Source organism: Mesorhizobium sp. ES1-1 (assembly GCF_020164785.1).
Lineage (GTDB): Bacteria > Pseudomonadota > Alphaproteobacteria > Rhizobiales > Rhizobiaceae > Mesorhizobium.
Genome location: NZ_JAIUGX010000017.1, coordinates 1 through 57,279 on the forward strand (window position 1 = coordinate 1; position 57,279 = coordinate 57,279).

Here is a 57,279-nt window from a genome sequence, read left to right on the forward strand (position 1 = left end):
ATCCAGCCAGCATCTTGAATCACAAACAAGCCTCGATGGGAATCCTACGATTCTCCCAAAACAGGAAACGCTCTAGGATGTCGAAGCGGCAACCGTGCCGTAAATCGTCTGTGCCTAGTCTCCAAACCACAATCAAGGTGCGCAGGCCGATTGCGGCATTGGCTGCAGCCGGTAGACCTTGTCGTCCGATGCTGTCTTGCCTTCGGCAGATTTCGAGCACAGATCCACGACTGCCAGGCTGCTGTTCGGATTGGCCAGCATCATCGTGCCGTTGACGCCGCGCTTGAGGAAGATCTCCTTCTGCGAGATATCGCAGGAGAAGCTGCTCGTCTTCGAACTCGCCGCGCAACGCCACTGGTCCGCTTCGCCCTGGCACGAATAGGTCTGCGTGACCTTTCCGGATTTCAGCCGCGTCGTGATCGACACGGCAATATCGACGCCGTAGGGCCAGTTGGCGGCATCGCCACCCGAAGCAAAAGACGCCAGTTCCACCGGCCCCCGGAAGACGCGGATTGATTGCGTCAGCTGGTTGGGATGCGACGCGAGGTGCGAACCGTCATAGTCGCGGCCGTAGCAAAAAGCCTGGTCGGGCTTCAGCCGTTCGCGCAGCGGTGGCCCGAGCGCCGGATCGACGGGATCGATGCGCGCGAACTCTGCCTTGCATGTAGCCGCCGGCATCGGATCCAAGCGAAAATTGTCGTCCTCCAGACCGAGCGCTTGCCTGTGGTATTCGGCGGCTCCGAGTTCCTCTTCCGAGCCGGCATCGAGATAGACATCGGGCTGCAGGTTCGACAGCATCAGCCTGCCCTTGTCGTCGAGCTTGAGCGATGCAAGCGTGCGGTCGCAGTCCATGCCGCAATGGATCGAACCCGGAGTGCCGTCCTCGGACTCGCGATTGCACCAGCCCCCGGCCCATTCCGGCGCCTTGGCGCCGCGCACGGTGGTGGTGAGGAAGCCGTTGTAGGACGTGTCGGAGGGGGCCGGTTCCTCATTCGGATGGCTGACAGGATCACGGCCGTAGTAGAAGAAGATTCGCGCCACCTTCTGCTTCGGATGGGCCTTGAGATGCGCGGCGTCGTAGACGCGGCCGAAACAGGCATCCGCCCCGTTCGGGCTGAGTTCGGTGAGCTTCGGTGCCTCATCGGCCCGGACCACGCCAATTGGCAAACCCAGCAGCACCAAGCCGAACCCGATCCGGGCGGTGCTCTTCCATGCTCCAACCCCGAACGCCAATTGACCCCCCCTCGCATGACAGGACGCAGCGTCATTTTATGCTAGTATCGAGCCCGGAGCCACGCATTTTGCAGGCGAACCTGGCGGAGGAGGACATTATGCGCCGACGCGATTTGTTCAGCGCGGTTCTGACTGGTGCCGGCACACTTTCTGGCCTGCGGGTGGCGCGGGCCGCGGCACCACAGGCATCGAGGCAGAAGGTCGCCTATCACCTGAGCGATCTCGACAAGGTCAATTTCGTTCTCGGCAACATCAAGAACCATTTCGAAGGCACGGGCGGTAATGTTGAGATCACCCTGGTTGTGCACGGTCCCGCACTCGCCGCGTTCAGATCCAAGGGCATGTCAGCTGCCATTTCGGGACGTTTCGCCGGCTTGGTGCGACAGGGTCTGCAGGCTCATGCCTGTGCCAACACCATGCAGGGCATGGACATTTCTCTCGCCGACCTGCTCGACGGTTTCCACGCCGCCGACAAGGGTGGCGTCGTCAAGCTCGCGGAGCTGCAAAGCCAGGGTTATGCCTATCTGCGTCCCTGAGGCTTGAACACCCGGGCCGCAACGGCCTACGAAGAATGAGCGGACTTCAGGAGGAACGAAAATGCCAGCCACCACGCCCCTCAACATCCCCGATCTCGCCGGCAAGGCGGTGTTGATCACCGGAGCATCCACCGGCATCGGCGCCGCCCTTGCCCGCGCCTATGCGGCGCAGGGCTGCAAGGTGGCGCTCCACTACAACTCCAGCCGCGACGCCGCCGAAACGCTCGCCAAGACAATTGGCGACGAAGGCGGCGAAGTCTTCCTCGTCCAGGGCGATTTCTCGGTTAGCGCCGATGTCGAGCGCGTTGTCGAGGAAAGTGCCGCGCATTTCGGCCGCCTCGACGGCTTGGTCAACAATGCCGGCGGCATGCTTGGCCGCGTGCCCTACGGCGAACAGACCGAGGCACATTATGACGCCGTCATGGACCTCAACGCGCGTTCGGTGCTGACCGCGTCACGCAAGGCGATACCGTGGCTGAAGAAACAGGGTGGCTTCATCGTCAACACGTCGTCCATTGCGGCCCGCAACGGCGCCGCTGGCGGCGCGGGGCTCTATGGTTCGGCCAAGGCGTTCGTCTCCAACGTGACCCGCGGCATGGCCAAGGAACTGATCGGCTTCGGCATCCGCGTCAACGCGGTGGCGCCGGGCGTCATCCTGACACCGTTCCATGAACGCTACTCCACAGAGGAGCAGATCAAGGGCATGGTCGGTACTATCCCGCAGGGCCGCGCAGGCACCGCACAGGACTGCGTCGGAGCCTATCTCTTTCTGTCGTCCGATCTTTTGAGCGGCTACATCATCGGCCAGGTGATCGAGGTCAATGGCGGCCAGTTGATGCCCTGAGCGGCCCATATCATACTGGCCCCGCACATTCTGTTGGGGCCTTCCGGGGAGGACGCCAATGTACGGACTGATCGGCAAGATGCGGGCGGCGGGCGGCCAGCGCGATGCGATCTTGGAGCTCTTGCGCGACAGCACCCGCGCCCTGCCCGGCTGTCTCAGCTACATTGTCGCCACAGACCCGGCCGATGCCGATGCGATCTGGGTCACCGAAGTTTGGATTGATGCCGAAAGCCACAAGAACTCGCTGCAGCTTCCGGACGTCCAGGCGGCGATCGCCAAGGCGCGACCCTTCATCGCCGGCTTCGAATTCCAGGTCGAGACGAACCCGGTAGGCGGCTTCGGGCTGCCGTAGAACCGGACTGATTGATCCGAGCCAACATCTCGCAAAAGCCGGAATCGACAGTTCGCGAACAATCCTTGCAATGTTCAGAGAACGAACTAAGTTCTGTGGACTAAGTTCACCGGGAGCAGCGGCGATGCGGACCGTCAACATTCACAATGCGAAGACCAACCTTTCCCGTCTCGTTGATCTAGCCGCCAAAGGTGAGCCGTTCGTTATTGCCAAGGCAGGCAAGCCGCTGGTCAAAGTCGTTCCTCTTGATTCGCCCGCCTTGCAGGTGCGGAGGATCGGTTTCATGGCCGGCCAGCTTTCCGTCCCTGACGACTTCGACCGTATGGGCAGCGACGACATCGAGCAGTTGTTCGGTTCCAAGACGTGAAACTGTTGCTCGACACCCATCTGCTGCTGTGGGCGGCGGGCGACCCGCGACGGCTACCACTCGCGGCTCTGGGCGAGATTGAGAACCCAGAGAACGAATTGCTGTTTAGTGCTGCTAGTCTCTGGGAGATCGCAATCAAGCGAGGGCTTGGGCGCGATGATTTCCAGGTCGACCCGCATCTGCTCCGGCGAGGTCTCTTCGACAACGGCTACCATGAGTTACCGATCACCAGCCAGCACGCCATCACCGTTGACGGACTTCCGGCGATACATAAGGATCCTTTCGATAGGATCCTAATAGCGCAGGCAATTGCGGAGGGAATTCTCCTGCTGACCATGGACAAATTTGTCGCCCGTTACCCCGGTCCTATTCGGATAGTCTGATAAGATTCGTACCGCCAGATTTGGGGAGAACCACGCGTTTTTGACCCGGCAGGGGTTCGCACGAGCTGGCTTGGCGTCTAAGACCGGACAATGGAGACCCCGGCTAACCAGCCACCCCCGGATCCGCCAGCGCTTGAGGTTATGGCGCGGATGCGCAGACATCGGCAATGGCTGGCGATCCTTATCGTCTCCATCCTGTTTGCCGGTGCCCTGGAGTTGGCAAGCCTTCCGGCCGCACTCTTGATCGGACCGATGCTGGCGGCCATTGCCGCCGGCACCAATGGCGCCACCGTCCGTGTGCCGCGCCTCTTGTTCGGCGCCGCCCAGTCGGTGGTCGGCTGCCTCGTCGCCGGTTCGATCTCGGCCGACATCTTTCCTGTTCTTTATGCCGAATGGCCGCTGTTCCTGGGCGCCGTGCTGGCAACCGTCGCCGCGTCCAGCCTGCTCGGCTGGCTGATCAGCCGCTGGCGCATCCTGCCCGGCACCACCGCGGTATGGGGCTCGTCGCCCGGCGCAGCCACCGCGATGGTGCTGATGGCTGGAGCCTTCGGCGCCGATCAGCGCCTCGTCGCCTTCATGCAATATCTGCGCGTCATCTTCGTGTCCATGACGGCGGCCCTTGTCGCAAGGATGTGGGTGGACACGTCGGGCGTCGAAGTTCCCGCCATTATCTGGTTTCCCCCGATCGAGCCGACAGCCTTCGCCGCCAGCATCGCCAGCGTGGTTGCCGGCGGCCTTCTGGGGAAGCTGCTCAGGCTGCCCTCGCCTTCCTTCCTTGGCACCTTCATCCTTGGCATGGTTCTTCACCTCGGCTTCGGCGTGGAGATGCAATTGCCGCAATGGTTGCTCGCCATAAGCTATGCGATGGTCGGCTGGTCCATCGGCCTCAATTTCACCCGCCGGATCCTGCATCACGCGACACGCGCGCTGCCGCAGATTATCGCCTCGATCGTGATGCTGATCGCCTTCTGCGGCGGTCTCGCCTTCATGATCAGCCATTTTCTCGGCATCGATCCGCTGACCGCCTATCTGGCGACCAGCCCGGGTGGCATGGACAGCATCGCCATCATCGCCGCCGCCGCTCACAATGTCGACATATCCTTCGTCATGGCGCTGCAATCCGCGCGCTTCCTGGTCGTGCTCTTGGCCGGCCCAAGCATTGCGCGGCTTGTGGCGAGAAATCTGAGGGAGTGAGCCGGCGTGGCTTGCGTCGTAATCCGCAATGCGGCGGAAGCATCCTTCGCAGAAGTGGGCACAGCAGCAACCGCGCTTGTGACGCCGCCCACTTGCCTCCCGCAAGCCGCTCCTGTATGAGACCGCCATGTACACGCGCGACGCCAACGCTTCCCGTCCGACCGGTTTTGCCGGCGAGACCGTGCGCGCGCTTGCTTCGACCCTGCTTCTCCTCGGCCTTATCGGCGATCGCCGGGTTCGCTGAAGGAGCGCCCGGCGGTCGAACCGCCGCGCAAGCGCAAGCTCCTTGGCCAGTCTCGAAATTGGCATTCACATCAAGCGAACGAAATCTGGTAAAGGCGCCGCTCGCCAACAATCCGCCTAAGTGCGGATCCGAGGGCCGCCCGGAGAAACGAAGATGAACGCACGAGAAGAAATCCGTTCCGAAGCAGCGGTAGGCGGCAGGGATGGAATATCCGCCCGCGACATAACAGGGTCAGCCCGGGGCATGACAGGGTCAGCCCGGGGCATGCCCGACGCGGCCAGCAAGTATCAACCCTATCCGACCGTCGGCCTCACCGACCGCACCTGGCCGTCGAAAGTGATCGACAAGGCGCCGATCTGGTGCTCGGTCGACCTGCGCGACGGCAACCAGGCGCTGATAGATCCGATGGGCCACGATCGCAAGGCGCGCATGTTCGCGCTGCTGCTCGACATGGGGTTCAAGGAGATCGAGATCGGCTTCCCGTCGGCATCGCAGACCGATTTCGACTTCGCCCGCTGGTGCATCGAGGAAGGCAACGTACCGGCCGACGTTTCGCTGCAGGTGCTGGTGCAGTGCCGGCCTGAACTGATTACGCGTACCTTCGAGGCACTCAAGGGTGCCACTAATCCGATCGTACACTTCTACAATTCGACCAGCGAATTGCAGCGCCGCGTCGTTTTCGAGAAGGACGTCGCGGGCATCAAGCGCATCGCCACGGACGCGGCCAAGATGATCACCGACATGGCGGCCAAGGCCGGCGGCGGCTTTCGTTTCGAATATTCGCCCGAGAGCTTTACCGGCACCGAACTCGAGGTCGCGCTGGAAATCTGCAACGCCGTCACCGAGATCGTCAGGCCGACTGCGGACAACAAGCTGATCGTCAACCTGCCGTCGACGGTCGAGATGTCGACCCCCAACATCTATGCCGACCGCATCGAATGGATGTGCCGCAATCTCGACAATCGCGAAAACCTGCTCATCTCGCTGCATCCGCACAATGACCGCGGCACCGGTATCGCGACCACGGAACTCGGCCTGATGGCCGGCGCCGACCGGGTCGAAGGCACGCTGTTCGGCAATGGCGAGCGCACGGGCAATGTCGATATCGTGACGCTGGCGCTCAACATGTACACGCAAGGCGTCGATCCGGGCATCGATTGCTCCGACATCAACCGGATGAAGGACGTCTATGAATATTCCAACCAGCTGAAGATTCCCGAGCGCCATCCCTATGTCGGCGAGCTCGTCTACACCGCGTTTTCCGGATCGCACCAGGACGCCATCAACAAGGGCATGAAGGCGCTGAAGAAGGCGAATACAAGCCTGTGGGAAGTGCCCTATTTGCCGATCGACCCGGCCGATGTCGGCCGCAGCTACGAAGCCATCATTCGCATCAATTCCCAGTCGGGCAAGGGCGGCATCGCCTATGTGCTGCAGGCTGATTACGGCCTCAACCTGCCGCGCAACCTGCAGATCGAGTTCAGCCAGGAGATCCAGGCGATCACCGATGCGGAAGGCAAGGAAGTGCCGGCCAGGCGCATCTACGAGCGCTTCCTCGAAACCTATGTCGACCAGCCTGGCGCGCGCCTGAAATTCCTCGATCACCAAACCTATCCCGACACGCAGGTGAAGGGCCGGCGCGTGGTCGAGGCGGTCATCCTCGACAATGGCAGGGAGGTTACGATCTCCGGCACGGGAACCGGTCCGATCGACGGTTTCGTCGATGCGCTTTCGCGCCATCTTGGTGTCGCCATGTCGGTGCTCGACTATTCCGAGCATTCCATGCAGCGCGGCTCGAACGCCTCGGCCATTTCCTACGTGGAGATGGAATATCCCGGCGGCAAACTGTTCGGCGCCGGCATAAACACCAACATCGTCGCGGCCTCGCTGGAAGCTGTGATGTCAGCCGCCAACCGGATCGTCGCCAAAAAGGCGGTTTGAGCACGGTTGGAGCGAAGGTCGGGGCCGCCAGGATCTGGCGATCGGTCCCGATCTTTGCGCCATTAACCACCGTGGGATTATCCGGTAAGGTACGTGATCGCATAAGAGGCGTATACTTGTACGGACGTGCTGGGCCTATATGATCGCGCCTTACCCTGTGCCGACTTCGAAAGGATCGACACTTGCAGCATGCCACGCCTGCCGCCCCCGCAGTGCGCGAAACACTGGAGCGACTTCTAGCCAGCCAAACGTTCGGCCGTTCCGAACGTGCGCGCAAGCTGCTGCGGTACCTTGTCGAACGTGAACAAGCCGGCGAGGCCGACAGGCTGAAGGGCTTCTCCATCGCCATGGACGTCTTCGGCAAGGACGGCGATTTCGATCCGTCCACCGACGCCGTGGTCCGGGTTCAGGCCGGCAGGCTGCGCGAACTTCTCCAGCACTATTTCGCCAATGAGGGCAAAGGCGAACCCGTGCGCATAGCCATTCCGCGCGGCGGCTATGTTCCGTCCTATGAACTCAATGCGATCAAATTGCCGGATGCCCCCGACCCCGTCGGCGATCTCAAGTCTGCCGAGGCTTCGTCGGCTGATCCGTCAGACGGGCTCCGCGAGCGCGCGCCTGTCTCGGTATTGCCCCCCGCCGCATCGCCCTCGGTGGTGCTTCATCTTCGCTTTTTCTGGATGGCGATGGCGCTGGTGATCGCCATGCTGGGCGTTCTTATCCTTCGTCAGGGCGGCAGTGCTTTGCTGGCGGGCAATGACCTCCCGTCGACATTCGAGATCACCGGCATCACCGGGAGCATCGTGAAGCCCGCGGCAGTCGATGCGCTGCCGCGCGTCTTCATCGACGTGAAGGTCGACAGCGCCGATGCCGGCCGTGTTGCCGCGACGTTGCGTGCCGGCCTGAGCGGCTTCGACACGATCGACTTCATCGGTCGCGACCCCGCTTCCGGGCATGACCAAGCCAATGATCCCACCAGCTTCGTATTCGATATCCTGCCTGGTCCGAATGCCGGCGACATCACCATGGAACTTCAAAGCCTGGCATCGGGCCGGGTCCTCCTCTCGCGCAATCTCACGCCTGCAGACAGCGCGCCCCCTGCCGTCGAGGACCGTGTCGCCGACATGCTCAGCTCGGCTCTTCCCGCATCTGGCACGATCTACAATTACATCGAGCAGACCGGCGAGCCGAACGGTCTTACCGAATGCCTGCTGCTCAACGACAAATATTATCTCGACCAGAACGCCGGCAACCACGAGGCGGCCTATCGCTGCCTCGAGACGCTGGCCGACACCGGAGCGAAGTCGTCACTTGTCTACTCGGAACTGGCCTCCCTGCATCTCGAGGCAGTCTCCGACCACTATTCCTATCCGCCCGGCGCGACGATCGAAAAGGCAGTGGAGCTTGCCCATCGCGCCATCCAGATGGGCCCCACCAGCCCCTACGCGCATCGCGCCTACGGCTATGTCAACTCGAGTCTTGGCAACACGGATGAAGCCATCCGCTGGATGCGCAAGGCTTACGAGCTCAATCGCTATGACCTCGGCATGGCTGCCGCTTACGGCAACGGGCTGATCTTCGCCGGCCGGTATGCGGAGGGAACGCCGATCCTTGCCCATGCAGCAGACACCTTCAGCGGACATTCGACCTGGTGGGACTACGGATTGTTTGTTGGACAGTTCATGTTAGGCGACATGAACAAGGCGGTCGCAGCCAGCAACGCGCTCAGAACGACGGAAATGAAGTCGCATTATCTGGCGGCGCGGCTGATCGGCGCCAAGGCTTCGGGCCAGGAGCAATTGGCGAGCAGGCTGTTGGCAGAATTGAACAACAAGTTTCCGAAATTCGCCGCGGACCCGCGCGCGACTTTCCTGGAGCGCGGCTATCCGCAGGACCTCACGAACCGCCTGGTCCAGGCGCTTCACGCCGCCGGACTGGGCAACGCCAGCTGAGATCTTTGAAGGACTGGCGGATCGCGAAGAGTTTACTGGTCATCACGTCGGCCCTGGAGCAATCCAGCAAGTATTGCCGTCGCAATCCCTCTCCGCAATCCTGCAACAGCCATCCGCTTCATGACCGCATCGCTTTTTGCCGCCGACCAGGGCGCTGGCTCCAGGGCCATCGTCCTGCTGCACGGCTTCGGCGGCTGCCATGAAACCTGGCGTGACGTGATCTCGGCCCTTTCCCCTTCGCGCCGCGTTTTGGCCTATGACCTGCCGGGGCATGGACTGTCCCTCGATTTCCCGGGGGCCGGACCCGCCAGGGTCGCGGCAGACGCGCTTCTCGCCGATCTTTCCCTGCGCCGGCTCGCACGCGTTCATCTCGTCGGCCACTCGATGGGCGGGGCTGTCGCGACGCTGATGGCACTGGCACAGCCGGACAGGGTTGCATCGTTGACCCTGCTGGCTCCTGGCGGCTTTGGCCCTGAAATCAACGGACCCCTCTTACGCCGTTACGCCAGGGCAACGCGCAGGTCCGGTATCCGCAAATGCCTTGCCGCCATGTCAGGCCCAAAATGTGTGGCGGCGGAAGGCATCGTGGATGCGCTGTATCGCATGCGTTCGCGTCCCGGCCAGATAGCGAAGCTGACCGAGATCGCGGCCGCGATGACCAGGCAGGACCGGCAAGGCGTCATTCCGCGCGGTCGCCTCGATGGGCTCGACATGCCGATCATGGTGGTGTGGGGAACTGATGACGCCATCCTGCCCTTTGCCCACGCGGACGGACTGCCCGCGCATTTCCATGTCCACCATGTGCTGGAAGCCGGCCATATGCTGGTGGAAGAAGCCCCTGGCCTGGTCGCCGAGATCATTCGCCGCAACACCAACCGTCGCGCGACGCGGCGCCGCCAGGGACTGGCCGCAGCCGTCTGAAGTCTTGCGCGCCGCATGTGACGTGATCGCAGTGACCTCGCCAGTGCATCCTTTCGGCTGCTATGCTAACCCCGTGTTAACCAAAGCGTGAGGCGAAAGCCGATGAAGGATGCAGGCGAACAGATCGGACAGTCGAACAAATTGTCCGATGCCATCCGGGATGTGAAGAACGCTCTCGCTGACCGCGACGACGTGGTCATCGACATGCGCGAGGCCCATCGCATGCGTCTGGACCTGCTTGCGGCCGACCTCGCACCGATTTTCGCCGAAGTTCCCGACGACATGGACAATTTCGACTTCGCCGTTTCGTCCGGCCTGCAGCCGCGCCTGTGGATCGACGCCGTCAGTCATGTCGCCATGGGCCGAGACCGCCGGACCTATCGTTTCGTCAAGGACACGCGCACCGGCCGCGTGGTGCTTGCCGAATCGACCGACAGGAAACCGGTCGCCGAATCCGTGACGCGCTATGTTGCCGAGCGCATAGTCGAGCGTCAGAAGATGATGGAAGGCGGTGCGGAGCCGGCTGTTTCAGGCGTGAACGGCGCCGGCGTGCTCGGGGCCGAGCCGCCCTCGCGCGCGACCGGCTGGCGCAGGAGCTTGTCGGCTATTATCTACGGCCTTGGCCTGGTCGCCGCAGGCGCATTGGTCGGGCTGGCGGTTTCTCTCGTCCTGTTCTGGGACCGTATCGTCGCCATGATCGTTAGCTTGAGGCCGTAACCGCGCCGTTCCCGGAGCCGAGCTCGAGCACCTGCAGGTCCGAGGGCGGGATTGACGGCCCAGTCAGGCCGCGCCGTGTGAGCCGGATTTGCCAGCCCCCCTTTTCGCCATCGATTTCCAACAGATTATACTGTGCCGCCGGATGATGGCCGCCGGGCGCCTGGCCGGCGGCGGCCACGCCGACGACCGGGATTCTGGCGCCTCGACCGCCGATGAAGGACAGTGTCGGCAGGTGCGAATGGCCATGCAGAACGAGTTCCGCGCCGTGACTGCGGGTGATCTTATGGAAGCGCGCAATGCCGTACAGCCGCTTGTGCTGCGAGACGGCACCGCGTACCGGCGGGTGGTGAATCATGATGGCTCGAAAAAGCCCCTGCCTGCCCGTGTCGTCGAGGAGTTTGCCGAGCCTTTCGGCCTGGCCTTCCAGGAAGAAGCCATTGGCCATGAACGGAGCGGTGGCACGCGCCGTCGTGACGCCAATCAAAGCGACATTGCCGCGAACCCGCAGATAGGGGAAGGCATTGCGGTCCACCGGCGTGTTGACGCCGTCCCCGGTCATCCAAGCCGCCCAAGACCGGCAGACCTTGTCGAACGCACCGGGCACATAGGCGTCGTGGTTTCCAGGCACCACCGAAACATCCTGTGGCGAGCCTAGCGTTTCCAGCCACAGCTTGGCCATCTCGATCTCGCCGTCGAGTGCCAGATTGACAAGATCGCCGGTGACGGCGAGATGATCCGGCTTGCCCGCCTTGAGGTCTGCGACGATCGTATCGATCACCGCGTCATGCATGAAGCGACGGCGGTTGCGCTGCCAGTTGACATAGCCGACCACACGCTTGGACGCGAGATCGCGATAGGATACATCCGGAAGCGGCCCCAGATGGACATCGGAAATATGCGCGAGCCTGAACATCATTCCTTCATAGGCGACCGCCGCGCCGCTTTCCACCCAAGCTTTCCGTTCCTACGGACGTTTTGCTGCTGATGGCGGATCCGGACGACGCCTTCCGCCAGCATGGCTGGCCCGGGCTCAGGGCAAGGCTGTTCCACCTCTACTTCGCGCTGACCCGGCCGATGACATTGGGCACGCGTGGCCTGATCCACGACACCGCTTCCAATTCCGTCTTCCTCATCCGCCACACCTATGTTCCAGGCTGGCAGCTTCCGGGCGGCGGCGTCGAGGCCGGCGAAACGATGGCCGAGGCATTGACCCGGGAGCTCGCCGAGGAAGGCAATATAGCCTTGACCGCGCCGCCGGTGCTGAAGTCGATGCATTTCAACCGCCGCGCCAGCCGTCGCGACCATGTCGGCTTCTACCTCATCGAGCAGTTCAGCCAGACCGCGCCGAAACTGCCCGACCATGAGATCGCCGAAGCCGGCTTCTTCCCGCTCGATCGCCTGCCGCAGGGCACGACGCCGGCGACACTGCGGCGGATCGGAGAGGTTTTTCGAGACGAACCCGCCTCGCCTTATTGGTAGGTCAATTGCTCGCTTTTTTGAACCGTCGCCGGTCATGCGGTGCGCCATAGTTCAGCTCCGGCCCCACCGGCACGATTCGCGTCGGGTTGATCGTGTCGTGGCTGCCGTAATAATGCGCCTTGATGTGATGCAGGTTCACGGTCTCGGCAACACCAGGCACCTGGTAGAGGTCGCGTAGATAGTTCGACAGGTTGGGATAATCGGCAATACGGCGCAGATTGCACTTGAAATGGCCGACATAGACCGGATCGAAGCGCACCAGCGTGGTGAACAGCCGCCAATCCGCTTCGGTGATGCGGTCGCCGACGAGATAGCGCTGGCTCGATAGCCGGTCCTCCAGCGTGTCGAGCGCGGAGAATAATTCGGCGAAGGCTTCCTCATAGGCCGCCTGGGTGGTGGCGAAACCGGCGCGATAGACGCCGTTATTGACCGAGGGATAGACCAAGTCGTTGATCGCATCGATCTCGCCGCGCAAGGCTTGCGGATAAAAATCCAGTCCGGCATCGCTCCATTCGTCGAAGGCCGAATTCAGCATGCGGATGATTTCGGAGGATTCGTTGGAGACGATGGTCTGCTCCCGCTTATCCCACAGAACCGGCACGGTGACCCGGCCCGAATAGGCCGGGTCGGCCCGGATATAGATCTGGTGCAGGAAGTCGAGGCCGTAGAGCGTGTCGCCTGTTGCCCCGTCCTGCGCCAGGAACGTCCAGCCGTCGGGGCCCATGAAATGATGCACCACCGAAACCGATATGATGTCTTCCAGCCTCTTCAGCGCGCGAAAGATCAGCGTCCGGTGCGCCCATGGACAAGCGAGCGAGACATAGAGGTGATAGCGGCCAGGTTCGGCCCTGAAGCCGCGTTTGCGGCCTTCGGTGGGCTTGCCGTCGGCGGTGACCCAGTCGCGCCACTGTGATTGCGACCGTACGAATTTCCCGCCGCTTTCCTTGGTGTCGTACCAGCGGTCCTGCCATCTGCCTTCGACCAGCAATCCCATCGCCTGTCCTTTCCTGCTGTGCTGCATCTAGGGCGCGGGGCGGGAAAATGGAAACCGCATGGCGCTGAACAGATTGTCAAACAGCCGTGCGGGCCACGCACATGGCCATGAAGGCGAAGATTGCAGCGGCGGGAAATTGATGCTAGCGGACAATCCGCATGTTTGACTTTGCCTGGATCCGGTTCGACCGACGACGAAAGGGCGCCCGCGCTTGATGAAGCGCTGACTGGCGAATGCTGCCGTTTGCAGCAAACCTTTCCTCCCTACCGGAACGCAAAGACCATGAGCCTTGCCGACGTGACATACCTGCCGGAAACCCCGGCGCACGACCTTCAGATCAACGCCATCAACGAAGAGGCCTTCGGCCCCGGCCGTTTCGTGCTGGCCGCCTACAAGATCCGCGAATCCGGAGGGCATGACCGGTCGCTGTCCTTCGTCGCCGTCGACGGGGACACCGTCGTCGCGTCGGTGCGTATGACCCGTGTCGCCGCCGGCGCCGGCCGCGCGCTGATGCTCGGGCCGCTCGCGGTGCGGCCGGCGTTCAAGAATCTCGGCATCGGCCGCCGGCTGGTGGCGATCGCTCTTGAAGCTGCCGCCAAGGCCGGCGCGCCAGCCGTCATGCTGGTCGGTGACGAACCCTATTACGGGCCGCTCGGTTTCAAGCGGATCCCGCGCGGCCAGATTTCGATGCCGCGGCCGGTCGATCCGGACCGCCTGCTGGCGCATGAGATCATGCCGGGCGCGGTCGCCAGGCTTTCGGGCGAGGTATGCCACGCCAATCAGGCCAGGATTGCGGACACCCTCTCGGCGATGACGTGACCTTCGGGATCGACAATAGGTATGCGACGCATCCAATCTCGGAAACGCAGCGGGAGACCAGCTTGAACGAGAAAAAGCAGGATGTGATCCGAGAGACCGACGCCGAGGCGATCCGGCTAGCCAAGACCTTGCTGCGCTCTGCCCGCTTTGGGTCGCTGGCGGTCCTCGAGCCGCAAACCGGCGCGCCGCTGGTCAGCCGGGTCGGCGTTGCCACCGACATCGACGGCACGCCGCTCATCCTGGTGTCGATGCTTTCGGCGCATACCGGCGCACTCCTTGCCGATCCGCGCTGTTCCCTGTTGCTTGGCGAGCCCGCAAAAGGCGACCCGCTGGCGCATCCGCGCGTGACCCTCGTCTGCCAGGCGACCAGGCTGGAGCGCGGATCGAACGAACACGCCCGTGCCGAGCGACGCTACCTCAACAGGAATCCGAAGGCCAAGCTCTATGCCGGCCTTGGCGATTTCTCGATCTTTCGCCTTGAGTTGCAGCGCGCCAGCCTGAACGGAGGCTTCGGCAAAGCCTATCTGCTCGACCGGTCCAACCTGCTTGCAGGCGGGCCTGTGGCCGAGGAACTGGCGACGAGCGAGCAGCCTGCCATCGACCATATGAACACCGATCACCTGGATGCTATCGCGCTTTATGCTCGGCATTTCGCACGGGCCGCCGGCGATGGCTGGACCGTTTCGGGATTCGATATCGATGGCATGGACCTGGTATCGGGTGACAATGTTTGTCGGGTCTTCTTCCCGCGGCCCTTGACCGCCGCTCGGGAACTGCGGCCCTTCCTCGTGGAGATGGCGAATGCCGGCCGCGCGGCAGCAATTGCGCCGCGACCTAATCGCACCGGCTCGGAAAGCAATGCTTGAGATTTGAACGAAATGTTCTACCCTTCGCTGGTGACGCTGAATCGCCGGCGTCCGTCATAAGTGAACTTTGGAATCGGACACCATTGCCCCCATGGTGTCCGGATCAACAAAAAGCATGGGGCATCAATGGTCTCGACGAAGCTAATTGCAAACGCCGAATCGGCTGCCGAATTTTTGATGCTGATGGGCAACGAAAAACGGCTGCTGATCATGAGTTATCTGACCGAAGGTGAAATGTCGGTCGGCGCGATCGCCGAAAAGGTAATGCTCAGCCAATCCGCCCTGTCGCAGCATCTGGCCAAACTGCGCGCGCTCGACCTGGTCGAAACGCGTCGCGACAGGCAGATGATCTATTATTCCTGCAAATCCGACGCCGTGCGCGAACTGCTCGGCACGCTGGAAGGCATATTCGGCAACGGCAAGAATGATCTTTCGCAGATGGCCCACCGCCTGCGCCGCGCCGCGACCTGACCGGCAGGCTCGCACCGTCGGCTCTCGGCTGATCCAGTCATGCGCGCCCGTCAAGATGCGCGAAGCTGGCCGACGCTCCCGAACTGCCGCATCCTGTCCTTCGAACGCAGTTTAGGAGCCGCTGAGGCCTTTTGCCGATGCGCAACCGATATGGAGGCATATGGATCCCCTTCGCATAGACGACCCGCGGGATCCGCGCGTCGCTGCCTATCTCGACATCCGCGAACGTGATCTCGCCGGCCGGCAGGGCCGCTTCGTCGCCGAGGGCAAGGTGGTGCTCGACTTGCTGCTTACTGCCGGGCGCTTCACCGCCGAATCCGTTCTGGTCCTGGAAAACCGGCTCGACGGTCTCGAAGACGTCCTTCGCAACGCGCCGGACGACTTGCCCGTCTATGTCGCGACGGGAGATGTCATGGATGCCATTGCCGGATTTCATATGCATCGCGGCATCCTGGCCATCGGCTTGAAGGGCGCGCCGCTTCTGGCCGAATCCTTGCTGAACGCCCTGCCCGACCGCGGCCTGGTCGTGGTACTCGTCGGCATCGCCAACCATGACAATATGGGCTCGATCTTCCGCAACGCCGCCGCCTTCGGCGCCGATGCCGTATTGATGGACGCGACATGCTGCGATCCGCTATACCGCAAGGCGATCCGTGTTTCTGTCGGTGCCGCGCTCAAGGTGCCTTTCGCGTCCTTCGCCGACACGCCCCGCTTTAAGGCGTTGCTCGATCAGCAAGGCTTTGACCAGGTCGCGCTGTCGCCGCGCGGGCTTACCGACATACGAGACGCGCGGCGGACGGGGCGCCTGGCGCTCTATCTTGGAACGGAAGGCGAAGGTCTGCCGGACAGCCTGCTTGCCCGAATGCGCACGGTGCGGATCACCATGTCGGAAGGCTTCGACAGTCTGAACGTCGCGGCGGCGTCAGCCATCGCCCTGCATCATTTTTCAACAAGCAGGGCCTGACCTCACCCTGCGGCGTCGGCCTTTTGCAGAGCTCGCACGCGGTCGGCAAGGCTGCGCTTCCCAGGATTTACATCGGACGGCACCGCCAGTGCCTTAGCGATCGGAGAAGCCGGGCCCTCCAGCTTGGCGGTCAGGTGGACGACTTCCGCCGCCAGTTCGTTCATCTGCTCGCGCAAGGCGGAGGCCCCATCCACGGGGCTGGATGCGGTCTGCACCCCGAGACCCGCTTTCAGCCGCTTGTTTTCGCGCGCCAATGCGGTCAACCTTGCCTCGAGGCGCTCGCGGTCGCTGTCGAGCTTCGCGATCGCCTTGTCGAGATCGTTCTTACCGGTTTCGCCGGTCTTGCCGCCCAGCCGCGGGGCAGCCGCAACGTCCTCGGGCTTGAGCTTTTCGCGTAGCCGCGCCAAGTCCTTTTCGCGGCGGTCCAGCCTGTCTTCCCGATCGGCAAGTGTGGCGAGCAGGCGCTCGACCTTCTTGTCGAGGTCAGCGGTTCTCTTCTTTTCGGCTTTCAGGGCGTCCCGCGCGGCTTTGCTTTCTGCCGCCAGCTCCTGGCTGCGCTTGTCCGCCTCCTTGCGCTGGACGCGCAGTTGAGAAACATCGGCGGCGAGTTTCTGCAATTCAGCTTCGCGCGCCACCAGTTCGATCTGCCGGCTGGAGGAGGAGAAGCTGGCATCGTCATACATGTGCTCCAGCTTTTCGACCTCGAGCGCGCGCTTTTCCAGCTTGCGCTCGGTTTCCTTGAGGCGCTCCGAAAGCTGGTGCAGCTCGCCCTCGCGCTTGCGTAGGGCTTCGTTCTTGGCCTCAACTTCTCTGAGCGCCTGATCCTTGCTTATGCGCTCGACCGCCAGCCCCTTCAGGGCCTCGCGGCCGCGATTGATTTCGACAAGCTGTTCCGCCGCCTTCTCCCGCAGCGCCTTGACGCTGATTTCAAGGCGCCGCGTCGTCATGGCGTATTCGGCCCGGATGCGGTCCTTGTCCGCCTGAATTTCGGCCAATGTCAGAGGCAACGAGCCCTCGACGCGCCTGCGTGTCAACGCAACGGCCCTTCGCCATATGGCTGGGGTGACCATAACAGCGAGAAAGCCGGCACACAGAAACCCGAGAACGAAGAACAGGACCGACTGAACCAAGGGACTACCCGTTGTGGACGTAAACCGCCAAACCCATGCACGTCGCCAGACAGAAAGCAGGTTCTGGCACCATGCCGTGCAACAGCGACAATCAAAAGCGCATTGAGCGTTGCTGCTCAGGCGCTCCTGATTTCGCCATCCTGACATGGCTGAATTCCAGCCTTGCGGCAAGAGTTCGCCGCGCCCAGGGCTCGGGTCAGAACGGATTCCACGTCGCGCGATCTGTCAGCTTCAAATAGCCGAGATTGACGCCAAGCCTGGCACCGACCCCCGTGCGTATCGGAACCAGCAGCACATTGTTGTTCTTCAAAACGTTGAAGCCAACGCCCGCAATCACATAGGCGGAGCCGGCAACGCCGCCATAGCGGTTGTAGAGGCTGCCCACATCGTCGAGATTGTAGACCAGCATCATCACGCGCGACCCCTCGCCGCCGAAGTCCCAGCCGAGCGACGGACCCTGCCAGAAGACTTTGTGATCGCCGGCATTCTTGGTGTAGAGCGTGCCCTCGCCATAGGTCAGGCCGCCTATCAGTGCGCCCGAGCCTTCTTCGCCCAACAGATAACCATTGGGCAGCCCGTAAGAAGCAAAGATCTTCTCCACGACCGTGGCGAGGCCGCCCGATGTCGCGCCGAAGAACTTGTGGCCGGAATCGACAATTTCCTGGGCCGTATATTCCTGAGCCCGAAGGGCCGAAGTCGAGAAGACGAGAACGCCCATGAGCGCGATCGTCATTGATAGGACCCGCAACAGGGCCCGGTCGGGGATGACACGGAACAGGCTCCGGTCGCAAAATCGGGAAAACATGCTTCCAATCTCCGTCAGGGAGCACCTTCGCCGACGCCTCTCACCCCTTCCGGCTCTTTAGGCGGCCGTTAAGGGTAACTGTTACGGGCAAACTATGCCGTAATTCTTTTTCACCTATTAAATTCGCACACGAACGTGGCGGTTCAAAGGCTGGTGGAGATTCCGACGGGACGCGCAGCCTGCGTGAACACGCCATTTGCCACGGCCACAATTCTGGATTTGTTGCCGCACACGCGGGCGCTGTGTAATCAGGATGCCTGGGGAGAGAGCGTGATTCGGGCGGATAGGCGACAATCGATCGCTCGGCCGTAAGATTGTGAATTTTGCAGGGATTTTCGCCGATGGCCGAACTGTTCACCCTTTCCGCACCCGACCTGGCGGCGCTTTTGTGCAGCCGCGTGTGTCACGATATCATCTCGCCCGTCGGCGCGATCAACAATGGCCTCGAACTGCTTGATGAAGGCGGCGCCGACGAAGATGCCATGAAGTTGATCCGGCAGAGCGCCCGCAATGCTTCTGCTCGCCTGCAATTCGCCCGCATTGCGTTCGGGGCGGCCGGTTCGGCCGGCATGCTGATCGATACCGGCGACGCCGAAGCGGTCGCCATCGCCTTCCTCAAGAACGAAAAGCCGGAGCTGACCTGGAACGGTTCCCGCGCGCTGCTTCCCAAGAACAAGGTCAAGCTGCTGCTCAACCTGCTTCTCGTCGCCAACGCCGCCATCCCGCGCGGCGGCAAGCTTTCGGTGACGCTGGAGAACCTTGAGACCGAGCCGCGTTTCGCGCTTGCCTCGAGCGGCCCGATGCTGCGCGTGCCGCCGAAATTCCTGGAACTGCATTCCGGCCACAAGCCGGAGGAGCCGATCGACGCACATTCCGTGCAGCCCTACTATACGCTGCTCCTTGCGCGCGAAGCCAACATGACGATTTCAATTCACGCCACGCCAGAAGAAATCGTCCTCTCGGCCGCCTGACCTGTGCTTGAACTCCCAGAAGACAGCCAACTATTCTGCAGATCGACGTCTGCAGATTAGATAAATTGGACGCGATGAGCTTGTGCGGGCCAGACGAACCAAGACTTGCGAAGAACAGTCTACAAAACGCATCTTCCTAAGAATTTTATGTAACGGCTTTTCAGCTTCTTTACCAGATCGTCCTATGGTGCGTTTCGGGACACCCCGACACTGGCCGGCTTGCCAATAGGCATAGAGGAACCGGAATGAAGCGCTGCATGTTCGTCGACGATTCAAGCGTGATCAGACAGGTTGCGAAACGCATCCTGGGTGGCTCCGATCTGTTGGTCATCGAAGCGCCGAGCGGACGGGACGCTCTTGAGATGTGCAGCGCCGAGATGCCCGAGATCATCATCGTCGACGGTGCCTTGCCGGATCTCCCCGCAGTTGATCTCATCCTGCGCATTCGGGCCATGGAGAGCCCGGTCAGGCCGCAGATCCTGATTTCACTTGTCGAGCTTGATGTCGCCTCGATCATGCGCGCCAAGCGCGCCGGTGCCCAGGGCTACCTCCTGAAGCCGTTCAACCGGCCACAATTGCTCGAGTGCTTTCGCAGCCTGAAGATCGCTGCCTGATCAGGTGGCTGTCACTGGCTGAAGCGGGCCTGGAAACAGATCGGCGATACTCGGAACCTTGTCCCGGCAGACTGTTATTGGCCCATCAAGCAAAAACCCGGCCGGAGCCGGGTTGTTGTCTGGGCGGAAAGCTCGCTGACGTGCGCCGGTCAGGCGCTGACGCGGATATCTTCCGGTTCACGCAGCACATAGCCACGGCCCCACACCGTCTCGATGTAGTTCTGTCCGCCCGACGCCGCGTCCAGCTTCTTGCGCAGCTTGCAGATGAACACGTCGATGATCTTCAACTCGGGCTCGTCCATGCCGCCATAAAGGTGGTTCAAGAACATTTCCTTGGTGAGCGTGGTTCCTTTGCGCAGCGATAGCAGTTCCAGCATCTGGTATTCCTTGCCGGTCAGATGCACGCGCTGGCCGCCGACTTCGACGGTCTTGGCATCGAGGTTGACCACGAGGTCCCCCGTGGTGATGACCGACTGGGCGTGGCCCTTGGAGCGCCTCACGATGGCGTGGATGCGGGCAACCAGCTCATCCTTGTGGAACGGCTTGGTCATGTAGTCGTCGGCGCCGAAGCCGAGGCCGCGAACCTTGTCTTCGATGCCAGCCATGCCGGAGAGGATGAGGATCGGGGTCTTCACCTTGGACAGGCGCAGCGTCCGCAAGACTTCGTAGCCGGACATGTCAGGCAGATTAAGGTCAAGAAGGATTATATCATAGTCATAGAGCTTGCCTAGATCGACGCCCTCTTCGCCGAGATCCGTCGTATAGACATTGAAACTTTCCGATTTGAGCATCAGTTCGATGCTCTGTGCGGTTGCACTGTCATCTTCTATCAGCAGAACACGCATTTCATTCCCCTTTTCTGCTGCCGGACCATTTCACGGCCCGTCCGGACCCGGAGCAGTGGTTGCCTTGTGCAGAGGCTGCCATTGAATGGTTAACAAAACCTAATTTCCCGTCAATTGGGGTACCAGATTTTTTAACCTCTTTCTACACCCTCTTGAATCCAATAATGAATCACAGACGCAATTCCCTAATGCGACACATTAGGAAGCTCACCTAAGTGACTCCAGGGACTCATCGACCCGCTTCCGCATCGACAGCCGGAATTTTTACCCGGCCTTAAGTCCTGAGCCGTATGATTAACAATGCGCGTAAACGAATGGTTACCAGCGGCCAGAAACTTTAGGGTTTTGTTTCCCATAGTCTCGGGAAAGCCGGTGGAAACGGGCGCCGCTTGGACGTTTGCCGGGTGAATGGACGATATGTGCAGGTGTGCGTTGCCAGGAGTACCGAATCATGAAGTCACGTGAAAACCTCGTTCGGCTGAAGCAGTTTCAGGTGAGCGAGAAGCGGCGGCAGCTGATGCAGCTCGACACGATGATCGCCGAGTTCGAACGCATGGCCGTGGAACTGGAGCTTCAGATCACCGCGGAGGAAAAGAAGGCAGGCATCACCGACATCAATCATTTCGCCTACCCGACCTTCGCCAAGGCGGCGCGCCTGCGTCGCGACAATCTCAGAAACTCGCAAAGCGACCTCGCTCAGCAGCGAAGCGCCGCCGAATCATCACTCACCGAAGCCGAAGCGGAACTTTCCAAAGCGGAGATGCTGGAATCGCGCGACACCAAGATGCGCGACGCCGAATTGGGCGGCCGTAGCGCCATGATCGGTTGAAAACAGGCCTCGGACCGTTGAACATACGCAATCGAAGCGTGGTGCCGCCGCTCAAACTACCTAGCCCGCAAAGCCAGATGGCATAAATCCCGCACTTTGACCGCCACCCAATAGGCCGCCGGCCTTATGCTCGGGCCGACAGATCCTCTTCAGCACTTAAAGCCGCCCGTGCACGGGCCTGCTTGATGTCCGGCACATGCTGCTCCGACCAGGATCTTATCTGACTGAGCAGCCCCGCCAGGTTCTCGCCAAGTTCGGTCAACTCATATTCAACCCGAGGCGGGATGACCGGAAAGATCTCACGCCGCACCAAACCGTCGCGCTCAAGGATACGCAGTGTTTGCGTCAACATTTTCGGTGTGATCCCTTCGAGCCTGCGCGCCAGTTCGCCATTGCGCATCCGGCCGCGACGCAGCGCGCAGACCGTCAGATAGACCCATTTGCTGGCCAGCATCTCGAGCACGGCGTGCGAGGGGCACGTCCGCCGGAAGGCATCATAGCTGAAGCCGCAATCATCACTATCCATAGGGTGCATATATATAGAAAAGGTATATACTCTACAAGAGAATATTACTATCTGAATGATAGTGGCTCAACAGAGCAGGAGACTCCGATGCGTGCCATCATCCAGAATTCCTTCGGCGGGCCCGACGTCCTCGTCATCGCCGACCGCCCCGAACCAAAGCCAAAGCAGGGCGAAGTGCTTGTCCGCGTCCGAGGCGCCGGTATCAACCCGGTCGATGGCGCGGTACGCGGCGGCCACTACCCGTTGCTTGGCGAGCCGCCCTTCATTCTCGGCTGGGATGTTTCGGGGACCGTCGAGGCGCTCGGCGCCGGCGTGACCGGCCTGAAGGTCGGCGACGCAGTGTTCGGCATGCCGCTTTTTCCCAGGCAGGCAGCCGCCTATGCGGAGCTGGCGGTGGCGCCCGCCGATGAAATCGCGATGAAGCCCGCCGGCATCGATCACATCCACGCCGCCGCATTGCCGCTGGCCGGGCTGACAGCTTGGCAAGGCCTTGTCCGCCATGGTGGATTGGAGCAGGGCCAGCGCGTGCTGATCCATGCCGCCGCCGGCGGTGTGGGCCATTTGGCGGTCCAGATTGCCAAGGCGCGCGGCGCCTACGTCATCGCCACCACCAGTCCGCAAAAGCTCGATTTCGTCCGCACGCTCGGAGCCGACGAGGTGATCGACTACACCAAGGGCGATTTCGCCGACGCTGTCGGTGACCTTGATCTGGTGCTGGAGCCAATCGGTGGCGAGCATGCTGAGCGCTCGCTAAGAGTGCTCAAGCCCGGCGGTATTCTGGTCTCGCTACTGGATGTGAGCGACAACACCCGGACGCAGGCAAGGACGCGCGGCATCCGGGTCGAGCGGATGTCCGTCACTCCCGACCGTGACGGCCTCGTGGAACTTGGCAAACTGGTCGACGCGAAAAAGCTTGCCATTCATGTGGCCAGGAGCTTTCCGCTTGAAGAGGCTGGCGACGCTCATGCCTTTCTGGCGACCAAGCCGATCGGCAAGGTGGTGCTGGCCGTCTAGGGCAGAATATGTGGCAAAACAAAAAGGGCGCGGATTGCGCCCTTTTTTTATCTTCAACCCGGCCTCAGTGCCGGTATTGCTGGATCCGCGTCGTGCGAAGCCCGGCAAGTCCATATTCATCGATCGATGCCTGCCAAGACAGGAATTCCTCGGTGGTGAGCTTGTAGCGCTGGCATGCCTCTTCCAGGCTCAAAAGCCCGCCGCGTACCGCCGCAACCACTTCCGCCTTGCGCCGGATAACCCAGCGACGTGTATTCGTCGGCGGCAGATCGGCAATCGTAAGAGGGCTGCCGTCGGGCCCAATAACATATTTGACTCTCGGTCTAACAAGATCGGTCATCGTACTCTCTACAAAAAACTCAAAGACCCAATCCTCGCCACCTTACCGCCACAGCTTTAAAAATTGCCTAAGCAGTCCCTAATGACTAGGTAATGATCATGAACGCCGCGTTAGTCTTTTCATCAGCATTTTAAACACTCGTTGACGTTTTCGATTCGGACATGAAAATCGGCCTGCCCACCAAAGCTGGCGTGGCCGGAACGCTTGACCTATATTCCGGCCACTGGCATTCAGCGCCAGGCGGAATGAAAGAACCATGAACAGTCTCGATCTTCCCGGACGTCCAGAAGACACTCGCATCGTCGTCGCCATGTCTGGCGGCGTGGATTCGTCCGTTGTTGCCGGCCTCTTGAAACGCGAGGGCTATGATGTCGTCGGCGTCACCTTGCAGCTCTATGATCACGGCGCGGCCGTTCATCGCGCTGGTTCCTGCTGCGCCGGTCAGGACATAGACGATGCGCGCCGCGTCTCCGAGACGCTTGGCATCCCGCACTATGTGCTCGACTACGAGGAGCGTTTCCGCAAGGCGGTGATCGACCCCTTCGCCGCGAGCTATGTCGCCGGCGAAACGCCGATCCCCTGTGTTTCCTGCAATCAGACGGTGAAATTCGCCGATCTTCTGGCGACAGCCAAGGAACTCGGCGCCGACGCGCTGGCCACCGGACACTATATCCGTTCCGGCGCCAACGGCGCCCACCGCGCGCTGTTCCGGCCGGTCGACGCCGACCGCGACCAGAGTTATTTCCTGTTCGCCACCACACAGGCGCAGATCGACTATCTGCGCTTCCCGCTTGGCGGCCTGTCCAAGCCGCAGGTACGGGCCATGGCGGAAGAGATGGGACTTACGGTTGCCGCCAAACAGGACAGCCAGGATATCTGCTTCGTCCCGCACGGCAAATACTCAGACATCATCGCCAAGCTGACGCCGAGTGCCGCTAATCCAGGCGACATCGTTCATATCGACGGCCGTGTGCTCGGCCGCCATGAGGGCATCCTGCGCTACACGATTGGCCAGCGTCGCGGCATCGGCGTCGCTTCGGGCGAGCCGCTGTATGTCGTCCATCTCGATGCCGCCCGCGCCCGCGTCGTCGTGGGCCCGCGCGAGGCGCTGGAGACGCACAAGATCTATCTGCGCGACATGAACTGGCTGGGGGACGGCCCGCTGACGGACGTGCCGGCCGGCGGTCTTGAACTGTTCGCCAAGGTGCGCTCGACGCGGCCGCCGCGCCCTGCCGTGCTGCATCATCGAGCTGGCGCGACCTGGGTGGAACTAGCCGATGGCGAGTCCGGGATCGCGCCAGGACAGGCTTGCGTGCTCTATTCCGGCGACGGCAACGAGGCGCGCGTGTTCGGAGGCGGCTTTATCGAGCGCTCGGAACGTGGCGCCGAGGCCGAGGCCATGCTGACGCGGCTCTCCGCCGTGCCGGTCCAGGTTCCCGCCGAGTAGCCGATACGGCCTCAGGATTTGGTGTGGGTAACCGTGCCGGCCGTCAGGATGCGCAGCACCCTGATGGCCTCCTCGCCGCTGGTACGCGGCGCGGCGCGCGTTTCGATGCACCGGATGAAATGTTCCAGCTCGCGCGTCAGCGGCATTCCCTGCGCCACCGCCACATAGGACGGCTCGTTGGTGGTGAAGGCCCATTGGCCGCTGTCCTGCCAGACCGCATGGCGGTAGACGGCAAGCTTTCTCTCCCATGGCTCGACGTCGTCGAACACAGCCATGGCCCTGGTGCCGACCACGGTCAGCCGCCTTTCGCGGTAGGGATTGAGCCGCGAGGCGAAGAGATGGCTGCGCAGCCCATTGGGAAAGCGCATGTGCAGATGGGCGAAATCGCTGAGATTGTCGAGCAGCGCAGCGCCCTCCCCGCGCACCTCGACCGGTTCCGTGCCGGTGATCGCCAGGATCATCGACAGATCGTGCGGTGCCAGGTCCCACAGAGCGTCGTTTTCGGTGTGAAACTTGCCCAGCCCGAGCCGATGCGAATGGATGTAACGGACTTCGCCGAGCTCGCCCTTGTCGATCAGCTCCTTCAACGTCTCGAAGGCGGGATGGAAACGCAGGACATGGCCGACCATGAAGACGCGGTCATTGTCCTTGGCAGCGCGCACGGCCCGCTCCGCGTCTGGCACCGTCAGCGCGATCGGCTTTTCCACCAGCACGTCCTTGCCGGCCTCGACGGCGCGCACGGCCAAGTCGGCATGGAATTGCGGCGGCAGCGCCATGACGATGGCATCGATGTCGTCGCGGCCGAACAGGTGTTCTGGCTCGATCGCCAGGCAATCCTGTTCGCTGGCAAAGCCTTCGGCACGGGCACGATTGGTATCGGAGACCGCGTGCAGCGCGCCGAGCGCCTTGAGGGTGCGGATGTGGTTGCTGCCCCAGTATCCGCACCCAAGGACTGCAATGCGCGGCTTCATGTGTTTTTCAAACTCTAAAAACTCGTGGCCGAGACATAGCGACGTACCCCTTCGAACTCAACCCCGCTGCCCGCGCTCAAATGTCGGCAAGGCAAGGCTTTTCGGCGAACGACAATAAGCCGGCGCTCCCGCTGCCTCTAAGCTTGACAGGCTTGCCCTGCCAACCTTATATCCGCGCGACCTTGGCGAACGCCTCGATATGCCTTTCGACATAAGGCGGATTTCGAGCCTTTCGCCGCCCTGGCGGGGTAGCTCAGTTGGTTAGAGCACGGGAATCATAATCCTGGGGTCGGGGGTTCAAGTCCCTCTCCCGCTACCACTTCAACCCACTATCGTATCCAACGGCCGCACTTTAGCGGCCGCCAGAGTACTCAGGCAATTTCCTGGAGGTTTTGCGCTGAGGCCGCTGCGAATATTGGTGTCGACCAGCGAAGCAAGAACGGGACAGGTAGCCGTCTCCGCCAAGCGGCTTCGCGCTTGGACCGATCAACCCTGTCCACTTCCAGATCGACGGCACCAGCGATAAGCCCGCTAGGCGGAAAGTCGCCCTGGAAGGTCTATTGAGATGCTGATTCCTTCGTGCCGGCAGAGCGCCGGCAAATATCCTCCCGATCAAGAGACACCCCGCAAATCGGCGCTATCTATACAGGCCCGGATGCCTAGCCTTCTCGGCCTTGCAATCTCCCGCTCTCTGGACTGCGATTGCGAAGGCTCTTTCGTAGACATGAGCGGCCCTCTTGAACTTACGCATGTCGGGCGTCAGGTGTTTGCTGATGCCATCGTAGAGCAGGACCGGAACCGCAATCATCGCTTTTCCATCCTCAGTCGGCTTCAACCGGCATCTATCTAGGACGGCGATGATATCGCCCGATATGGTTGCGGCTCGCTTCAAAAAGGCGTCGTCCTTGCTTGCCAACCAATCGATGTTACTCAACTGTTTCGCTGAGGCAGCCGATATTGCGAAGCAAATTGCCGCGGTCAATGCCGCGCACGCAACGCCTGGTTTCATTTTTCCTCTCCCAGCTTCAACAAAGAAAGCACATTTGTGCATAGCGCACTAGCTTGGAACTCGATCGAATTCAGAGCGGCTGCGCTTAAAGCTGCAGCGGTACCTGCCAGAGCTCGCGTCCGCTGGAATCTCGAACTTCTGGCGTTTTCGATAGGGACCGTTGGCACTGATGTCGCCCGCTAAGCCCATCAGGCAAGCGCAGCCTCACGATTAATGATCTAGAAAATCAGCAAGTCTCATTTTAGTTTGAGCCATGACGCTCGCGCTAGATTCCGAGTTTCCGCCAATCGACCTGACCGCACCCGCAATCGATAAGCTACCGTTTCGGGCGACGGCTAATGTTCATGCGGCTCTGGCCGAGCTTGGGCGGACCGAAGATGTAAGGTTTTCTCCCAGCAATCGCCTGCTTGCAATCGCCGGATTTGCTCGCGGCAGGGTGCTTCTGCTGTCGATGAAGATTGTACACGGTCGACAAGGACTATCGATCACAGCGGCCGATCACATGGTCCTTCGGTCGCCGGACATCTCGCAAGTGCACGGCTTGGACTTCATCGACGATACCACGCTTGTTGTTGCCAACCGCGACGCTGGCCTTGCTTTGTTCAAGCTCCCGATCGGAAACCTCGCCGGACGCGAAGTGACGCTGCCAGCGCTGCGGCGTGTAAAACGTACGCCGCTGTGCCGGATGAAAGCCCCAGGCTCCGTCGTCGTGCGGCGTGAGACGAGTGGCCGGATAAGCCTGCTCGTCTGCAATAACTCCGTCCATCACATAACCCGTCATGTGCTTATGCCGCGCTTTCGCTATCTCATTTTGCGAAACCATGTCGTCCTCAGGCACGGTCTCAACATCCCCGACGGCATCGCGTTTAGTCCGGATAACAGGTGGCTCGCTGTCAGCAGTCATGTCGACAATGATGTGAAGATTTACGAGGCCAGCCGCCAGCTCCATCCCAATCTGCAGCCGATAGGGATACTGGAGGGGATCCGTTATCCGCACGGCCTGCGCTTTACTCCCCAAGGAACGCAAATCCTAGTTGCCGACGCTGGCAGTCGCTTCGTGAATGTGTATGAAAGCAGCGGTGATTGGAGCGGCTCGCGAAAAGCAAGGCGCCAGCTGAATGTGCTCGATGCAGCAACGTTCCAGCGCGGGAGGCACAATCCCCAGGAGGGCGGCCCGAAGGGCTTGGACATTGACCGAACAGGGCGGGTCGTTGCCATCACTTGCGAGGAGCAGACACTAGGCTTTCACGCCCTGTCAATGATGATCGATTGAGATCATCTCGCGTCCCCCTCATAGCGGAGATCTCCCGATTGTTTTCGGTGAGTTGCAACCGACCCTGAAACTAGAGAACCGAAACGCCGATCGCAACGAAGCTGCAGCGCTGGATGAGCTTGGTGCGTCAAGCGGATCACTGGATGGGGCTGGCTCAACGGATCGGTTGTGGTGGTTCGACGGATCACGGGGCGGCCCATTGAAACCTGCTCTCCGAGCACCACATGGAGATTGCGTCGAGCCCTCCTCCCATTGTGTTCGGCGCGTTCCCCTCTGAGGGTTTCTCAACCTTCACATCTGGCCGGACCCTTGGGTCCGGCCTTTTTCTCAAAAAGGTCGTTCAGGGTAAACCAGCCGCGTCACCGCGCGAACACCTGCGGCCGGTGCCAACGGCGCTCGTGACGACCACTGCACTTAAGCGTCGTGTCTTAGGACCAGACGGCGGACCAGACGGCCGACGAGATGCTACCTCTCCCGGCCGGACAATCGCGCAGGATTGTCGATTGCACAGATCAGGGTCGAAGCGACCATAAGTGCGATGTAGGAGAGTAGCAGCTTCCAGAACGTATCCCACGTCACCACTTGCCAGCCCCAAAAGCATAGGATCAAGGTGACGGCGATTGCGATTGTCGCAACCACGCATACAGGACGGAGTATGGTAACGATCTGCGAGATCATGGTGGTTCTGCTTGCACAGCGATACTAGCCCGCAGGTCCAACCTGTCCAGTTCGTGTTGTCTCAAGAGTTAACCGAGCAGTGCGTCCAGATACGGGCCTATGCCAGACGTGCCTCGGGCGATGGCACGTGTCTTGGTCGGCCCCGAAGTCAGCCAGTAAGCCTTAACCGGAGCCTACTGTCTCGTCTTGCCCGCGGGACCAGATGACGCTTTTTCACGCCCCCTGGTTGTGAAAACAAGCCTGAACCAGCCCGCTCTATGCCACAAGGCCAGCCATCGGCATCGGTGCGGCCCGCCAAGCCGCACTCAGTAATTTCCCGTAGGGACATAACCGAATTTCGCTGACCGCGGATTGGCGCGATTGCTGTGTCAAGGTTCACCGGGACAACAGCCATGCACGCCTACACCGCCTCCAGGATTTCGCTGCCGTCGCATTCTGCTCAGCCAGGTTTGCCGGAGGCATTCGACCCGGCACCGGCGCAGCCGGTCAGCTTTTTCCCCGCCGGTGCGGAGATCTATGCACAGGGCGAGAAGGCCGGGGCCTTCTATCAGGTCGAATTCGGCGCCGTGCGCATCTACCGCCTGCTCGCCGACGGCCGCCGCCAGATCAGCGCCTTCCACCTTGCCGGCGAGACCTTCGGCTTCGAAGCCGACTCGACGCATCATTTCTTCGCCGAAGCCATCAACGCGACCGGGGTCCGCGTCCTTCGCCTGGCAACTGGAGCCGAGATGGCCCGTCAGCTGCTGCCCTTGGCGCTCAAGGGCCTGACCCGCGCGCAGGAACACCTCCTGGTCCTCGGGCGCCAGAACGCCATCGAACGTGTCGCCGCCTTCCTGGTCGACATGGCAGAGCGCCAAGGCGGCTTGCGGCAGGTGGAGCTACCGATGTCGCGCATGGATATCGGCGACTATCTCGGCCTCACCATCGAGACCGTGTCACGGGTCTTCACCCGGCTGAAGGACAAGGGCGTCATCCGCCTGCTCAACCTGCGCAGCATCGAAATCCTCAAGCAGGACGCGCTCCACTGCATGAGCGAATGACCGAAATGTCGTGGGTGCATCGCTCGGCTGAACCATTGACCAGCGAGGCTCACCTCAGGAACGGCCCGTTCAGCCCCCGAGGCACTTGTCGGCAATGATTGCGCCGATCGGCATTGCCGATGTCGCGGCCGGCGACGGCGCGTTGCAGACGTGGACCATGCGATCTGTCTGCATGAAATGAAAATCATGCATCAGGGCCCCCGATCTGGTCACGGCCTGGGCCCTGATCCCGGCCTCCATGGGCATCAGATCACTCAAGGTCAGACTGGGGCAGTACTTCTGGCAGAGCTCGAGATATCTGCGTTTTGACAATGACGACCGCATTTCCTGAATTCCCGTTCGCCATTGCTTGGCAATCAAGCGCCAGAAGCCCGGGAATGCGAAGAGCCGACCGACGTCACCGCTGTCGAATGAGAGCTTGGGATACCCCTCGCGCGCGAACCCCAGAACAGCGTTCGGTCCTACCGTCACGCTGCCATCGATCATGCGCGTCAAATGAACTCCCAGGAAGGGAAGAGCCGGATCAGGGATCGGGTATATCAAGCTCTTGACGATGTCGTTGCGGGCCGCAGGCAACCTGAAATACTCGCCACGGAAGGGCACGATCTGGAAGTCCGCTGCCAGACCGGCCATGCGAGCCAAACGATCCGACTGAAGCCCGCCGCAGACGACCAGCCGAGATCCATCCCAACTGCGGTCGCCGGCGCCGACCGTGACGAAATTTCCATGCTCGACGATTCGGTCGACCGTGGTCCCAAGCAGGATTTCTCCGCCGGCGGCGCGGATTTTGTCCGCCATGACCGCGCATACAGCCTTGTAGTCGACAATCCCAGTGGACGGCACATGGATCGCGGCCAGACCGGCGACATTGGGCTCGCGCCGGCGCAACTCGGCGGCGTCGAGCAGTTCCACCTCGACGCCATTTTCCCGGGACCGATCGTAAAGCGCATTCATCCGCTCGACTTCCGGCCCGCTCGTTGCCACCAGGAGCTTTCCGCAGGTCAGATAGGGAATGCCGTTCTCATCGCAGAATGCCTTCGTTGCGACGGCGCCGCGCCTGCACAATTGCGCCTTGAAGCTCCCGGGCGGATAGTAGATCCCGGCGTGGATGACCCCGCTATTGTGGCCCGTCTGGTGCCTTGCCAACCTGGCTTCTTTTTCGATGAGAACAAGGCTTGCGCCGGGGCGACGCTTCAACAACTCCAATGCCGTGGCGAGGCCAACTATACCGCCACCCACCACGCAGAAATCGTAAATCACCTTGGTTCGATCCTCACCTTTTCAAAGGTATTATGACATCGAATGCGGGGTTTGAATAATTCATTGAGCAAGGTTCTACGACTTGCCGATCGAACGCTTGACAGGTGCCGACGAATTGCCGGCGCCATGAAAGGTATGAACAACGCGCTTCCGCCTTCACATGCCTCGAAGATCGGACTTCAGTTCGGCGGTGCTCGAAGCGCTATGCGCCCTGATTTGGGAAACAGGCGCCGGCGTTGAGATGGGGGCCGTCCGCCAGTGATGAGAGGAAACCCGGCAGGACGGTGACGAAAGTGTAGGACACCTGAACGCTTGAAAAGCCTGTCAGCCCGGAACAAGTCGTGTTGTTGTTCACGGTGATGTTGGCGGCGGTAAGAGGGATGCCGCCGACCGCCGCCCTGCCGCTGATGTAACTGATCGTACTTGCGGAGTCATAGACGCCATTTTTCGTGCATCCGCTCTGCAGCACACCGATGCAGCGCGCGCCAGCGCTGGCTATCTCCTCCAGGACATGCTGCGTCCAGTACATCCGTCCGAACTCGAAGACGCCCATGAGCATCAACAGCAACGGTATCGAAAGCAGCGCGAACTCGACTGCGTTCGCGCCTGATGTATCCCTTATGAAAGAACGGCGATGCCTCATTTTGGCTGCACGACGGACCGGACGGTGATGTTGCCGTCGCTGACGATGCCGAAACCCCCAAAGAGCGGTGTGTAGGGTTTGCTTGCCGAAACGGTAACGAATTTTCCAGCCATTCCTCCACCTGCGCAGGCGGAGCCGCATGTTTTGGCCGCTCCCCAGGTCAGGGTGGTTCCGGACTTGGTTGGGCAGTAGCATAGATCGGCATTGGAGGCGGTTCCGCTCTGGGTCGCCTGGGATGTGCTGGCGTCGAATGAGATCGTGGTGCCGTTGTTAATGACGATCTGCACGTTGCCGCCATTGCCGCCGACCCCGCTCGCCGCCACCGCCATGATGTTTCGTGCCAAGGCATCTCCACCGGCCGAGCTGACCTTGTCGCCGTTGAGCAAGGCATAGTTCGAGCCGGCCGACACGGCCGAACTGAGTTCGAACTTGGCCTTGAGCAATCCGCCGATGTCCACAGTGCCCGCAAGGATCAACAGGAAGATTGGCGTGACAAGCGCGAACTCAACCGCCGATATGCCGGTGGTCTCACGAAGCAGGAAGCGTGCGAACAAGGAGCGGCCGAAACGTCCGGCCGGACCGCGTTCGAAGCGGGACATCATTGCACAAGGCTCACTTTGCTGGTGGCGGTGGCCCCCGACGCCGCGATGCATTCGGATGTCGCGGCGGTGCCGCCGGAAAGTGTGATGCGCGACCCGATCAGTTGCAGGCATCTGCTTGCGTCAGCCGAGCCCATTACGCTCGAGCCACCGTTCATGATGATCGGGCCATAGGGAAAATAGAACGCACCCGAGATCTTTGCGTTGGATCCGCCCTCGGCGAACGTGGCGCCGCCGGTATTGCTGCTGGAGGTCGGGCCGATGACCGCCAGCTTTGCGGTTGCGCCGGTCTGCGGCGCCGTCAGCGAGATGTTGCTATAGCCTGCCGCGACACAAAACACGTAACCGGTGCAGCTTCCCGAACTGGATTTTGTCTTGCCTGACAGGACCAGGGTCACATTGTTGGCGCTGACGCTGACCGTGCTGCCGTTGCAGGTAGCGCTGCCGCCGCCGCTCGAACCGAGGGTGAAGAAGCCATCGACCGTATAGACGCCGGCGCCCAAAACCACCGCCCCGGAAGCCATGAAATTCCCTTCAATGTCGTGTTGCGCCGCAGCGGGGACGACAAAGCAGCTGCCGCCGCCACCGGCATTCACATTTCCTACGACCTGGAACACGCTGCCGACAGCAGTGGCATCGGCCATGATCATCGTGGCGCCGCCGGCGAGCGTGATGGCGTCGCCATTGCTGCCGGGACCGATCTTGTAGCTGTTGGATGTGCCGGACCCGAAGGTAAGCGTGGCGCCGCCCGTATTGTTCAATCCACCGGCCAGTTCGAAGACACTTGGTCCTCTGAAGGTCAAGGCACTGGTGTTGCAGACGCTTACCCGAGCCGCGCCGTAATTGCAGACGCTGTCGCTCATTCCGATCTTGAACGTTCCCGCGCCAAAGACGGTCGTGGCCCCCCCGCCCGTGGCCAGCCCCTTGCTGAAGTTGAAGGTGCCGGCACCGAAAGTGGTGGTGCCACCAGCGGTGACGAGCTTGCCCACATTATAGGTGCCGGCGCCGAATGTCGTGGTGCCGGCGGTGGTGAGGGTCTTGGCGAAATTGTAGATGCCCGGGCCAAAAGTCGTCGTGGCAGCGGAAGTGAAGTCGCCGGCGAAATTGTAGGTGGTCGTTGCCGCGCCGTTCACCGCGAAGTTCAGATTGATGCCGCCGCCGATGGTGACATTTCCCAGGTTGACCACTGTTTTGGTGCCGCAGCTGAACGTCCAGGTCGGCTGAGACCACGACGCCGTGCAGCCGGCGGCGACGGCCGCGTTCTTGGTCGCCGTCTGGTCCCATGCGAAATCGATGTTTGTCCCGGTGGTGTTTGTCGGCGCGGCTGGCGCCGTGGTTGCCGTCAACGCGGCCACGCTGGTGAAACGGGCCACGGCGCTGGTCACCGCGGCATTCCCCGCCAGCGGATCGGCAGTGGACTTCTTGGCGATGACGGCGGCCGTGCCGTTAGGGCCGGTAATACCGCTGCAAGGCTGGGTCGGCGCCGCCGCCGAATTATAATTCACGCCAATCGCCGAGATGCTGGTGCCGCAGGGCACGGTGACGGTGTTGTTCGACGATACAGTGCAGCTCGGGGCCATGATGGCCGTGCCGCCAGACAGGGTGATGCCGGTTTGGGCCCCGTCCAGGGCAAGTACGCAGCCCGGCGTCTGTGCCTGGGCGCCAACCTCGGCGACGGAACCTGCGTAGATCAGCAGCTCCTCGCGACGGTCCAGCACGCGTGCGAGAAGCAGGTTCTTATGGGTGCGGATCGACACCGAGACGGCGCTTATTCCAGCGGTCCTCGGTGAAGCCACGAGCGCCGCCTGGACGTCGGCCGACCGTACGCCATTGAGAGCAGCGACGTTGACCGCGGCCGCTGTCATCTGGTCGGTGGACTTTGTGGCGTTGTAGGCCAGCGCGCCGGCATAAGCGGAAAGGTCGGCAACCCGCTGGTTTTCTGCCTGTTCGACCAAGGCGCCGCCATATTCGGTTACGAGAGCTGCCATGCCGATGAACGCCGGCATGACAAGCGCCGAGATGATGAGCACGTTGCCGCGCCTGTCACGGGCAAGACATCCCAGGATCCGGATCATGTCTGTCTTGAAGGACAAAGCTCTACCCCTTTGTGTTCCGACTGGCGCTCCATTGTTAGAAGCCGAATGTATAAAGAAATGTTGCTCCACGGATCGCCCGAGCAACCCTGGCATCTGGTCGATGGCGTTGATTTGATTGGAAAGTTGCCTCAAAAGGCATCGGTCTGGCCGGCTTTGGCCGCAGCCCTGTGGGGCTAGTTACCAAAGCGGAGGGCAAGACACACAGCCATTTCGGCTTGTATGCTTAATGGCGGCTTAAGGCGATGCGGGAATGTGGTGAGAGCGCGGCCGGCCGCATTGCGTTCCGCGAGCGCTCGCCGGATAGTCCCGTCCATGTTCGGAACCCTGGCGACTCACTGGCCTCATATCCTGGCGATCATCTCGGTGGTGATGTCGACCGTTGGCATCGTCCACGCCGTCATGACCAAGGAAGACGTCCGCGCGGCCACCGGCTGGGTCGGCGTCATGGTGCTGTCGCCCATCCTTGGGGTGCTGATCTATGCTGTCGCTGGCATCAACCGCATCCGTCGCGCCACCATCACCGCACAACGCCCGTTCGCCGATGGCGTCGTGTCGGCGAAGCATCAGCTCGATGTGGCGGCCGAAGAGGCCTTGATCGCCGAACGATACGGGCAGCGTTTCATGGGTCTCAGGACGTTGGGCGACCGCGTCGCGCGGCGCACGCTCAACCCGGGCAATGCGATAGACATGCTGGAGACAGGCGACGAAGCCTATGGCGCCATGTGCGCCGCGATCGACGGCGCGGAGCGGAGCGTCCTGCTGGAGACCTATATTTTCGACAATGACGCCGTTGGCCTGCTCTTCGTTCAATCGCTCGCCGGTGCCGTGCGGCGCGGCGTCACCGTTCGCGTGCTGATCGATGCCGTTGGCGCGCGCTATTCCGTACCGAGCATCCTCGGACATTTGCGCAGGGCCGACATTCCTGCCGACGTCTTCAACGGCAACATCGTCATGGGCCTTCGCCTGCCCTACGCCAATCTCAGGACCCACAGAAAGATCCTGGTCGTCGATGGCGCGGTCGCCTTCACCGGCGGCATGAACATCCGCAAGGGTTTCTCGGCCGAGTTCGCCGGATCGAACACCGCCAAGGACACACATTTCCGGGTTACCGGACCGGTCGTGGCCGACCTTTTTTCGGTCGCCGCGGAAGACTGGCGTTTTGCCACCAACGAGGCCCTCCAGAGCGATGCCTGGCGAGTTGTCCCGCTATGGCCGGCGCCCGGCGTGCCGATGCTGGTGCGCGCCGTCGCATCGGGCCCGGACGCCAGCAACGAGACCAATCACAAGCTGCTGATCGGCGCTTTCTCCGTCGCCCGCAAATCGATCCGTCTGATGTCGCCCTACTTCCTGCCCGACCGCGAGCTGATCAGCGCGTTGATCACCGCCGCACGGCGCGGAGTCGAGATCGACATCGTGGTGCCGGCGGTGAACAATTTGTTCCTGGTGGACCGTGCCATGACCGCGCAGTTCGACCAGGTGCTGAAAAACTATTGCCGTGTTTGGCGTACCGAAGGGCCGTTCGACCATTCGAAACTTCTGTCGATCGATGGCGTGTGGGCTTATGTCGGCTCGTCAAATATCGATGCCCGGTCGCTGCGGTTGAATTTCGAGATCGACCTCGAGGTCATGGACGCCGGATTTGCCGGCGAAATCGAGGCGCGGATCGGATCGGCGATCGCTTCCGCCGTGCCGGTGACGCTCGAGACCCTGCGGGGCCGCCCCTTCCTCACGCGACTCTTCGACCGGGTCATGTGGCTGGGTTCGCCCTACCTGTAGGCAAGGATGCGTCGTTGCGGGAATGGAACATAGGCGGACTGAACCTGTTTTGACTGTATCCAGCTTCTGAGTTGAAGCCAGCGAGGACGAGCAGCGCGCATATGCACAGACCTGGACGCAGCCTGCCGGCGAGCATGCTTTTATCGATCCGCGACAGGAGAATGCGCAAGGCGAATGCCGCCGCGCCCGGGAAAATTGGCGCTGCCACGACGCTGGTTGCCTCCTACAATGTTCACAAATGCATCGGCATCGACAGGAAGTTCGACCCCGAACGCACCAGCAGGGTCATCCGCGAGATCGATCCGGATGTTATCGCGCTGCAGGAAGCCGACAATCGCTTCGGCGACCGCGATGGGCTTCTCGACCTGTCTCGCCTCGAGCTGGAGACGGGCCTTGTGCCGGTTCCGATTTCAGCCAATGGCAAAAGCCACGGCTGGCACGGAAATGTCCTGTTGTTCAAGAAGGGCGTTGTCCGCGACGTGCACCGGATCGCGTTGCCCGGGCTGGAGCCCCGCGGCGCCGTGGTCGCCGAGATCGACCTTGAAGGAAACCGGACCCTGCGTGTCATCGCTGCTCATCTAGGCCTGCTGAGGAGGTCGCGTTCCCAGCAGGCCCGGGTCGTGCTCGACATCATGAACAGCCCTGATTTGAAGCCGACACTCCTGCTCGGCGATCTCAACGAATGGCGGCTCGGCAACCGTTCGGCGCTGAACACGCTGCACGTGACCTTCGGCCCGCTGCCGCCGGCCGTGCCCACCTTCCCGTCCAACCTACCCTTGCTGGCGCTCGATCGCATCATGGCCAACCGACAAGGCATGATCTCGGCCGTGGCGGCACATGACACGCCCCTGTCTCGCGTCGCGTCGGATCACCTGCCCCTGACGGCCTTTGTCCGCCTTTAGCCGACCCGCCGTTAATGTCGGCTTTCAAGAACTTACTAATTCATTGAGGAACGCTAAGTCCTGCCGCGAGTTTAGGTGCTGACTTAACCGCAGGAGGACACCCCTATGAAGAATTTGATACTTGCTTCCATGATGGCATTGGCGGCGACAGCCGCGATCAGCGGCCCGACGCTGGCCGCGAGCGTCATCATTCAATCGGACGACGATGATGACAATGGGGTCGTCGTTCGCCGTCATCACAACAATGACGACCAGGAAGACAACGGCCAGATTGTCGTCCGCCGCCATCACAACAATGATGACGAGTATGGCGGCTACAGTGACGGCAACCGACGTCATCACTGGCGTCGCCACTGCCACACCGAACTGGTCAAGCACTGGCGCCACCACCGCAGGGTGGTCGAGGAAGTTCGCGTCTGCAGCTGATCGCGCTGTCGAACTATCGTTTAATCAACTGTGCCGAATGACAAACCGGCCGATGGAAACATCGGCCGGTTTGGTCATTGCCCGGGTGATCGCCAAAAAGGCCGGCTAAGGCCGGCGAATTACTCAATGTCGAAGGAGACGCCCTGGGCGAGCGGCAGCGCCTTGGAGTAGTTCACCGTGTTGGTGGCGCGGCGCATATAGGCTTTCCACGCATCCGAACCGCTCTCGCGGCCGCCGCCGGTTTCCTTCTCGCCGCCAAACGCGCCCCCGATCTCGGCGCCCGACGTGCCGATGTTGACGTTGGCGATGCCGCAGTCCGATCCATCGACCCCGAGGAATCGTTCGGATTCCTGCAGGTCGCGCGTGAAGATCGACGATGACAGGCCTGCGCCAACCGCATTGTGCTCCTCGAGCACGGCGTCGAAGTCGGAATAGCGCATCACATAGAGGATTGGCGCGAACGTCTCTTCCGTCACCGGCGACACCTGCTTGGGCATCTCAACCAGTGCTGGATGGACATAGTAGGCGTCGGAGTAGCCATTCTCGACCCTCGTGCCCCCTGTCACCTTACCGCCATGGGCGGAGGCTTCACTGAGCGCCTTCTGCATGGCCTCGAATGCTGCCTTGTCGATCAGCGGGCCGACCAGCGACGAGGTATCGAGCGGATTGCCGACCGAAACGGTCTGATAGGCCTTCTTCAGCCGCGGAAGCAGCGCATCATAGACGCTGTCATGCACGAACAGCCGCCGCAATGTCGTACAGCGCTGGCCGGCCGTGCCCATGGCGCCGAAGGCAATCGCACGCAACGCCATGTCGAGATCGGCGGTCGGACACACGATGCCAGCATTGTTGCCGCCAAGCTCCAGCACGGCGCGGGCAAATCGCTTGGCCAGCCTCGGGCCGACGTCCCTGCCCATGCGCGTGGAACCGGTGGCCGATACAAGGGCGACCTTGGGATGCTCGACCAGTATTTCGCCGACGGCGCGGTCGCCGATCAGCACCGGCGCCAGGCCCTTCGGTGCGTCGGCGCCGAAACGCTCGATGGCGCGCTTGAGGATCGCTTCGCAGGCGAGCGCCGTCAGCGGTGTCTTCTCCGACGGCTTCCATACAACGGCATCGCCGCAGACCAGCGCCAGGGCCGTATTCCACGACCACACCGCGACCGGGAAGTTGAAGGCGGAGATGACGCCGACGACGCCGAGCGGATGCCAGGTTTCCATCATGCGATGGCCAGGGCGCTCGGTGGCGATGGTCAGGCCGTACAATTGCCGCGACAGACCGACGGCGAAATCGCAGATGTCGATCATCTCCTGCACTTCGCCAAGGCCCTCGGACGGGATCTTGCCGACCTCTATCGACACCAGCCGGCCGAGTCCGGCCTTGTGCGCGCGCAGTTCCTCGCCCAGCAACCGCACCAGTTCGCCGCGCCTTGGACCCGGCACCATGCGCCACGCCTGGAAGGCCTTGTGCGCGGCATCGATGGTCTTGGCCGCATCATCGGGAGAGATGGTCTTCAGTGCCGCGATCTGCTCGCCGGTCACCGGGCTGCGCACGATGAGGTCGCCACCGGCCAGCATATTCTCGGCAACGCCAAGTTTCGCCAGCAGCTCGGCCGTTTCCTTCGCTATCGTCATATGTGTCCCTTTCAGATCCGCTTGTCCGGCGCCGTGCGCCAGCTCGCCCGTGCCGATGGCATCTCAGGCAAAGTCATCGCGTGGCATTACTCGTTTCAGGGGGAAATCGCCACCCCGGCATGGTCCAAGCCTGCGTGGCACGATTGAGCCAGGGCAAACAGTGCTTAGCGGACCTGCCGCACGGGGTCGCGCACGGCGCCGTCCTTGATCAGACGGTCGATATGCATCCGTATATGGGCCGCTTCAGCAGCCGTGTTGGCGAGCGCGATGGCACGGTCGAAGGCAATCCGGGCCTCCTCGCCCCGATCGAGCTGCATCAACAGCCCTCCTTTGAGACCGAAGTAGTGAAAATAGCCCGAAAGGCGCTGTTCCAGCGGCTCGATCATGGCAAGGGCCTCGAGCGGGCCGCGCACCTTGGAGACAGCGACGGCACGGTTGAGTGTAACGACCGGCGACGGCTGCATCTGTTCGAGCAAGCCATACAGCAGGTCGATCTCCACCCAGTCCGTATCCTCGGCCTTCTCGGCCCGCGCATGCAGCGCGGCGATCGCCGCCTGCACCTGGTAGGGGCCGGGACTGCGATGGCGCAGAGCCTTGTCGACCAGCGCCAGCCCCTCCTCGATCATCTTGTGGCTCCAAAGGCTGCGATCCTGCTCGTCGAGCAGCACGATTTCGCCGTTTGCGTCGAACCGGGCCGGTGCGCGGGCATGCTGCAGAAGCAACAGCGCCGTCAGTCCCATGATTTCCGGCTCGGTCTGAAACAACCGCAACAACAGCCGGGCCAGCCGGATCGCTTCCTCGCACAGTGGCGCGCGGGCCGGTGCCTCGCCGCCGCTGGTTGAATAACCCTCGTTGAAGATCAGATAGACCATCGCCGCGACCGCCGCGAGCCGCTCCGAGCGCTCGACCGCGCCAGGCGTTTCGAACGGCACGCCGGCCTCGGCAATGCGCGCCTTGGCCCGGGTGATGCGCTGTTCCATGGCGCTTTCGCCAACCAGGAAGGCGCGCGCAATCTGCTTGACGGTGAGACCGGAAACGATGCGCAGCGCCACTGCTATCTGCTGCGTGGGAGGCAGGTCGGGATGACAGCAGATGAACAGCAACCGCAAGATGTCGTCGCGATAATGCGCGCCGTCCAGCCGCTCGGCCACATCGGTCTCGGCGTCTTCCAGGTCGGAAATCTGGTCTTCCTCCGGGAGCGGAGTCTGCTTGGCGCGTTTGCGCACGGCATCGATGCCGCTGTTGCGGCCGACAAGGATCAGCCAGGCTGCGGGGTCACGCGGCGGCCCGTTTCGCGGCCAGTTCTTCAAAGCCCTGAGGCAAGCATCCTGAAAGGCCTCTTCCGCGGTGTCGAGATCACGGAAATAGCGCAGCAGCGCCCCCATCGCCCGCGGGCGGGCGGCGCTGATGGCCGAGCTGATCCAGGCAAGTTCGGTCATGCTCGAACCTTGTTCTGGTTGAAGAGCGAAACCGGCCGGATCTCGTAGGAGCCGCCGCTCGGGTTGACCTCGGAAAGCTCGCGGGCAAACTCGACAGCCTCGTCGAGTGCATCGCATTCCAGTGTGTAGAAGCCCAGGAATTGCTCCTTGGTCTCGGCGAATGGCCCGTCGATGACGACGGCTTCGCCCTTGACCTTTCTCAGCGTCGTCGCCGCCGTCGTTGGCAACAGCCGCGCCACCGGACCGAGGCGCCCTGCCTTGGCATATTTGTCCTGCACGTCGAGGAGCTTGGTCATGACCTCGTCGTCCTGAGCCTTGCTCCAGGAGCTGACGACATCTTCGGAAGCGTAGCATAGGATGGCATAGAGCATCGTCGGTCCTTTTCTGTAGCAAAGGACGAAACAGTAGAACTGATCCCGACACGTCGTCGACAGAAATTCTTCGGCCGTGGATTGCCGGCCGGCAATCCCGCCTGTCAGTCTTCGTGCATCTTCAACCAGCGCAGCACGAGAGCCTCCTCGTCATCGAGACCGGCTATCGCCCGCTTGCGCTTGTTGGCCTGCGCCATCTCTTCAGACAACCGCCCTTCCGACCAGGCCTCGAAAACCTGGGGATGGATGTAGCATTTGCGGCAGACGGCGCGTGTGTTGCCGAGCCGTTCGGCCACCTTGTCGATGACCTCGTTCATCACCCGCTTTTGCCTTGCCTGGCTTTCGGGCAATTGCGTCTGCGCGAACAGCGACGCGGCGTGGATGGTGCCGCCCCAGGTGCGGAAATGCTTGGAACTGAAGCGGGGACCAGCCGCCTCCTTGATATATCGGTTGACATCCTCGGAACGGACGGGCCGCCTGCTGCCATCCTCGCCGATATACTGGAACAGTTTCTGGCCTGGCAAATCCTGCGCCCCCCGCACGATCCCGGCGATGCGGCGGTCGACCAGCTTGAGCCGCCATTCCTTGCCCGACTTGCCTTTGAAGGCGAAACGCAGGCTCGAACCGGTGATATCGACATGGCGGTCACGCAAGGTGGTGAGCCCGAAGCTCTTATTGTCACGGGCGTATGCGGCATTGCCGACCCGGATCATCGTGTTGTCGAGCAGCCAGACGATCGCGGCGACCACCCGCTCGAGCGGCAGGCCGTGCCGGCGCAGGTCCGCATCGATCCGGCGCCGCAAGTCCGGCAGGATTTCGGCGAAGGCCACAAGGCTTGAGTATTTCGCCCCGTCTCGTTCCTCCGCCCATTGTGTGTGATACCGATACTGCTTGCGTCCCCGTTGATCCCGCCCCGTCGCCTGAATATGCCCGTCGACATGTGGCGAGATCCAGACATCCGTCCATGCCGGCGGAATGACGAGCGCTTCGATACGCGCCCTGGTAATGTCCGATACAGGCCGTCCATCGGGCTGCTTGTAGGAAAATCCCTTGCCTGTTCTGAGACGACGGATACCCGGCTCGGCGTCGCTGACATAGGTCAGCGCGGTTTCGACGACCGCTTGCGGTCGCGCGGGCGCGGAATCCCCCTGCGCGACCGGCCCTCCAATATGCGTCTCTGATTTATCCAACACTTCGGCTCCAACGAGATGTCCGGAGATAAGCTACGGACAGGGCTGCCGGTTCCGAAGGCTGGTTGAAATGCAGTGTTTTGACCCGACGCGCATGGGCCTTCCGCGCCTCAAGGCTGTTACAGCCTTGCTGTCACAGCGCGCTTTGCAGGTGGATTCGCGGCGTTGAGAACCAGCGTCGCGAGTTGATCTTGAGCCTGTAGCGCAGGCACCGCCAGGCATCCGACCGCCGCTTCGGCGCGGCCGCCGCCACCTCCAGGAATCGCGCCGCCCCGTCCAGGTCGCCGCGCGCATAGTGGACCCGGGCGATCTTGAGGGCGACGACGCCCTCCCTGGTTTTGAGGGCCGACATCGGGACGTTGCAATCGCCAAGCGTTCGCAAATGCCGGCGCCATTGCAGGAAGCGACGCACCGGATCGATCATGAAACGATCGTCGGACCGTTGTGGCGACACCTCATAGACCATCACCGGCTGCTGGATCATGGCCAGCGAGGCCGTGCTCATCAGCCGGGCCCAAAACAGCGTGTCTTCGTCATAGGCCAGCCCCACCGGAAACCGTGTATCCCCAATCAGGCGTCGGGACGCCAGCACGCTACCGACGGCGACGGAGCGTATGTCGCCTTTCACATAAGCCGAGGCGTTTGACAGGCATCCGGCCTGATAGCCGCTCGGCACCTTGATCTGCCGATCCTGGCCATTGACCCGGCGCCGATAGGCGCCCACGATCATGTCGGCTGTCGGTTGCTCCTCTGCGCGCCGCAACATGGCCCGCAATCCACCGGGCAGATGCAAATCGTCGGCATCGATCAGGTAGACCCAGGGACGAACCGCTTCAGCCAAAGCCAGGTTGCGGGCGGCGCCGGCATCGCGGCAACTGGCGGGCAGCACACGCAGCGGCAGGGAAAGTCTCGCTGCGGCCTGCCGCGCCACATCGGCTGTGTCGTCGGTCGATGCATCATCGACCAGCAGGATTTCCCCGATGACTGCGGCTTCGCTGCCGAGCGAAGCCAGCGTTGCGGCGATAGTTGTCGATGCGTTGTGGGCGGGAATGACGACGCTGACTGCTTTCAACAACAAAACTCCGCGCCGAAGCGCATCTGAAAAAAACTACTGTTCCCGTCGCCGCGAATTCAGAGTAGCCTCCAAGTCGAGGTTTGAAAACCACTTTATCATCTTGAACTGGACCAAAGTATGACCCGGCACGTCTCGGGCCGCCATCAAGCCTTTTCTTGCTCTAAGGGGATGACGTCGACAGCCTGCTCGCCGACCTGTCCGCCAGTGGTTTTCAGCACCCCGACGATCGGCGCCACGTCGGAATAATCGCGCCCATATCCCACGGTAATGTGGTCGTTGCTGGCCCGCATTCCGTTGGTAGGGTCGAACTCCTGCCAGCCGGCATCGCGGCCGCACCACACCTTGACCCAGGCATGCATGGCGTCGGCGCCTTCCAGCCTGGGCTTGCCCTTGGGCGGAATTGTGCGCAGGAAGCCGCTGACATAGCCGGCCGGGATCCCAAGCCCGCGCAGGCCCGAGATCATGATGTGCGAAAAATCCTGGCAGACGCCGCGCTTCAGCCTGAAAGCATCGCTGGCCTTGGTGCGCACCGTCGTCGCGTCGCCGTCATAGGTGAAATCGCGATGGATGCGATTGCACAGATCCATGGCGACGGCGGTGACCGAGCCGCCGATGCTCTCCCTCGCATAGGCTGTTATCGCGGGATCGATGCTTGAATTTCTGCTGCCGGCCAGAAAGTGGTGCGGCGAAGCCGGCGCCAGCGATCGCACGGCTCCGAGTTCCAGCCGCAGCCGGTCAATGTCGGGTGACACGTCGAGCCCCGGCTCCTGCCGCGCCACCGACACACGCGCGCTCATCCTGATGTCAAGGGCGTCATGCGCGTCGCGGAAGGCGATGGAGGTGACGTTGTTGCCGAAAAAGTCAAGGAAGTCGGACCGCTCCGTGGGTGCAGGGGCGAACGACAACGAGGCGGCGATCACGCGCTGCACGCCTGAAATCGTCGATGGCAATACATGGACCTGGTGCCGTCCCCCGCCGGCCGCCGCGGCGTAATCATAATGAAGGTGAAGCCTGATATCGTAGAGCATGCGCTGCTTTCCTGTTTGGCGCAGGTTCGTTTCGCGCGAGCGTGCGAAACCTTTGCGACCAGCCTAGCCGAAATAGGCTTTGGCGAGACTGTTGTAGAGGCCGCCTATTTCGGTCGCGAGAGCGTCCAGCGCCTTCGCCGTCATGTCCGAAGGCTCCTTGATGGCGATCTGTGTGTTGAGCTGCAATATCGCCTTGGCCGCCGGCGACATATGCCCCTGCCCGCCCAGCGCTGGCAGCAGGCCGATCTCGGCCCTCAGCCTTTCGAGCTGGAACAGGATAGAGCGCGGGTTGAGGGGGTCGAGCGCCAGGAGATCGATCACCGTGCGCCGGCCGGCTTGCACCGGATACTGCCGGCGGTGGGTCATCACGCTGTCGCCGATCTCCAGCATCATGTCGAGGGCGCCCTCCGGCGCATTGGCACTGGTCAGCCGGGACAATGTGCGCGCGATCTGGATGCCGCGCTCCAGGCGCCGGCCGATCTCGAGGAAGCGCCAGCCGGCGAAACGATACATATTCTCGTGCAGCAGGCCGGAGAAACCGGCGAGCTTCCGAAGAATGACCGTCATCGCCCTGGTTGCGTCGTCGCCTGGCGCCACCGTCGTCGCGAACTGGTAGTTGGTCTTGGACAGGTCCTTGAGCGCCAGCCAGCCATCGGGCGAGAAGCGGTCGCGGATCTGGCCGGCGCTGTAGACAGCGCTGTCCAGCGTGCCGATCAATCCGGTTGGGATCGCCGTTTCGACGTCGATGCCGAAGGGTTCGAGATAATCCCTGACATCGGCCAGCAGAGGCATGTCGGGATCGGAGGTTTCGGCCAGCCGCACATGATAGGCGCGCAGGATGCGCACGGTATCTTCCGAACGTTCGATGTAGCGGCCGAGCCAGGTCAGGTTCTCCGCCGCGCGGCTGGGCAGGCTGCCGGGCCTCGTGCGGTTGAAACTGTCGCTCTCCTGAGGCAGCAGCGTCTCACGCTCGACGGGCTTGTCGCTGACCACCCAGACATCGGCCGCCTGGCCGCCGCGCTGCATGGCGATCGCCGTTGGGTCGAGCGACAGGCCGACGCGGGCAAAGCCGCCCGGCATCACCGTCCAACCCTCCGGCGTGCGTGCGAGATAGACACGCAGGCTGGCAGGCCGGGGCTCCAGCCGTCCGCCGGCATAGACCGGCGTCGTCGACAGCGTGACCGCTTCCTGGCCGACGAAGTTGCCCCCATCGCGTTCGATGCGCGCCACTAGCTCGGCCTGCTCCCCGTCCGTCAGCGCCGAGCCCAGTTTCGTCTGCTCGTCGTCCTCGAAGGCCAGGCGCGTCGACAGAGCCGGCCCGATCACCATGCGGCCGATATTGGCCAGCACATGCGCGCGCTCCGTCGCCTGCCCGCACCACCAGGTCGCGACGCTTGGCAAGAGCAGCTCCTCGCCACGCAAGGCGCGCGCAATCTTGGGAAGGAAGGCGAGGAGCGCGCGCGTCTCCATCAAGCCGGATCCCAGCGCATTGACGGTTGAGACCGCGCCATGGCGGATCGCCTCGACCAGTCCCGGCGTGCCGATCTGTGAATCCGGCCGCAGTTCGAGCGGATCGGCGAACGCCGCGTCGAGCCGCCGCCACAGCACGCTGATCGGTGCCAGGCCCGAAACCGTGCGCACCATCAGCCTGCCATCGGAAACGGTAAGGTCCTCGCCTTCCAGGAGCATGATGCCGAGGTAGCGAGCGATATAAGCGTGTTCGTAATAGGTTTCGTTGAGCGGGCCAGGGGTCAGGATCGCGACTCGGCCGTCGCCGTCCCTGGCCATGCCGATCAGCGCGTCGCGAAAGCGGCGGAAGAAGCCGGCCAGGCGGTGCACATGCATCTCGCCATAGATGTCCGACAGCGCCCTTGTCGTGGCGACGCGGTTCTCCAGGGCAAAGCCGGCGCCAGACGGCGCCTGCGTGCGGTCGCCCAGCACCCACCACTCCCCATTCGGTCCCCGCCCGAGCTCGAAGGCGCAAAAGTGCAGGAAATGGCCTTCGGGCGGCCTGATACCGACCATCGGCCGCAAATATTCGGGACTGGCGGCAATCAGCCCGGCCGGCAGGATGCCTTTTTCGACCAGCTGGTTCGGCCCGTAAATATCGGCGATGGTCTCCTCGAACAGCTCGGCACGCTGGATCAGACCGGCGCTGATTGCCTGCCACTCCCCGTCCTCGATCAGCAGCGGCACATGCGCCAGCGGCCATTCGCGCTCATTGGTGCCGGCCTTGTCATAGACACGGTAGTAGACGCCGGCATCACGCAGATACTGATCAGCGCGGGCAAAGCGCTGAGCGAGCCTTTCAGGCCCGATCTCGTCGAGCGACTCGATGAAATCCTTCCAGACCGGACGGGGATTGCCCGACGCGTCGACCATCTCGTCGACGACGCCTTCGATCGGCTGGTAGTGCTCCAGCAGGCCGTGGATCCGCGGTTTGCCGCGTATCCTCTTATGATTCCCCTTTGTCATCGCCGATCAGGCTCTCGCCGGCCGGCGAAGGTCAAGGGTCATCGGGAAATCTTCCGACGGCTGCTCTTCCCGCAGCACGTAAGCGGACGGCGTGTGGCCGCGCGGCTCGAAGCGGGCGAGCCGCCGTGCCTCCGCCTCATTGCCGTTGACCGGGAATGTATCGTAGTTGCGCCCGCCGGGATGCGCGACATGGTAGACGCAGCCGCCCACCGCACGGCCCGACCAGCGGTCATAGATGTCGAACACCAGCGGTGTATTGACCGGCAGCGCAGGGTGCAGGCCCGACGCCGGCTGCCAGGCCTTGAAACGCACGCCCGCCACCGCGACTTCGCGATTGTCCGTTACCTTCATCGGCACGATGCGGCCGTTGCAGAGGATGGCGTGGCGCTCCGGATTGAGACCTTCGGTTCTCACCTGCAGCCGCTCCACGGAGGAATCGACAAAGCGCACCGTACCGCCGATGGCGCCCTGCTCGCCCATGACATGCCACGGCTCCAGCGCCTGCCGCAGTTCCAGCTTGATGCCGGCATGCTGGACCTCGCCGCAGAACGGGAAGCGGAATTCGAGCTGGGCGTCGAACCACTCGGGCCGGAACTCGAACCCGTTGAGGTTGAGGTCGTCGAGCACGTCGAGAAAATCCGCCCAGACATAGTGCGGCAACATGAAACGGTCGTGCAGCGAGGTACCCCAACGGACGAAACGGCCCTCGAGGGGGCTTTTCCACGCCCGGGCTATGATCGCCCTGACCAGCAATTGCTGCGCCAGCGACATGCGCGCATTGGGCGGCATCTCGAAGCCCCGGAACTCGACAAGGCCGAGCCGGCCGGTCGGGCCATCGGGCGAGAACAGCTTGTCGATGCAAATTTCCGAACGGTGCGTGTTGCCGGTGACGTCCGTCAAAAGATTGCGGAACAGCCGGTCGACCAGCCACGGCAAAGGCGCATTGCCCTTATCCGGATGCGGCACCTGCGCCATGGCGATTTCGAGTTCGTAGAGCGAATCGTGGCGCGCCTCGTCGAAGCGCGGCGCCTGGCTGGTCGGGCCGATAAACAGGCCGGAAAACAAATAGGACAGCGACGGATGCCGCTGCCACTGCAGCACCAGGCTCTTCAACAAATCGGGCCGGCGCAGGAATGGGCTGTCATTGGGCGTCGCGCCGCCAACGACGACATGGTTGCCGCCGCCGGTGCCGGTATGGCGGCCGTCGATCATGAACTTGTCGGCGCCAAGCCGCGTCAGGCGAGCCTCCTCGTAGATCGCCGTCGTCGTCGCCACGCAATCCTGCCAGTTGAAGGCCGGGTGGATGTTGACCTCGATGACGCCGGGGTCGGGCGCGACCCGGATGACGTTGAGTCGCGGGTCATGCGGCGGGCCATAGCCCTCTATATGCACCGGCAGCCCGATCGCCCTCGCCGCGTTTTCGGCGGCGGCCACGAGTTCGAGGTAATCCTCCAGGGCCTCGACCGGCGGCATGAACACGCAAAGCCTTCCCTCGCGCGGCTCGACGGAAAGCGCTGTCCGCACCGCGCCGCCGATCTCGGTGATCTCCTGTTCGACGCGGTCCTGCTGGGCGCTGGCGGCGGTGAACGAGGCCGGCTGCTGGCGGCGTGCCATTTCGTCGGCGCCTTCGAGTTCGGCGGGCGCCGAGACGGGCAGCATCGCTTCACGCGTGGGCAGCGCGCCACGCGGCACCGATGGATCGACGGGAACGATGTAGGGGAACTGCGCTGGCGGCACATAGGGCAACGTCCCCAGCGGCAGCCGATAGCCGACAGGCGAATCGCCCGGCACCAGGAAGAGCCGCCCGCGCCGCGTCTTCCATCGCTCCGAACGCCATCGGGGGCCTGAGGCCTGGCTGTTCCAGCGCTGCACCGGCAGCACGTAGCCGGACGGCTTGGTCAGGCCGCGTTCGAACACGCGCGTCATGCGGCTGCGTTCCTCCGGATCCTCCAATTTGGAGTTCGACGGATCGACGTTCTCCGGCAGCTTGCCTTCCTTGAGCAGCCATTCTGCCGGGTCCTCATAGGCTTCGCTGACCATGGTCCTGTCGATGCCGAGTTCGCCGGCAATGGCGGTCAGCAGGCTTTCGGCCTGTTCGGGGCCGACATCCGCCGAACTGTTCTCCCGCGCGATAAGCGAAGGGTCGCTCCAGACCGGCTCGCCATCGGCGCGCCAGTAAAGCGAGAACGTCCAGCGCGGCAGGCTTTCGCCGGGATACCATTTACCCTGGCCGTAATGCAGGAAGCCGCCCGGTGCAAAGCGTTCGCGCAGCCTGCGGATAAGCGCATCGGCCTTTTCGCGCTTCGTCGGCCCGACGGCCGCGGTATTCCACTCGGCCGATTCGAAATCGTCGATCGACACGAAGGTCGGCTCGCCGCCCATCGTCAGCCGCACGTCGCCGGCGGCAAGCGCCGCGTCGACCTTCCTGCCCAGCGCATCGAGAGCGCCCCAGCTTTCGTCCGAGAACGGCTTGGTGATACGGGGATGCTCGGCGATGCGGTCGACGCGCATCTCGAAGCCGAACTCCACATTGGCGAAGCTCGCCATGCCGGAGATCGGTGCCGCGTTGCGGAAATGCGGCGTGGCGGCGAGCGGCACATGGCTTTCGCCGGTGAGCAGGCCGGAGGTCGGGTCGAAACCGATCCAGCCGGCCCCGGGCAGATAGACCTCGCACCACGCATGCAGGTCGGTGAAGTCGACGGCGGTCCCCGGCGGTCCGTCAAGCGCCACAAGGTCTGGCTTGAGCTGGATCAGGTAGCCGGAGACGAAGCGCGCGGCGAAGCCGAGATTGCGCAGGATCTGCACCAGAAGCCAGCTCGAATCCCGGCACGATCCCTTAGCTGCCGCCAACGTTTCATCTGGCGAATAGACGCCCGTCTCCATGCGCACGATATAGGCGATCTCGCGCTGCAGCCTGGCGTTGAGATCGACAAGGAAATTGACGGTGTTCTTGGCACTGGTGTCGACGGTCTTGAGGAATGCGTCAAGCAGCGGACCGGCGGGCTCCGGCGTGCGGTAGATGGTAAGATCGTCGCGGATCTCTTCCGGGTAGTCGAACGGGAACCTCTCGGCCGAGGGCTCGACGAAGAAGTCGAACGGATTGTAGACTGTCATGTCGGCGACGAGATCGACCTCGATCTTCAATTCCGTCACCGGCTCCGGAAAGACGAAGCGGGCGAGGAAGTTGCCGTAGGGATCCTGCTGCAGATTGACGAAGTGGTTTGACGGCTCGACTTTCAGCGAGTGGCTGAGCACCTTGGTGCGCGAATGGGGCGCCGGTTGCAGCCTGATGATCTGCGGCCCGAGCACCACCGGCCGGTCATATTTGTAATGGGTCAGGTGATAGACGGCTGCCAGAATTGCCATGGGGCCCCGGAATTCAGCGTTTCAAAAAGAACTCGCCGGACCCTGACACAACTAGCCGCGGTTCTCCAAGCAGAGATGTTGCGGTGCACGCAATCGGACGGCTTGTATTGATGCGCCGGGCCTTACCGACCGGGCAGGTCGACCCCAACTCCGTCTCGGCTTCGCCGAGCCACCTCTCCCCCGATCGACGGGGTAGAGGAAGGGCGCGAGCCGATTGCCGCCAGTCCCCTTCCTCACCCTCCGGCGGGGAGAGGCGGCGCCGCGAAGCGGCGACGGAGTGGGGGAAGGCGGGCCTCTTACCCGCGGTATTTGTCAGGGCAATCAGCAATCTTTCAGGCGCGCCCTGGCCTGCGTGGCGCTGGTCCCCCTCAGAAGAACGCCTGGATACCGGTCTGCGCGCGGCCCAAAATCAACGCGTGCACGTCATGCGTGCCTTCATAGGTGTTGACCGTCTCCAAATTCTGCGCGTGGCGCATGACGTGGTAGCCGATCTGGATGCCGTTGCCGCCATGCATGTCTCGGGCCTGGCGGGCGATGTCGAGCGCCTTGCCGCAATTATTGCGCTTGACGATCGAGATCATTGCCGGCGCCATCTTGCCTTCGTCCATCAGCCGCCCGACCCGCAGCGAGGCCTGCAGTCCCAGGGCAATCTCGGTCTGCATATCGGCGAGCTTCTTCTGGAAAAGCTGCGTGCCGGCCAGCGGCTTGCCGAACTGCTTGCGGTCGAGGCCATACTGGCGGGCGCGATGCCAGCAGTCTTCCGCGGCACCCATCGACCCCCAGGAAATGCCGTAGCGAGCCCGGTTGAGGCAGCCGAACGGGCCGCCCAGCCCCCTGGCGTTCGGCAGCACCGCGTCCTCGCCGACCTCCACGCCTTCCATCACGATTTCGCCGGTGATCGACGCTCGCAATGACAGCTTGCCGCCGATCTTTGGCGCCGAAAGGCCCTTCATGCCCTTTTCCAGCACAAAACCGCGGATTTCATCCTTGCCGCCTTCGACCTTCAATTTCGCCCAGACGACGAAGACATCGGCGATCGGCGCATTGGAGATCCACATCTTCGAGCCGGAGAGCCTGTAGCCATTGGCGGTCTTCTCGGCGCGTGTCTTCATGCCGCCCGGATCCGACCCCGCATCCGGCTCGGTCAGGCCGAAGCAGCCGATCCATTCGCCCGAGGCGAGCTTCGGAAGGTATTTCTTGCGCTGCTCTTCCGAGCCATAGGCATGGATAGGATACATGACCAGCGACGATTGCACTGACATCATCGAGCGATAGCCCGAATCGACGCGTTCAACCTCCCGCGCCACCAGCCCATAGGTGACATAATTGGCGCCGAGCCCACCATATTCCTCGGGAATGGTGATGCCCAGCAGACCCGCCTCGCCCATCTCGCGAAAGATGCCGGCATCAGTCTGCTCGTTGAGGTAAGCCTCCTCTATCCTGGGCGCCAGCTTGTCGGCGGCAAAGGCGGCCGCGCCGTCGCGCACCATGCGCTCGTCCTGCGAAAGCTGGTCCTCGATCAGGAATGGATCTTCCCAGACGAATGCGTTCTTTTCAGCGGCCATGACTTCCTCGGTATCTTACGGATGAAGCCCGGCTTATCGGCCCCGGATGGCGAAAAATCAATCGAAATTGCCTCACAGATCAATGAGCGCTAGGAATGGATCATGAATGTCCAACGCCGCCTTCTGCCTCCTATCGCCGCCCTTGCCGCCTTCGAGGCGGTGGCACGCCTTGGCAGCTTCACCGCCGCCGCGCGGGAGCTGAGTTTGACGCAAGGAGCAGTCAGCCGGCAGATAACTCTGCTGGAAGACCAGTTCGGTCGACGTCTGTTCGATCGCGACAGCCGCAACGTCAGGCTGTCGCCGCAGGGCGAAATCTATGCCGAGGCGGTGCGTTCCGCGCTTGGCCAACTGCGCGACGCCGCTCTTGGATTGATGAGCTATCGACATAGCGGCATCCTGAACCTCGCAATACTGCCGACTTTCGGCACACGCTGGCTGATGCCGATGGTCCCGAATTTCGTCGAGACCCATCCGGACATCACGATCAACTTCGTGACGCGCGTCGGCCGCTTCGACTTCGCGCGGGAGCGCCTCGACGCCGCCATTCATTACGGATTGCCGGACTGGCCGGACGCCGACTCGACCCTGCTGGTGCGCGAGACCGTGGCGCCGGTCGTGTCGCAGGGCTTCCTTGCCGGGCGTAACATTGCCGGACCGGCAGACATCGGTCGCCTGCCGCTGCTGCACATGGCGACGCGGCCCGGGGCCTGGAAAGAATGGTTCGAGCATCAGGACCTGAGCGCGCCGACCGGACCCGGGATGCAATTCGAACAGTTCGGCACCGCCGCCCAGGCCTGCATGGCGGGCCTCGGCGTCGCCTTGCTGCCGCTGATCCTTATCGCGGGCGAATTGCAGCGCGGTCAGTTGGTGTTGGCGCCCGGCCAACCGATGCAGAGCCGCAGCGCCTATTATCTGGTGGTACCGCAGGACAAACGTGCCCATCCGCCTGTCGCCAGTTTTCGCGACTGGCTGCTGGGCCAGCTGGATAGAGAGGCCGCCGTTCTGGCGTGGTAGTCACTTGCGCTTCAAGGCGTCGGCCAATGCCGCGCCGAACGCGCCTTGCTGCGACGGCCGCTCCGCCTGGCGCTGAGGCGCCGGCGAGCGTGGAGCCGGCCTGCCGCCGTCCTTGTCGCGTGGTGCTTTCGGTACGCCACCCTCGCCGCCATCCCGACGCATCGACAGCGCGATCCGCTTGCGCTTGATGTCGACATCGACGACTCGCACTTTCACAACGTCGCCGGCCTTTACCACCTCATGCGCGTCCTTGACGAAACGGTCGGCCAGTTGCGAGACATGCACCAGCCCGTCCTGGTGCACGCCGATATCGACGAAGGCGCCGAAGGCGGCGACGTTGGTCACCGTGCCTTCCAGCTTCATGCCTGGTTTCAGGTCCTTGATGTCGTCGATGCCATCGGCGAAAGTCGCCGTCTTGAAGCCCGGACGCGGATCCCGGCCCGGCTTTTCCAGTTCCGCCAGTATGTCGCGCACCGTCGGCAAGCCGAAACGCTCGTCGACGAAGTGGCGCGGATCGAGCGCCTTCAGCGCCGCACTGTCGCCCATCAAAGAGCGGACATCGCGCCCGCAGGCGGCGACGATCTTCTTGGCCACACCATAGGCTTCCGGATGCACCGAGGAGGCATCGAGCGGCTCACTGCCATTGGCAATGCGCAGGAAGCCGGCGGATTGTTCGAACGCGCGCGGTCCAAGGCGCGGCACTTTGAGGAGATCCTTCCGGCTGGCGAACGGTCCGGTCGCATCGCGATGCGCGACGATGGCATCGGCGAGCGACGCCCCCAGGCCGGACACGCGTGCCAGCAGCGGCGCCGAAGCTGTGTTGAGATCGACGCCTACGGCATTGACCGCATCCTCGACCACCGCTTCCAGCGAGCGGCCGAGCCGGTACTGGTCGACATCATGCTGGTACTGACCGACCCCGATCGACTTCGGCTCGATCTTGACCAGTTCGGCCAGCGGATCCTGCAGCCGCCGCGCGATCGACACCGCGCCGCGCAGCGACACGTCAAGCCCGGGAAATTCGGCCGCCGCCGTCGCCGATGCAGAATAGACCGATGCGCCCGCCTCGCTGACGATCACCTTGAGCGGCTTTGGCGCACCAACCACCGACATATCGGCCAACATGTCCGCAACCAGTTTTTCCGTCTCCCGGCTGCCTGTGCCGTTGCCGATTGAAATCAGCTCGACCTTGTGCAGACGGATGAGCTTCGCCAGCTCGGCCTGCGTGCCGCGCACATCGTTCTTGGGCGGGAATGGATAGACTGTCGTCGTCGCCAGCAGCTTGCCGGTCCCGTCCACAACGGCCACCTTGACCCCGGTACGGATGCCGGGATCCAGTCCCATCGTGGCGCGCGAGCCGGCGGGTGCGGCGAGCAGCAGATCCTTGAGGTTGCGCGCGAAGACGTGGATCGCCTCTTCTTCGGCCCGCTCGCGCAGTTCGCGCATCAGGTCAAGCGTCAGGTGCAGCGACAGCTTGATCCGCCAGGTCCAGCCGGCCACCTCCATCAGCCAGCGATCGCCCGGCAGGCTGCCGCCGATCGCATAGGCATTGGCGATCATCCGCTCGACCGGCTTCACCGGCGACGTTTCCCCGGCATCGACCTCGATGTCGAGCGCAAGCACGTCCTCGTTGCGCCCGCGCAGCATGGCCAGAGCGCGATGGCTTGGCACCGTTGCCCAGCGCTCGACATGGTCGAAATAGTCGGAGAATTTCGCCCCTGCTTCCTGCTTGCCATCGATCACCCTGGCGCGCATGAAGGCGCGTTCCTTCATGTAGGCCCGCAATTTGCCGACCAGCTCGGCATTCTCCGCGAACTGTTCCGACAGGATATCGCGCGCGCCTTCGAGTGCCGCCTTGGCGTCGGCCACCTCGTCGCTGACATAGGCCAGCGCCAGCTCGGCAGGCACCAATGCGCGGTTCGCAAGAATGGCCTCGGCCAGTGGTCCCAGCCCGCGTTCCCTGGCGATCTCCGCCTTGGTCCGCCGTTTCGGCTTGTAGGGCAGATAGATGTCTTCCAGCTCCGCCTTGGTGGTGGCTGCGATGATCTTGCCTTCAAGCTCCTCGGTCAGCTTGCCCTGCTCGCGGATGGAGCCAAGGATGGTGTCGCGGCGCGCGTCGAGTTCTCGCAGATAGGCAAGGCGTTCGGACAGCAGCCGCAACTGGGTGTCGTCCAGTCCTCCGGTCACTTCCTTGCGATAACGGGCCACGAACGGCACGGTCGCCCCCTCGTCGAGCAGCCCGATCGCCGCGTCCGCCTGTTCGGGCCGCGCGGTGATCTCGGCCGCGATGATGGCGGCGATGCGCTTGATGTCGGATGCCATGCTGGTCCTGTCGCTGTCCAAGAAGGGGCGACCATAGGCGCGGATGACTGGGCCGCCAACCGTCGTGTTTCATCGACGGAAGAGGTCCACAGGAAAGCGTGAAGCTAGTTTGGCGGCCTGGAGGCTCAGACCATCCGGCTGAGCGCCTCGAAAAAGGCGACGATCTCGATATCCAGGGGATCGTCGACCGGCTCCGGCTGCGACGACATCTTGGCGATCACGACCTCGGTCCTGGGATCGACATAGAGCCACTGGCCATGAATGCCGATGCCGCAATAAGCGCCGTTCTCGAAGCCCGTCTGGTACCATTTGTTGCGATAGCGGCCGTTGGGGAACAGGGACGCCATCGAGCCACGTTGCCAGGCCTCGGAACTGCCGCCGGTGAGGGTCGTGTCGCGCACCCAGGCTTCTGGCAAGATTTGCCGGCCATTGGCCATGCCGCCCTGCCGCATCATCTCGCCGACCCGCGCCAGATCGCGCGGCGTCACCGAAATGCCACCGGCGGTGCGCGCAGTGCCTTCCATGTCGACGCCGACCGAGGCCTCGCTGGCGGCGCCGAGGGGCAGCCATAGTTTCTCGCGCATCAGATCGGTGAAGCGCTGGCCCGACGCCCGCTCCAGGAGCAGGCCAAGCAGGTCCGAATTGGGCGAACGATAGCGGAAAGTCTGGCCATGCGGCTCGTCAAGGCTCTGCAGCGTCAGAATGAACTGGCGCAGGCTCTCCGTGCCGCCGCCGGGATTCCACAGCGTCGCGCGGCGGTAGCGGGCAAAGGCGCTTTCGGGATCAAGATAGGCCTCGTCGAAATCCAGGCTGACGCTCATGTCGAGGACATGCCGTACCTTGGCGTCGCCATAGGCCGAACCGGCCGCCTCCGGCATATAGGTCGTCACCGGAGCTTCCGGATCGAACACGCCTTCGCCCTCCAGAATGCCCGCGATAATGGCGGTCAGCGACTTGCTGATCGAAAAGACGATGTGGCGGGCGCCGAAATCCATATTCGGGGCGAACCAGTCGCCGATGGTTTTGCCGCCTTTCATGATGGTGAGCGCGTCGGTGCTCGAGCGGGCGAGAAACCCCGCCACGGTTTCGGTCGCGCTTGCAACGGTCACCTTGGCGTCGAGCAGCCCGCCCATATCGCGCATCGGCGGTTCGACGCTGCTTGGCGCGGCTGCAATGCGCGCGGTCGGAACCAGTTCGCCGAGATTCTGGAAAGACCAGCGGTTGAAGGGGCTCTCGCGCCAGTTGGCGAGCTGCACCTCGTTGCGGCGGAAGCCGTAGCGGGTTTCGAACGCGGTCTTGCCGGTCATGGCGTTTCCTTCCAGGTGTTCTGTCGAGGCTCAGCCCAGTGCGGCCGCGATGGCATGCACCGCCTTCAGCGTCGCCACGGAATAGGCGACATTGCTGAAATCGGAATAGGTGGAAAGCTTCACCACCACCATTCTCGTGTTCCAGTCGATATGGATCAACTGCCCGAATACTCCCCGGCACATCAGGGCGCGCGAGCGAGGATTCTCGATCCAGAACTGGTTGTGATAGCTGCCCTCGGGCAGGCTTGGCGAAAAGTCCGGACCATGCCTGCCGTTACGCGTCGTCTCGATCCAGTCGGCCGGAACGATGCCGCGGCCATTGTCGAGGATCAGCTGACCGAAACGGCCATAGTCGCGCAGCGTCGCGTTGAAGCCGCCATCGGCGAGCGCATAGCCGGCGCTGTCGACGGTGAAGCAGGCGCTCTCCTCGGCGCCGAGCTTTTGCCAAAGCTCCTCGGAGACCAGTTGCGCCAAGCGCTTGCCCGTCACCCGCTCCATCATGAAGGCGAGCACGTCCGTCTCGATCGAGCGGTATTCGAAGGCCGCGCCATGCGGGCGGGTCGCATCTGCGAGACCCAGGATCAGTTCGTACATATGCGCCGGCCAGCGGAAGGCCGGATCGCTGCCTGGCGGAACCGGCTTCCAGCCGGAGGCGACGTCGACTTGGCCAATGTCGGAATAAGGGTCGGTATAGTCTTCCGAGAAGTTCACGCCGGTCGTCATGTCGAGCACATGCTGGACAGTGGCGCCGGACCAGCCCGTGGCGCTCAGTTCCGGCAGATAGTCCGTCACCGACCTGGCCGGGTCGATCAGGCCGCGCCCGGCCAATATGCCGAACACCGAGCCGGTGACCGACTTGGCCATCGACTGCGACAGATGCAGCGTCCGCTCCCCCATGCCGTTGAAATAGCGCTCAAGGACGATCTTGCCGTCCTTGAGCACAAGGAAGCCGTCCGTATAGGTTTCATCGAGCAGTCCGGCGAGTGTCGTCGGCGCCCCTGTGCTGTCCTCAACAATTAGAT

52 protein-coding genes and 1 tRNA gene (1 of these 53 only partly in view) are annotated in these 57,279 nt (G+C 62.5%); 27 read left to right on the forward strand and 26 right to left on the reverse strand.

Annotated elements, in window-relative coordinates; all coding sequences use genetic code 11:
- Positions 1-132: 132 nt before the first annotated feature.
- Positions 133-1,233 carry a hypothetical protein gene (locus tag LB513_RS23560; RefSeq protein ID WP_224665884.1) on the reverse strand — a complete coding sequence of 367 codons (1,101 nt, stop codon included), beginning with the start codon at positions 1,231-1,233 and terminating at the stop codon, positions 133-135.
- Between the two features lie 98 nt (positions 1,234-1,331).
- Between LB513_RS23560 and LB513_RS23565 the strand changes: the two genes are divergently transcribed.
- From LB513_RS23565 to LB513_RS23610, 10 genes are all read left to right on the forward strand, one after another.
- The gene (locus LB513_RS23565) at positions 1,332-1,769 is read left to right on the forward strand and encodes a DsrE family protein (protein ID WP_224665885.1); all 438 of its coding nucleotides are present in this window, start codon (positions 1,332-1,334) and stop codon (positions 1,767-1,769) included.
- A 61-nt stretch (positions 1,770-1,830) separates the two neighbouring features.
- Complete coding sequence (locus tag LB513_RS23570) at positions 1,831-2,613, forward strand: SDR family NAD(P)-dependent oxidoreductase (RefSeq protein ID WP_224665886.1); 783 nt, start codon at positions 1,831-1,833, stop codon at positions 2,611-2,613.
- Positions 2,614-2,671: 58 nt separating this feature from the next.
- A complete protein-coding gene (locus LB513_RS23575) occupies positions 2,672-2,965 on the forward strand; it encodes a putative quinol monooxygenase (protein ID WP_224665887.1) in 294 nt (97 codons plus the stop codon).
- A gap of 124 nt (positions 2,966-3,089) precedes the next feature.
- Entirely contained in the window at positions 3,090-3,332 is a 243-nt protein-coding gene (locus tag LB513_RS23580; protein WP_224665888.1) for a type II toxin-antitoxin system Phd/YefM family antitoxin, read from the forward strand.
- Positions 3,329-3,715, forward strand: a complete 387-nt coding sequence (locus LB513_RS23585; protein ID WP_224665889.1) for a type II toxin-antitoxin system VapC family toxin — start codon at positions 3,329-3,331, stop codon at positions 3,713-3,715. The genes LB513_RS23580 and LB513_RS23585 overlap by 4 nt, the downstream gene beginning before the upstream one ends.
- Positions 3,716-3,865: 150 nt before the next feature.
- Complete coding sequence (locus LB513_RS23590; RefSeq protein ID WP_411962741.1) at positions 3,866-4,909, forward strand: AbrB family transcriptional regulator; 1,044 nt, start codon at positions 3,866-3,868, stop codon at positions 4,907-4,909.
- A gap of 508 nt (positions 4,910-5,417) precedes the next feature.
- Entirely contained in the window at positions 5,418-7,094 is a 1,677-nt protein-coding gene (leuA, locus tag LB513_RS23595) for a 2-isopropylmalate synthase (RefSeq protein ID WP_224665953.1), read from the forward strand.
- A gap of 182 nt (positions 7,095-7,276) precedes the next feature.
- Positions 7,277-9,046 carry a tetratricopeptide repeat protein gene (locus tag LB513_RS23600; protein WP_224665891.1) on the forward strand — a complete coding sequence of 590 codons (1,770 nt, stop codon included), beginning with the start codon at positions 7,277-7,279 and terminating at the stop codon, positions 9,044-9,046.
- Between the two features lie 120 nt (positions 9,047-9,166).
- A complete protein-coding gene (locus LB513_RS23605) occupies positions 9,167-9,967 on the forward strand; it encodes an alpha/beta fold hydrolase (RefSeq protein WP_224665892.1) in 801 nt (266 codons plus the stop codon).
- 102 nt (positions 9,968-10,069) lie between these two features.
- On the forward strand, positions 10,070-10,684 hold the full coding sequence (locus tag LB513_RS23610; RefSeq protein WP_224665893.1) for a hypothetical protein: 615 nt from the start codon (positions 10,070-10,072) through the stop codon (positions 10,682-10,684).
- Here LB513_RS23610 and LB513_RS23615 read toward each other — a convergent pair.
- Complete coding sequence (locus LB513_RS23615) at positions 10,668-11,597, reverse strand: metallophosphoesterase family protein (protein WP_224665954.1); 930 nt, start codon at positions 11,595-11,597, stop codon at positions 10,668-10,670. The two genes, LB513_RS23610 and LB513_RS23615, sit on opposite strands and share 17 nt — an antisense overlap.
- Before the next feature lie 71 nt (positions 11,598-11,668).
- Between LB513_RS23615 and LB513_RS23620 the strand changes: the two genes are divergently transcribed.
- Complete coding sequence (locus LB513_RS23620; RefSeq protein WP_224665894.1) at positions 11,669-12,163, forward strand: NUDIX domain-containing protein; 495 nt, start codon at positions 11,669-11,671, stop codon at positions 12,161-12,163.
- A gap of 1 nt (position 12,164) precedes the next feature.
- Here LB513_RS23620 and LB513_RS23625 read toward each other — a convergent pair whose 3' ends face one another.
- On the reverse strand, positions 12,165-13,157 hold the full coding sequence (locus tag LB513_RS23625; RefSeq protein ID WP_224665895.1) for a glutathione S-transferase family protein: 993 nt from the start codon (positions 13,155-13,157) through the stop codon (positions 12,165-12,167).
- 282 nt (positions 13,158-13,439) lie between these two features.
- Here LB513_RS23625 and LB513_RS23630 point away from each other — a divergent pair, with 282 nt between their 5' ends.
- The 4 genes from LB513_RS23630 (at position 13,440) to LB513_RS23645 (ending at position 16,277) form a co-directional block, all read left to right on the forward strand.
- A complete protein-coding gene (locus LB513_RS23630; RefSeq protein WP_224665896.1) occupies positions 13,440-13,976 on the forward strand; it encodes a GNAT family N-acetyltransferase in 537 nt (178 codons plus the stop codon).
- A 62-nt stretch (positions 13,977-14,038) separates the two neighbouring features.
- Positions 14,039-14,842 carry a HugZ family protein gene (locus LB513_RS23635; RefSeq protein ID WP_224665897.1) on the forward strand — a complete coding sequence of 268 codons (804 nt, stop codon included), beginning with the start codon at positions 14,039-14,041 and terminating at the stop codon, positions 14,840-14,842.
- A 126-nt stretch (positions 14,843-14,968) separates the two neighbouring features.
- Positions 14,969-15,313 carry an ArsR/SmtB family transcription factor gene (locus LB513_RS23640; RefSeq protein ID WP_224665898.1) on the forward strand — a complete coding sequence of 115 codons (345 nt, stop codon included), beginning with the start codon at positions 14,969-14,971 and terminating at the stop codon, positions 15,311-15,313.
- Positions 15,314-15,473: 160 nt separating this feature from the next.
- Positions 15,474-16,277, forward strand: coding sequence for a TrmH family RNA methyltransferase (locus LB513_RS23645; RefSeq protein ID WP_224665899.1), 804 nt, complete (start codon positions 15,474-15,476; stop codon positions 16,275-16,277).
- A gap of 2 nt (positions 16,278-16,279) precedes the next feature.
- Here LB513_RS23645 and LB513_RS23650 read toward each other — a convergent pair whose 3' ends face one another.
- Together LB513_RS23650 and LB513_RS23655 are read right to left on the reverse strand one after the other, a co-directional pair.
- Complete coding sequence (locus LB513_RS23650) at positions 16,280-17,407, reverse strand: hypothetical protein (RefSeq protein ID WP_224665900.1); 1,128 nt, start codon at positions 17,405-17,407, stop codon at positions 16,280-16,282.
- A 196-nt stretch (positions 17,408-17,603) separates the two neighbouring features.
- Positions 17,604-18,140 carry a DUF1134 domain-containing protein gene (locus LB513_RS23655; protein WP_224665955.1) on the reverse strand — a complete coding sequence of 179 codons (537 nt, stop codon included), beginning with the start codon at positions 18,138-18,140 and terminating at the stop codon, positions 17,604-17,606.
- Positions 18,141-18,553: 413 nt separating this feature from the next.
- On the opposite strand from LB513_RS23655, the gene chpT reads away from it, so the two are divergent.
- On the forward strand, positions 18,554-19,183 hold the full coding sequence (gene chpT, locus LB513_RS23660; RefSeq protein WP_224665901.1) for a histidine phosphotransferase ChpT: 630 nt from the start codon (positions 18,554-18,556) through the stop codon (positions 19,181-19,183).
- A gap of 245 nt (positions 19,184-19,428) precedes the next feature.
- A complete protein-coding gene (locus tag LB513_RS23665; protein ID WP_224665902.1) occupies positions 19,429-19,797 on the forward strand; it encodes a PleD family two-component system response regulator in 369 nt (122 codons plus the stop codon).
- A gap of 149 nt (positions 19,798-19,946) precedes the next feature.
- Here LB513_RS23665 and ctrA read toward each other — a convergent pair whose 3' ends face one another.
- The gene (gene ctrA / locus LB513_RS23670) at positions 19,947-20,642 is read right to left on the reverse strand and encodes a response regulator transcription factor CtrA (RefSeq protein WP_006203583.1); all 696 of its coding nucleotides are present in this window, start codon (positions 20,640-20,642) and stop codon (positions 19,947-19,949) included.
- A 451-nt stretch (positions 20,643-21,093) separates the two neighbouring features.
- Between ctrA and LB513_RS23675 the strand changes: the two genes are divergently transcribed.
- Positions 21,094-21,471 (forward strand): flagellar export protein FliJ, encoded by a 378-nt coding sequence (locus LB513_RS23675; RefSeq protein ID WP_224665903.1) that lies wholly within the window; start codon positions 21,094-21,096, stop codon positions 21,469-21,471.
- A 124-nt stretch (positions 21,472-21,595) separates the two neighbouring features.
- On the opposite strand, the gene LB513_RS23680 is transcribed toward LB513_RS23675, so the two are convergent.
- On the reverse strand, positions 21,596-21,997 hold the full coding sequence (locus tag LB513_RS23680; protein ID WP_318011210.1) for a helix-turn-helix domain-containing protein: 402 nt from the start codon (positions 21,995-21,997) through the stop codon (positions 21,596-21,598).
- Between the two features lie 87 nt (positions 21,998-22,084).
- On the opposite strand from LB513_RS23680, the gene LB513_RS23685 reads away from it, so the two are divergent.
- On the forward strand, positions 22,085-23,011 hold the full coding sequence (locus tag LB513_RS23685) for an NADP-dependent oxidoreductase (protein WP_224665905.1): 927 nt from the start codon (positions 22,085-22,087) through the stop codon (positions 23,009-23,011).
- A 64-nt stretch (positions 23,012-23,075) separates the two neighbouring features.
- Here LB513_RS23685 and LB513_RS23690 read toward each other — a convergent pair whose 3' ends face one another.
- Positions 23,076-23,351: a DUF1153 domain-containing protein gene (locus LB513_RS23690; protein ID WP_006203587.1), complete on the reverse strand. Its 276-nt coding sequence runs from the start codon at positions 23,349-23,351 to the stop codon at positions 23,076-23,078.
- Positions 23,352-23,607: 256 nt separating this feature from the next.
- On the opposite strand from LB513_RS23690, the gene mnmA reads away from it, so the two are divergent.
- Positions 23,608-24,798, forward strand: coding sequence for a tRNA 2-thiouridine(34) synthase MnmA (mnmA, locus tag LB513_RS23695; RefSeq protein WP_224665906.1), 1,191 nt, complete (start codon positions 23,608-23,610; stop codon positions 24,796-24,798).
- Positions 24,799-24,809: 11 nt separating this feature from the next.
- Here mnmA and LB513_RS23700 read toward each other — a convergent pair whose 3' ends face one another.
- Positions 24,810-25,769 carry a Gfo/Idh/MocA family protein gene (locus LB513_RS23700; protein WP_224665907.1) on the reverse strand — a complete coding sequence of 320 codons (960 nt, stop codon included), beginning with the start codon at positions 25,767-25,769 and terminating at the stop codon, positions 24,810-24,812.
- Positions 25,770-26,011: 242 nt separating this feature from the next.
- Here LB513_RS23700 and LB513_RS23705 point away from each other — a divergent pair.
- Positions 26,012-26,088: transfer RNA gene (locus LB513_RS23705), tRNA-Met, on the forward strand.
- A 318-nt stretch (positions 26,089-26,406) separates the two neighbouring features.
- Here LB513_RS23705 and LB513_RS23710 read toward each other — a convergent pair.
- Positions 26,407-26,778 (reverse strand): hypothetical protein, encoded by a 372-nt coding sequence (locus tag LB513_RS23710; RefSeq protein ID WP_224665908.1) that lies wholly within the window; start codon positions 26,776-26,778, stop codon positions 26,407-26,409.
- 253 nt (positions 26,779-27,031) lie between these two features.
- On the opposite strand from LB513_RS23710, the gene LB513_RS23715 reads away from it, so the two are divergent.
- Both LB513_RS23715 and LB513_RS23720 read left to right on the forward strand, forming a co-directional pair.
- Positions 27,032-28,051, forward strand: coding sequence for a hypothetical protein (locus LB513_RS23715; RefSeq protein ID WP_224665909.1), 1,020 nt, complete (start codon positions 27,032-27,034; stop codon positions 28,049-28,051).
- 1,070 nt (positions 28,052-29,121) lie between these two features.
- Positions 29,122-29,769, forward strand: a complete 648-nt coding sequence (locus LB513_RS23720; protein WP_224665910.1) for a helix-turn-helix domain-containing protein — start codon at positions 29,122-29,124, stop codon at positions 29,767-29,769.
- Between the two features lie 69 nt (positions 29,770-29,838).
- Here LB513_RS23720 and lhgO read toward each other — a convergent pair whose 3' ends face one another.
- From lhgO to LB513_RS23740, 4 genes are all read right to left on the reverse strand, one after another.
- On the reverse strand, positions 29,839-31,026 hold the full coding sequence (gene lhgO, locus LB513_RS23725) for an L-2-hydroxyglutarate oxidase (protein ID WP_224665956.1): 1,188 nt from the start codon (positions 31,024-31,026) through the stop codon (positions 29,839-29,841).
- A gap of 205 nt (positions 31,027-31,231) precedes the next feature.
- Positions 31,232-31,672: a TadE/TadG family type IV pilus assembly protein gene (locus tag LB513_RS23730; RefSeq protein ID WP_224665911.1), complete on the reverse strand. Its 441-nt coding sequence runs from the start codon at positions 31,670-31,672 to the stop codon at positions 31,232-31,234.
- A complete protein-coding gene (locus LB513_RS23735; protein ID WP_224665912.1) occupies positions 31,669-32,274 on the reverse strand; it encodes a TadE/TadG family type IV pilus assembly protein in 606 nt (201 codons plus the stop codon). Before LB513_RS23735 ends, LB513_RS23730 begins: the two co-directional genes overlap by 4 nt.
- Positions 32,271-34,364, reverse strand: coding sequence for a pilus assembly protein TadG-related protein (locus tag LB513_RS23740; RefSeq protein ID WP_224665913.1), 2,094 nt, complete (start codon positions 34,362-34,364; stop codon positions 32,271-32,273). The genes LB513_RS23735 and LB513_RS23740 overlap by 4 nt, the downstream gene beginning before the upstream one ends.
- 315 nt (positions 34,365-34,679) lie before the next feature.
- On the opposite strand from LB513_RS23740, the gene LB513_RS23745 reads away from it, so the two are divergent.
- The 3 genes from LB513_RS23745 (at position 34,680) to LB513_RS23755 (ending at position 37,471) form a co-directional block, all read left to right on the forward strand.
- Positions 34,680-36,143, forward strand: coding sequence for a phospholipase D-like domain-containing protein (locus LB513_RS23745; RefSeq protein WP_224665914.1), 1,464 nt, complete (start codon positions 34,680-34,682; stop codon positions 36,141-36,143).
- A gap of 101 nt (positions 36,144-36,244) precedes the next feature.
- Positions 36,245-37,045: an endonuclease/exonuclease/phosphatase family protein gene (locus LB513_RS23750; protein ID WP_224665915.1), complete on the forward strand. Its 801-nt coding sequence runs from the start codon at positions 36,245-36,247 to the stop codon at positions 37,043-37,045.
- Positions 37,046-37,150: 105 nt separating this feature from the next.
- Positions 37,151-37,471, forward strand: a complete 321-nt coding sequence (locus LB513_RS23755) for a hypothetical protein (protein ID WP_224665916.1) — start codon at positions 37,151-37,153, stop codon at positions 37,469-37,471.
- A 119-nt stretch (positions 37,472-37,590) separates the two neighbouring features.
- On the opposite strand, the gene LB513_RS23760 is transcribed toward LB513_RS23755, so the two are convergent.
- The 9 genes from LB513_RS23760 to LB513_RS23800 all read right to left on the reverse strand — a co-directional run bounded on the left by LB513_RS23760 (position 37,591) and on the right by LB513_RS23800 (position 51,614).
- Positions 37,591-39,105, reverse strand: coding sequence for an aldehyde dehydrogenase family protein (locus LB513_RS23760; protein ID WP_224665917.1), 1,515 nt, complete (start codon positions 39,103-39,105; stop codon positions 37,591-37,593).
- A gap of 164 nt (positions 39,106-39,269) precedes the next feature.
- Positions 39,270-40,544, reverse strand: coding sequence for an RNA polymerase sigma factor (locus LB513_RS23765; RefSeq protein WP_224665918.1), 1,275 nt, complete (start codon positions 40,542-40,544; stop codon positions 39,270-39,272).
- Positions 40,541-40,915, reverse strand: a complete 375-nt coding sequence (locus tag LB513_RS23770) for a YciI family protein (protein ID WP_224665919.1) — start codon at positions 40,913-40,915, stop codon at positions 40,541-40,543. The genes LB513_RS23765 and LB513_RS23770 overlap by 4 nt, the downstream gene beginning before the upstream one ends.
- Before the next feature lie 104 nt (positions 40,916-41,019).
- The gene (locus LB513_RS23775; protein ID WP_224665957.1) at positions 41,020-42,018 is read right to left on the reverse strand and encodes a DNA topoisomerase IB; all 999 of its coding nucleotides are present in this window, start codon (positions 42,016-42,018) and stop codon (positions 41,020-41,022) included.
- Positions 42,019-42,238: 220 nt separating this feature from the next.
- Positions 42,239-43,177 (reverse strand): glycosyltransferase family 2 protein, encoded by a 939-nt coding sequence (locus LB513_RS23780; protein WP_224665920.1) that lies wholly within the window; start codon positions 43,175-43,177, stop codon positions 42,239-42,241.
- Positions 43,178-43,323: 146 nt separating this feature from the next.
- Positions 43,324-44,208, reverse strand: a complete 885-nt coding sequence (locus LB513_RS23785) for a transglutaminase N-terminal domain-containing protein (protein WP_224665921.1) — start codon at positions 44,206-44,208, stop codon at positions 43,324-43,326.
- Between the two features lie 63 nt (positions 44,209-44,271).
- Positions 44,272-46,683, reverse strand: a complete 2,412-nt coding sequence (locus LB513_RS23790; protein WP_224665922.1) for a circularly permuted type 2 ATP-grasp protein — start codon at positions 46,681-46,683, stop codon at positions 44,272-44,274.
- 6 nt (positions 46,684-46,689) lie between these two features.
- Positions 46,690-50,049 carry a DUF2126 domain-containing protein gene (locus tag LB513_RS23795; protein ID WP_224665923.1) on the reverse strand — a complete coding sequence of 1,120 codons (3,360 nt, stop codon included), beginning with the start codon at positions 50,047-50,049 and terminating at the stop codon, positions 46,690-46,692.
- A gap of 368 nt (positions 50,050-50,417) precedes the next feature.
- A complete protein-coding gene (locus tag LB513_RS23800; RefSeq protein WP_224665924.1) occupies positions 50,418-51,614 on the reverse strand; it encodes an acyl-CoA dehydrogenase in 1,197 nt (398 codons plus the stop codon).
- A 102-nt stretch (positions 51,615-51,716) separates the two neighbouring features.
- Between LB513_RS23800 and LB513_RS23805 the strand changes: the two genes are divergently transcribed.
- Positions 51,717-52,628 (forward strand): LysR family transcriptional regulator, encoded by a 912-nt coding sequence (locus LB513_RS23805; protein WP_224665925.1) that lies wholly within the window; start codon positions 51,717-51,719, stop codon positions 52,626-52,628.
- Here the strand turns inward: LB513_RS23805 and LB513_RS23810 are convergent, their stop codons facing one another.
- From LB513_RS23810 to LB513_RS23820, 3 genes are all read right to left on the reverse strand, one after another.
- On the reverse strand, positions 52,629-54,950 hold the full coding sequence (locus tag LB513_RS23810) for a Tex family protein (RefSeq protein WP_224665926.1): 2,322 nt from the start codon (positions 54,948-54,950) through the stop codon (positions 52,629-52,631).
- Between the two features lie 125 nt (positions 54,951-55,075).
- Positions 55,076-56,257: a serine hydrolase domain-containing protein gene (locus tag LB513_RS23815; RefSeq protein WP_224665927.1), complete on the reverse strand. Its 1,182-nt coding sequence runs from the start codon at positions 56,255-56,257 to the stop codon at positions 55,076-55,078.
- Between the two features lie 30 nt (positions 56,258-56,287).
- Positions 56,288-57,279, reverse strand: the 3' portion of a protein-coding gene (locus tag LB513_RS23820) for a serine hydrolase domain-containing protein (protein ID WP_224665928.1). The gene runs 205 nt beyond the window's last position; only the last 992 of its 1,197 coding nucleotides appear in the window; its start codon lies beyond the right edge, outside the window; the stop codon is at positions 56,288-56,290.

Excerpts from the sequence above, each read along its gene's own strand:
- LB513_RS23565 (WP_224665885.1), top strand. The coding sequence starts at position 1,332 with ATGCGCCGACGCGATTTGTTCAGCGCGGTTCTGACTGGTGCCGGCACA.
- LB513_RS23570 (WP_224665886.1), top strand. The coding sequence starts at position 1,831 with ATGCCAGCCACCACGCCCCTCAACATCCCCGATCTCGCCGGCAAGGCG.
- LB513_RS23575 (WP_224665887.1), top strand. The coding sequence starts at position 2,672 with ATGTACGGACTGATCGGCAAGATGCGGGCGGCGGGCGGCCAGCGCGAT.
- LB513_RS23580 (WP_224665888.1), top strand. The coding sequence starts at position 3,090 with ATGCGGACCGTCAACATTCACAATGCGAAGACCAACCTTTCCCGTCTC.
- LB513_RS23590 (WP_411962741.1), top strand. The coding sequence starts at position 3,866 with ATGCGCAGACATCGGCAATGGCTGGCGATCCTTATCGTCTCCATCCTG.
- leuA (WP_224665953.1), top strand. The coding sequence starts at position 5,418 with ATGCCCGACGCGGCCAGCAAGTATCAACCCTATCCGACCGTCGGCCTC.
- LB513_RS23605 (WP_224665892.1), top strand. The coding sequence starts at position 9,167 with ATGACCGCATCGCTTTTTGCCGCCGACCAGGGCGCTGGCTCCAGGGCC.
- LB513_RS23610 (WP_224665893.1), top strand. The coding sequence starts at position 10,070 with ATGAAGGATGCAGGCGAACAGATCGGACAGTCGAACAAATTGTCCGAT.
- LB513_RS23615 (WP_224665954.1), bottom strand. The coding sequence starts at position 11,597 with ATGTTCAGGCTCGCGCATATTTCCGATGTCCATCTGGGGCCGCTTCCG.
- LB513_RS23620 (WP_224665894.1), top strand. The coding sequence starts at position 11,669 with ATGGCGGATCCGGACGACGCCTTCCGCCAGCATGGCTGGCCCGGGCTC.
- LB513_RS23625 (WP_224665895.1), bottom strand. The coding sequence starts at position 13,157 with ATGGGATTGCTGGTCGAAGGCAGATGGCAGGACCGCTGGTACGACACC.
- LB513_RS23630 (WP_224665896.1), top strand. The coding sequence starts at position 13,440 with ATGAGCCTTGCCGACGTGACATACCTGCCGGAAACCCCGGCGCACGAC.
- LB513_RS23640 (WP_224665898.1), top strand. The coding sequence starts at position 14,969 with ATGGTCTCGACGAAGCTAATTGCAAACGCCGAATCGGCTGCCGAATTT.
- LB513_RS23645 (WP_224665899.1), top strand. The coding sequence starts at position 15,474 with ATGGATCCCCTTCGCATAGACGACCCGCGGGATCCGCGCGTCGCTGCC.
- LB513_RS23655 (WP_224665955.1), bottom strand. The coding sequence starts at position 18,140 with ATGACGATCGCGCTCATGGGCGTTCTCGTCTTCTCGACTTCGGCCCTT.
- chpT (WP_224665901.1), top strand. The coding sequence starts at position 18,554 with ATGGCCGAACTGTTCACCCTTTCCGCACCCGACCTGGCGGCGCTTTTG.
- LB513_RS23665 (WP_224665902.1), top strand. The coding sequence starts at position 19,429 with ATGAAGCGCTGCATGTTCGTCGACGATTCAAGCGTGATCAGACAGGTT.
- ctrA (WP_006203583.1), bottom strand. The coding sequence starts at position 20,642 with ATGCGTGTTCTGCTGATAGAAGATGACAGTGCAACCGCACAGAGCATC.
- LB513_RS23675 (WP_224665903.1), top strand. The coding sequence starts at position 21,094 with ATGAAGTCACGTGAAAACCTCGTTCGGCTGAAGCAGTTTCAGGTGAGC.
- LB513_RS23680 (WP_318011210.1), bottom strand. The coding sequence starts at position 21,997 with ATGGATAGTGATGATTGCGGCTTCAGCTATGATGCCTTCCGGCGGACG.
- LB513_RS23685 (WP_224665905.1), top strand. The coding sequence starts at position 22,085 with ATGCGTGCCATCATCCAGAATTCCTTCGGCGGGCCCGACGTCCTCGTC.
- LB513_RS23690 (WP_006203587.1), bottom strand. The coding sequence starts at position 23,351 with ATGACCGATCTTGTTAGACCGAGAGTCAAATATGTTATTGGGCCCGAC.
- mnmA (WP_224665906.1), top strand. The coding sequence starts at position 23,608 with ATGAACAGTCTCGATCTTCCCGGACGTCCAGAAGACACTCGCATCGTC.
- LB513_RS23700 (WP_224665907.1), bottom strand. The coding sequence starts at position 25,769 with ATGAAGCCGCGCATTGCAGTCCTTGGGTGCGGATACTGGGGCAGCAAC.
- LB513_RS23710 (WP_224665908.1), bottom strand. The coding sequence starts at position 26,778 with ATGAAACCAGGCGTTGCGTGCGCGGCATTGACCGCGGCAATTTGCTTC.
- LB513_RS23715 (WP_224665909.1), top strand. The coding sequence starts at position 27,032 with ATGACGCTCGCGCTAGATTCCGAGTTTCCGCCAATCGACCTGACCGCA.
- LB513_RS23720 (WP_224665910.1), top strand. The coding sequence starts at position 29,122 with ATGCACGCCTACACCGCCTCCAGGATTTCGCTGCCGTCGCATTCTGCT.
- LB513_RS23730 (WP_224665911.1), bottom strand. The coding sequence starts at position 31,672 with ATGAGGCATCGCCGTTCTTTCATAAGGGATACATCAGGCGCGAACGCA.
- LB513_RS23735 (WP_224665912.1), bottom strand. The coding sequence starts at position 32,274 with ATGATGTCCCGCTTCGAACGCGGTCCGGCCGGACGTTTCGGCCGCTCC.
- LB513_RS23745 (WP_224665914.1), top strand. The coding sequence starts at position 34,680 with ATGTTCGGAACCCTGGCGACTCACTGGCCTCATATCCTGGCGATCATC.
- LB513_RS23750 (WP_224665915.1), top strand. The coding sequence starts at position 36,245 with ATGCACAGACCTGGACGCAGCCTGCCGGCGAGCATGCTTTTATCGATC.
- LB513_RS23755 (WP_224665916.1), top strand. The coding sequence starts at position 37,151 with ATGAAGAATTTGATACTTGCTTCCATGATGGCATTGGCGGCGACAGCC.
- LB513_RS23760 (WP_224665917.1), bottom strand. The coding sequence starts at position 39,105 with ATGACGATAGCGAAGGAAACGGCCGAGCTGCTGGCGAAACTTGGCGTT.
- LB513_RS23765 (WP_224665918.1), bottom strand. The coding sequence starts at position 40,544 with ATGACCGAACTTGCCTGGATCAGCTCGGCCATCAGCGCCGCCCGCCCG.
- LB513_RS23770 (WP_224665919.1), bottom strand. The coding sequence starts at position 40,915 with ATGCTCTATGCCATCCTATGCTACGCTTCCGAAGATGTCGTCAGCTCC.
- LB513_RS23785 (WP_224665921.1), bottom strand. The coding sequence starts at position 44,208 with ATGCTCTACGATATCAGGCTTCACCTTCATTATGATTACGCCGCGGCG.
- LB513_RS23790 (WP_224665922.1), bottom strand. The coding sequence starts at position 46,683 with ATGACAAAGGGGAATCATAAGAGGATACGCGGCAAACCGCGGATCCAC.
- LB513_RS23795 (WP_224665923.1), bottom strand. The coding sequence starts at position 50,049 with ATGGCAATTCTGGCAGCCGTCTATCACCTGACCCATTACAAATATGAC.
- LB513_RS23800 (WP_224665924.1), bottom strand. The coding sequence starts at position 51,614 with ATGGCCGCTGAAAAGAACGCATTCGTCTGGGAAGATCCATTCCTGATC.
- LB513_RS23805 (WP_224665925.1), top strand. The coding sequence starts at position 51,717 with ATGAATGTCCAACGCCGCCTTCTGCCTCCTATCGCCGCCCTTGCCGCC.
- LB513_RS23810 (WP_224665926.1), bottom strand. The coding sequence starts at position 54,950 with ATGGCATCCGACATCAAGCGCATCGCCGCCATCATCGCGGCCGAGATC.
- LB513_RS23815 (WP_224665927.1), bottom strand. The coding sequence starts at position 56,257 with ATGACCGGCAAGACCGCGTTCGAAACCCGCTACGGCTTCCGCCGCAAC.